Raw genomic sequence first — 57,325 nt, 5'->3', positions numbered from 1 at the left:
TTTGGGTATCTATTTGTGGAGGCAAAGGAAGCTGTACAATAAATCCGTCTATATCGTCATTCTGATTTAACTCTTCGATCTTATCTAAAAGTTCCAGCTCACTTACCGTATTTGGCAACCTATATAAAGAAGATTCAAATCCAACTCTTTTACAGGATTTTACTTTAGCATTAACATAGGTTAGGCTGGCCCCGTCGTTTCCTACAATAATCGCAGCCAAATGAGGTACCTTTTCCCCTCTTTTTTTAATTTTCTCAACCTCAGCAGCGATTTCATTTTTAATATCGTTACTGGTTTTTTTTCCGTCTAATATAGTCATGGTCAGTTTTCAGTTGGTAGTAGCAGTTGGCAGTTTTTAATCTTTACCCACTCCAAATCTCCCAGGATTATTAATCATAAAATTTAGAAGTTTTCCTACTTCGTGACTTTTCTTAATCAATTTATCTTTTGTATCTAAATCTAGGTATTTACAAGCATAAGCAAACTCTAACCAGCTTTGAGTTTCAGCGTTCTCAGCGTCACTATCAGTTAACTTGCTTACAAAGTGCTTCTCGTACCTTCTCTTTCTATAAGCCTCAGCAACATTTACACAAACCGACCTCGAACTCCTCCTTATTTGATCTGTTAAGGAATAAGTTTCTTCTTTAGGGAATCTTCTTGAATTCTCAAATATCTCCATAGCAAGTTCAAATCCAATCTCGTAAACACGTAGTGATTTAAAATCCATATTAAGTATTTAATTAATTGCCTACTGAGACTGGAACAACTGCCTACTGAGTTCTATTTCATTCCCTTCATCATTTGCATCATCTTCCGGCCTCCACCGCCTTGCATCATCTTCATCATTTTTCCCATCTGGTTAAATTGTTTTAACAGCTGGTTTACTTCCTGAACCGAGGTCCCCGAACCTTTACTAATTCGTTTCTTTCGGCTGGAATTTATAATTTTTGGATTACTTCTTTCTTCAGGGGTCATGGAGTGGATTATCGCTTCAATTCCTTTAAAGGCATCATCATCAATATCTACATCTTTAAGCATCTTTCCTGCTCCCGGAATCATTCCCATAAGGTCTTTCATAGACCCCATTTTCTTAATTTGCTGTAGTTGCTTTAGGAAATCATCAAAACCAAACTGGTTTTTGGCAATTTTCTTCTGAAGTTTTCTCGCTTCTTCTTCATCGTATTGCTCCTGGGCACGCTCCACAAGGGAAACCACATCTCCCATCCCCAAAATCCTGTCGGCCATACGGTCTGGATAGAACACATCTAAGGCATCCATCTTTTCTCCGGTACCAATAAATTTAATAGGCTTATTAACTACAGATTTAATGGATATGGCTGCACCACCACGAGTATCACCATCTAATTTTGTAAGGATAACCCCATCAAAATTAAGTCTCTCATTAAAAGTTTTTGCGGTATTAACCGCATCCTGCCCTGTCATGGAGTCTACCACGAATAAAGTTTCGTGTGGTTCTATGGCCTGGTGAATATTCGAGATTTCGGTCATCATCGCTTCATCTACAGCTAAACGACCGGCGGTATCTATAATTACCACATTATGGCCATTTTCTTTAGCGTGTGCAATAGCAGCTTTAGAAATAGCTACCGGATCCTGGTTTCCTTCGTCTGAAAAAACCTCAACACCAACCTGCTCTCCAACCACATGCAACTGATTAATGGCCGCGGGACGGTATACATCACAAGCCACCAACAAAGGCTTTTTAGTCTTTTTATTTTTAAGGAAGTTAGCGAGTTTACCAGAAAAAGTGGTTTTACCACTACCCTGTAAACCAGACATTAGAATCACAGAAGGATTTCCCGAAAGGTTAATGCCTTCGGCTTCCCCACCCATTAACTCGGTAAGCTCGTCTTTTACCAATTTTACCATCATCTGGCCGGGCTTGAGGGCAGTTAATACGTTTTGGCCCAGAGCCTTTTTCTTTACGGTATTGGTAAAGTCTTTGGCTATTTTATAATTCACATCGGCATCTACCAAAGCACGTCTTACTTCTTTTAAAGTTTCGGCAACGTTTACCTCGGTAATCTGGCCGTGGCCTTTTAAAACGTGTAAGGCATTATCTAACTTATCGCTTAAATTATCAAACATAATTTTTCCTGTGATTTAATCCCAAAAAGGGTATAATTCTACCGAGGCCTCCCTCGAAATTTAAAACTTTTTCAACTAACTTCTATTTTCCTACGAAGTTCTAATTCCTCCTTTTAGAAGGAATTGCAAATTTAATGATTTGAGCCTGAAGTGAAAACTTTTTATTTCATTCCAATTCAATATTCCTTAATTTAAACCTACATACGTTCTGGCACCTGTATTCCTAATAAACCAAACGAAGATTTTATAACACTGCCTACGCTATTGGCCAATTGTACCCTTAAAGTTTTCTCGGTGATATCTTCGGTTCCCAAAATGGTTATATTTTGATAAAATGAATTGAATTCTTTTACCAGCTCGTAGGTATAATTGGCAATTAAAGCCGGACTATGATTTTCTGCCGCCAGTTGAATAGTTTCAGGGTACAACTGAAGTTGTTTTATTAGCGAACGTTCTTTTTCGTGAAATTTATAAGCATCTTCCACCGGTTTTTTAAAATCGAAATCGGCTTTTCTAATTATAGATTGAATTCTGGCATAGGTATACTGAATAAATGGGCCGGTATTTCCCTGAAAATCTACCGATTCTTCAGGGTTAAAAAGAATTCTCTTTTTAGGATCTACCTTTAGAATATAATATTTTAATGCCCCCAGGCCTATAATTTTGTAGAGTTCCTCTTTTTCAACCTCGGTATAACCATCTAATTTCCCTAATTCTTCAGAAATATTTTTGGCAGTTTCGGCCATTTCGGCAATAAGGTCGTCGGCATCTACCACGGTTCCTTCCCTACTTTTCATTTTTCCGCTAGGTAAATCTACCATGCCATAACTTAAATGATAAAGGTAATCTGCCCAGTCAAATCCAAGTTTTTTCAGAATTAAAAACAAGACTTTAAAATGATAATCCTGTTCGTTACCCACGGTATAAACCATTCCGCTAATATCAAAATCTTTCACGCGTTGAATGGCGGTACCAATATCCTGCGTCATATAAACCGCGGTTCCGTCGCTACGCAATACAATTTTCTCATCAAGGCCTTCATCGGTAAGATCTATCCATACACTCCCATCTTCTTTTTTATAGAACACTCCTTTTTCAAGTCCCTGGTTTACCACATCTTTCCCTAAAAGATAGGTGTCGCTTTCGTAATAATTTTTATCGAAATCCACGCCCAGCGAATCATAGGTTTTTTCAAACCCCTGATACACCCATTGGTTCATTTTTTCCCAAAGGGCCACCACTTCCGGATCACCGGCTTCCCACTTCAACAACATTTGTTTAGCTTCAACCAAAATTGGCGCCTCTGCTTTCGCCGCTTCTTCAGAAATTCCTTTGGCCTCCATTAATTCGGCAACCTCTTTTTTATACTCCTGGTCAAATTTCACATAGTAATTCCCTACCAACTTATCCCCTTTTAAGCCTGTAGACTCCGGTGTTTCACCGTTTCCAAAGCGCTCCCATGCCAACATAGACTTACAGATATGAATCCCCCTATCGTTAATAATCTGGGTTTTGTAAGATTTATTTCCGGCAGCGCTTAAAATTTCAGCCACAGAAAATCCTAAAAGAATATTTCTAATATGACCTAAGTGTAGGGGTTTATTGGTATTTGGAGAAGAATATTCCACCATAATACCCTTAGCATCTTCGGCTGGGGGTAGTATTCCAAAATCTTCCCTGTCTTTCATTCCGTTGAAAAACTCCAGGAAATAGGCATCGCTCAAAACAATATTCAGAAAACCTTTTACCACATTAAAACCTGAAACTTCGTTAACATTTTCAGTTAGATAAGTTCCAATTTCTTCGCCAAGTTTAACGGGATTCGTCTTAAGCGTCTTTAACATTGGAAAAGTAACCAAAGTGATATCGCCTTCAAAATCCTTGCGCGTAGGTTGAAATTCAAAATTTTCGATTTCAACATCATAAGCCTTTTTAACGGCAGCTTTTACGTGGTTAGCGAGAGTACTTTGGATTGTCATCTTTTACTTTTATTTATTGTTTTAAGCGCTGCAAAGATAACAGAAAATAGGCTTTTGCCTATAATTTACTCGATAATCGAGATTAATCCCTATAGTTATCGGGACACCGGGACTTGTCTTAAAATTGTAAACTATTTTTTCTTAATGCTTCCTGATCATGTCCCGAAGTAATTTACTTATCTTTAAACAAAAAGCTATGTTATTAAATATCTCTTATAACCGAAGCAAAACCAAAGAAAAAATCGATAATGAAGTTGGCAGGCCGTTTACGCTGCTTGATCGTATGAAGTTAAACGGCACAGGCTCACCAAAACTGCATATTACCGATACCAGCATTGATATTCATAACCTATTGGTTTTAGATAATAATGCCAATACCTGTAATGTTGAAATGCGACCAAAAGGGATTATAGTAATGTTTAGATCTCTTTTAGAGACCTACGCCCTTGTAATTCCTTATTATAAGCTACATCTTTACAAAGGAAAAGCCGAAGAATACTCTATTTATAAAGATCATTCTAAGATTAAGGTAAAAGCAAACACACCCGCTATACACAAGTATTTTAAAAAGATTTTAGACTACAAATCAGATAACGCCCCTACGCAAATTGAGGATCTTTAACTATAAATTTACAAGCGGTTCTCGGCAACTCTCATTTTTATAATCTAAGCGTAAACTCTTCATAATTTTTAAAAGCTATTGCTATTGCAATTTTGCCAAAAAAATTAATGGAATTATTTATTTATGCTTTTGCCGCACTCTTCTCTGTGATGAACCCACTGGGAACCGTGCCAATTTTTGTAGGGCTCACCCGAGAATATTCTGCAAAAGAACAATCAAAAACTTCGCTACTTACTGCTATTAATGTTTTTGTGATTCTTTTGATTTCGTTTTTTATTGGCAGATATATCTTACATTTTTTTGGGATTAGTATTGAGTCTTTAAGAATTGCCGGGGGACTTATTATCGTAACCTCGGGATTCGCTTTGCTCACCGGCTCTTTTTCCAAACATAAAGGAATGGAAAAAGAAAGAGTAAAAAACGATGCTTTTCAAAGAAATAATGTTTCGCTTACCCCTCTGGCAATACCCATGTTGGCAGGACCAGGATCCATTTCTCTACTAATTGGCATGTATGAAGATTACACCGTAATTTCTCAAAAACTTATTGCTGTACTAGCCATTCTTGGCGTTTGCTTAGCAACCTTTCTTGTATTACGAAGTTCTCACTATATTGTAAAAATGCTAGGCGCTTCAGGCATTAATGCTATTTCCCGAATCATTGGCTTTATTGTGATTGCCATTGGGATTGAATACATAAGCTCCTCGGTAATATTGGTGTTGAGCGATGCTTTTAAATAGTATTATCGCTTCCCGAAAGCAAGTCCGCCAATGAGTGCTAAAATCCCGAAACCAATCATGGCATAAGACTGGGTATTGTCGCCGTGAGCTTCAACCTGCAATGGGCCAGCATCAATAGCAAATTCGGGTGTTATTAGTCTATATACTCCATACCCAATCATTCCAACCCCAATTATAAGGAGCACTATTTTAAGTACGTTATTCATTTTATAAAGTTTTACTAATCTCCCCGAAAAGTACTAATTTAATTGGTATTTTAAGCTTAAAATTTTTCTATGAGAATTCTTCTTACAGGTGCTAATGGTTATATTGGAATGCGCTTGCTCCCTGAACTTTTGGAACAGGGCCACGAAGTAGTTTGTGCTGTTCGTAACAAAAATCGCTTTACTTCCAACCAGGAGCTTCTGGAAAAAGTTGAAATTGTAGAACTCGATTTTTTAAAAGATAAAAAAGCTCCGGAAAAAATCAGGAATATTGATGTAGCTTACTACCTGATTCACTCTATGAGCGGATCTACCAAAGATTTTGATAGCCAGGAAGCAACAGCAGCCCAAAATTTCAATAAAATAATGGAAGGCACTTCAGTAAACCAGGTTATTTACTTAAGTGGTATTATCAACACCGAGAAACTTTCCAAACATTTAGAATCAAGAAAAAAAGTAGAAGAAATTTTATATAGCGGTAGTTTTAAACTCACTGTTTTAAGGGCTGCAATTATTGTAGGTTCAGGAAGTTCTTCTTTTGAAATTATAAGAGACCTCTGTGAGAAATTACCGGTAATGATCACCCCAAAATGGGTTGAGACCAAATGCCAGCCTATTTCTATTCGCGATATTATTAAATTTCTCACCGGAGTAATTGGCAAAGAAGAATGCTATAACCAATCTTTTGATGTTGGCGGCCCCGATGTACTCACCTACAAAGAAATGATGCTAAAATATGCCGAAGTTAGAAATTTAAAGCTTTGGATTATAGGCGTACCTGTTATGTCTCCAAAACTTTCTTCTTACTGGTTATATTTTGTAACTTCAACCTCGTATAAACTGGCTCAAAATCTTGTAGACAGTATGAGTGTAGAGGTAATTACCAACGACACTCGCTTACAGGATATTTTAAAGATTGAAACCATTTCCTATACAGAAGCCATAAAACTTGCTTTTTATAAAATTGAGCAAAATCAGGTTATTTCCAGTTGGAAGGATTCGTTAAGCAGCGGCCGCTTTAATAAAGAATTGAACAAATATATACAGGTTCCAAAATATGGTTGCCTCTTAGACAAACAATCGGTCAGGGTCGAAAATCCCGAAGAAGTGCTGGAACGCATTTGGGCTATTGGCGGACTAACAGGCTGGTATTATGGCAACTGGCTATGGAAATTTCGTGGTTATATAGATAAACTCTTTGGAGGAGTAGGCTTGCGCCGCGGAAGAACCCATCCAAATAAGATAGCCTCCGGAGATTCTTTAGATTTCTGGCGTGTACTTTTAGCCGATAAAGAAGAAAGAAGGCTTTTGCTTTTTGCTGAAATGAAAGTTCCCGGCGAAGCCTGGCTGGAGTTTTGCATAGACAAAGAAAATGTACTACACCAAACCGCTACATTTAGGCCAAAAGGTATTTGGGGTCGCTTGTATTGGTATGCCATGTATCCATTTCATTACTTTATTTTTGAAGGAATGCTAAACAAAATTGCCAAAGGTGAATCTAAAAAGCAAATAGCTTAATCTCTCTCAATGCTTTACATCTGAAAAAATCATTATAAACTGAACAGCAGCAAATTTTGAAGCAAATTTCCCGGTCATTTTTAAAAAACCCTTTGCTTTATATCGCAGCAGGAATCTTATTTTTTACAGCACTCTACATTTTCTCCTTTACCGAATTTTTCTACGAACTTATAGAAGCTGGTGCTATTTGGGTTCGTGAAATCTTTGGAGGTTTTTACCTTTGGCTTGGATTATTATGTGTTATGTTCCTAATTTATATTGCCTTTTCGAAATTTGGAAATATAAAACTGGGAAGTTCAAAACCGGAATTCAACAGGCTTTCCTGGATTGCCATGCTATACAGTGCCGGGATGGGTTCAGGGATTTTATTGCGAGCGGTACAGGAACCGGTTTTTATGTTTCTAAACAGCCCCATAAGCACAGATTCTAGTGCCGAAGTTATCGCTCTGGAATACACCTATTATCAATGGGGTTTTACTGCCTGGGCCTTCTATGGTATTTTCGCACTTCTAATTGCCTATTCCCTATTTGTTAAAAAATCGAATATATTATTAGGCAGTAGTTTACCGCAGTTCAAAAAGATAAAATACCTACCAGAAAGCATAAACCTACTCACTATTCTAACTACTGTTTTTGGACTGGTAGCTGCAATTGGCTTAGGCACTACCCAGATTGAAGGAGGTATTAGCCACCTAAGCTCCAGCCCTTCAGGTACGCTTTGGCTTATCATTTTATTAGTTTTTATAGTTTGTTTGGCAGCATTTATTTCGGCATTTGCCGGAATTAAAAAGGGTATAAAACGTATCTCCAACTGGAATATTTACATCACAACCATACTTATGCTTTTTGTCTTATTACAGGCAGATATCCTTACTGTTTTTAACCGCTTTTTTGAATCTCTATCCAAGTATATTATAGATTTTATACCGCTTAGTTTAGCCCTGGGCAACTATAATCCAGGGAAAGAATTTCTAACCGAATGGACGTATTACTACTGGGCTTTTTGGTTGGCCTGGGCTCCTTTTACCGGGATTTTTATCGCCAGAATTTCAAAAGGAAGAAGTATTCGTGAGATGATTTTGGGGGTTTTGCTTATCCCATCGCTGGGAAGTTTTTTTTGGTTTAGCGTTTTTGGTTCGACTTCATTCGATTTAATAGGAAGTATGGACACCTATAGAGGGGAGTTTGATAATGTTTTCACCTCCTTATTTCGCTTTTTTGAAGCCTTCCCACTTTCCAACTTCACAAATATGCTCAGTATACTATTACTAATTAGTTTCCTGGTTACTTCGGTAGATTCGGCTATTTATGTTTTAAGCATGTTTAGCGATAAAGGCAGGGAGCATCCCAGAAAAAAATTCAGGTTAATTTGGGCTATTTTAATCCTTATTTTTTCGCAAGCGATTATTATTCTTGGAAATATTAAACCCAATAGCAATGTACTAACCGCAATGCAAAAGTTTTTAATTATTAGCTCGCTTCCCTTTGCATTTTTTACGGCCGGGATTATGATTTTATTTTTAAGGGAGTTATTCAGGAAGCACTAATTTCCCCTATCGTCATCCTGAAATTATTTCAGAGCCTGCTCCGAAATTTATTCGGAGATATAAGATGTGAACATTTTGATTATGTTAGAAGCTGAAAATGAATTCAGCTTGACGAACCGTATCTTCAAAACCTCTTCGACACACGGCCATTTCTGAACTCCCCTCGCTCCTTTTGTCAATCATCAGATTCAAGAAAAAAAGGAAAGAAACTTCAGAATCATCAACCTGAACCTACCCGCCTGAACGAACAGGCAGGTTCAGCTTAACGAAATCTTTAATTATTTTATCTAAAAAATATGTGAGACTAAGATTTTGGTAAAAAAACCTCGGCCATCATACAGCGGGCACTGCCTCCACCGCAAGTTTCTATCACATGAAGATCACTGCTTAAAATCTTGCAATGCTTTTCTATTTTCTCTATTTGCTCCTGATTTAAGCTCTTGTGTGCCCTCGCACTCATTACCAGAAATTTATCATCTGTACCCTGTACCTGGAGCATATTGCCGGCAAACTCGTGCATTTGTGCTTCAGAAATTGCGATAACTTCTTTCCCATCCTCATTTAAATGCTTCAGTACATTTTTTCGCTCCTTCTTATCGTCTATGCTATCAAGGCAGATTACGGCAAAGTTTTCGGCCAGGCACATCATAACATTTGTGTGATAGATTGCTTTTCTTTTTCCATCTACACTTTGATTGGCATTAAAAATAACCGGTGTAAACTCAAAATCTTCACAAAATTCTATCAGTAAATCTTCGTCTGCACGCGCCGATAATGCACAGTAAGCTTTACGATTCTTCCTATCCAGCAATAAGCTTCCGGTTCCTTCCAAAAAGACATCGTGCTCTTCGGCTTCGGTATAATCTACTATATTTTTTATTTTAAAACCTTCCTCTTCAAGTTTGGCAAAATATTCCAATCGGCGTTCTTTTCTGCGGTTTTCTGCAAACATAGGATATAGCCCTATATCTCCATTTTCATGAAAAGAAACCCAGTTGTTTGGGAAAATAGAATCTGGCGTATCGTCTTCCACCTTATCGTTTACCACAATCACATTTACCCCTACATTTTTAAGTTTTATAACAAATTCATCAAACTCTTTTTGGGCGCGTTCGTTTACATTATCGGCTGTTAAGTCTTTTTGAAAATAATTATTTACCGCAGTTTGCTCGTTCATTCTAAACGCCACCGGGCGCACCATTAAAATTGTATCTGTAATCTGTCTCATTATGCTATTCTCTAATTAAAGGTAAAGTGGAACAACGCAAAAGTCCTTCCTGTTTAGAAATTTCAGCGTAAGGCACTTCTTCAACTGTAATACCCTGCTCTCTTAACCAAGTATTTAATCTTGTAAAGTTTTTTTCTGAAATCACAATATCTTCATCTATAGAAAAAATATTGGAATTCATATAATACATCTCCTCCCGGGTAATCTCAAAAACGTTTTCTTTCCCAAAGAGATTTACCAACCAGTTATATTCCTCTTCTTCCAAGAAACCATTTCTATGAATAATTGCTTTTCCCTTACCTACAGGTTGAAAGCAACAATCTAAATGCAAAGCATTATCCCTGGGCTCTGTATTTGATTTCCTCAAGTTAAAGGAAACCACTTTTTTATTAGGAAATAACTCCTGTAAAGCTTCTACCGCTTGCACATTGGTACGTGCAGTGATATAATCTTTATAATCTGTACCACGATAGGTACCTACAAGAATATAATCTCCCAAAGGCATCACATCACCACCTTCTATATGAGCTTCTTCGGGTAACTGCAGTACTTTAGAAGGATCTATTTGCTGAATAACGTGACTAATGGCTTCAATTTCCTGCTCCCTATCTGGTAGAATATTAGACTTTATAAACTTATCCTCGATCACAAAAGCAATATCCCGAGTAAAAATTTGATTATAATCTTTTATTACTTTGGGCCTAAATACCTGTACTTTATATTTCTCCAGAATTTTAGCGACGGCCTCCATTTCCTCTATCATATCCTCCTCCCTGGGATAGGATCCCATCCTGATGAATTCGGCTGATTTTGGATCGTAAGCTTCTTCTAAAGAAGGTTCGGGACCATTGCTTTCAGCTGTACCCAAAACCACAGCTCTAAGCCGTGAAGTCTCATTATTGATATTCAATTTCACAAGTAAATTTTTATCAAATATAGAAAAAGCTTCATACGATGATGAAGCTTTTTCAAGATTTATTAATAAAAAAAGATATTTTCTACCTTTCTTCTACTGCCTTAAATTCGCGTAAATTTGCTCCGGTATAAATTTGGCGCGGTCTACCAATCGGTTCTTTCATTAACCTCATTTCCCTCCATTGTGCGATCCATCCAGGAAGTCTACCAAGTGCAAACATTACAGTAAACATTTCTACCGGAATACCTAGTGCCCTATAAATAATTCCTGAATAGAAATCTACGTTTGGATAAAGTTTTCTATCCACAAAATATTGATCTTCCAATGCTTCTTTTTCAAGCCCTTTGGCAATATCCAAAACAGGATCATCTACACCAAGTTGCCCAAGTACTTCATCGGCCGATTTTTTAATAATCTTAGCTCTAGGATCGAAGTTTTTATAAACACGGTGACCAAAGCCCATTAGACGGAAAGGATCTTCTTTATCTTTAGCTTTTGCCATAAATTTCTTAGTATCGCCACCATCCTCTTTAATTCTTTCCAGCATTTCTATAACTGCCTGGTTAGCCCCACCGTGAAGTGGTCCCCAAAGTGCAGAAATTCCTGCTGAAATTGAAGCAAAAAGTCCGGCGTGCGAAGAACCCACCATTCTTACTGTAGAAGTAGAGCAATTTTGTTCATGGTCTGCATGTAGAATTAATAATTTATCTAATGCATCTATAACTGCTTTGTCTACGCTGTAACTTTTCCCCGGTTTTTCGAACATCATTTTATGTAGATTTTCTACATAACCTAAAGTATCGTCACCATAATTTAACGGAAGGCTATTTTTCTTTCTAAGTGTCCAGGCTGCAAGAACCGGAAATTTACCCAAAATTTTCACTATTGCCTTGTACATATCCTCTTCAGACTCTACATTCACAGAAGATGGGTTAAAGGCAATAAGTGCACTTGTTAAAGAAGAAAGTACGCCCATTGGGTGCGCCGATTTAGGAAAACCGTCAAGAATTTTCTTCATCTCCTCATCTACTGCAGACTCTTCCTTAATATCGGCATAAAATTTATCTAACTGCGTCTTAGTTGGCAACTCCCCGAAAATAAGTAAATAAGCTACTTCCAGGAAATCAGCTTTTTCTGCAAGAGCTTCAATAGGATACCCCCTGTAACGAAGCACACCTTCTTCTCCATTTAAAAATGTAATGGCACTTTCGCAGCTACCAGTGTTTTTATACCCACGATCCAGGGTAATAACACCTGCTTCTGCACGCAATTTTTTTATATCTATTCCCTGTTCATTTTCGGTTCCTTCTACAATTGGGAATTCATATTTTTTCCCATTTATTTCAATCGTCGCTTTTGACATATCTTAATTTTATATACTTTAATTCAACTAATTTTCGAGAGTTGCTAATTTAAGAAATATACTGTTAATTTAGCGTTAAGCGTACATAAGATTTTAATTGAAACACGTGAATAAACGGGATTTATTGCTGAATTAACTTCAAAAAAAATCCCTTTTGAATTTTCTTCAAAAGGGATCTTATATTTATCGCAAATTGATAATTAGATTTTAAAAGCTTTTCGCTTTGGGAAATAGGCAACTTCGCCCAATTCTTCCTCAATTCTAATTAACTGATTGTATTTTGCCATACGGTCACTTCTTGAAGCTGAACCGGTTTTAATTTGGCCTGTATTAAGTGCAACAGCAAGATCGGCAATGGTATTATCTTCGGTTTCACCAGAACGGTGCGACATTACAGAAGTAAAGCCAGCGTTATGCGCCATATTTACGGCTGCAATAGTTTCTGTAAGCGTACCAATTTGATTTACTTTAATAAGAATAGAGTTAGCGATACCTTCTTCAATTCCTCTAGAAAGTCTTTCAACATTAGTTACAAAAAGATCGTCACCAACCAATTGAACCTTATCACCAATTTTATCGGTTAGGGCTTTCCAACCATCCCAGTCGTTTTCATCCATTCCATCTTCAATAGAAATAATAGGATATTTAGCAGAAAGCTCGGCTAGATATTCTGCCTGCTCCTCGCTAGATCTTATTTTTCCACCTTCACCTTCAAACTTCTTATAATCGTATTTTCCATTTTCATAGAATTCAGCGGCAGCACAATCTAATGCAATCATAACTTCGTCTCCACCCTTGTAACCGGCATTTTCAATAGCCTTAAGAATAGTGTCTAAAGCATCTTCGGTACCATCTAAAGTTGGTGCAAAACCACCTTCATCTCCAACGGCAGTGCTTAAACCACGGTCATGCAATACTTTTTTAAGATGATGGAAAATTTCAGTTCCCATTTTTAATGCGTGCGAAAAGCTTTCAGCTTTCACCGGCATAATCATAAATTCCTGAAATGCAATTGGAGCATCACTATGAGACCCACCATTAATAATATTCATCATTGGAACAGGAAGTGTATTAGCACTTACGCCACCAATATAGCGGTACAATGGCAAGCCAAGTTCATTGGCAGCAGCTTTGGCCACAGCAAGAGAAACCCCCAAAATAGCGTTTGCTCCAAGTTTTGCTTTATTTGGAGTACCATCTATTTCTATCATTGCTTTATCTATAAGGTTTTGTTCAAATACAGAGTAACCCAATAATTCTTCAGCAATTACATCATTTACATTCTCAACTGCCTTAGTAACGCCTTTCCCCATATAATTATCGCCACCATCACGAAGTTCTACTGCTTCGTGTTCACCCGTAGAGGCCCCAGAAGGTACCGCTGCTCTTCCTAAAATTCCATTTTCAGTTAAAACATCTACTTCTACAGTTGGATTTCCTCTTGAATCGAAAATCTGACGGGCGTGAATATTTATTATTACACTCATAGTCTTCTTTAATTAGTTAATTGATTTGAATGCAAGATACAAATTGAAGGCTAAAATAGCGAGTGAAACAGGTAGTTTTAAAGCATTTATAACATTATGAAAACACGAAATGGTTTTCTAAAAGAAAGTATCTAAAAGAATCTCAGGAAATGCATTTATTTTTTACTTATTTATAAATTAGGACCTTCTTATATTCAAGCTTCTAAATGATACTACTAAAAATCTTGAAATTTAAAATCTACATGATTCTACGTTTCAAAATTTCAATAAAAAAATTCTTTTTAAGCCTGAATTTCAAAACACACGCTAATAAAATGCCGGCGGGAATTAATTTGAAAGAAGCCACCCAAGTCTAATTCCAATTAATAGCGAAAAATAGGATTCCCCAGATTCATTAAAGCTATAGCCTCCTCCTAAATTTAGATCTAATTTAAAACCACTATTATAATAACGCTGCAAACCCCAAACCGGACCTACGGTTCCAAAATAAGCTTCATTATATTCTAAGTTACCAATAATAGGTTTTCCAGATTGCACAGCCCCACTTAAAGCGATATAATTAGCACTATTATTCTTTAATTTTTTTCCTTTATCCAAACGTTTTTCTAGATTGTAATAATAGCGATATTGAATACCAAGTATTGGGTAAATACCAAAATTTTCACCAAAATAAGTATTCTTCCAATAAGCGAACGCAGAACCCAACCTTAGATCTAAGGTTGTAAAACTTGTAAGTCCGTATTCATATTCAACGCCCGGTGTTAAAATATTTACTGATAAAAGACCATCTTCAACCGAAGCTTGATCTTGTGCATTGATAGATAAAAGAGAGAATAAGCAAAAGCTAAGTAATAGTAATTTTTTCATTGATGATTTCTGATAAAAATGAGGTCGAATATAACATATATTTATTTTTACCAAAACAAAAGCCCGAAATGTTTAAATTTCGGGCTTTAAAATCAATTATCTTAAAAAAACCTAAGCTTTTGCTCCTTTTATTCTATCCATAAACTCATCAAACAAATAGCTAGCATCGTGCGGACCCGGACTTGCTTCTGGATGGTATTGAACCGAAAAACAATTTTTATTTTTCATTGCTATTCCACCAACTGTATCATCATTTAAGCAAATATGAGTAATTTCCACTTCACTGTTAGCCTCTGTATCGGCTCTATCTACAGAGAAACCGTGGTTTTGAGAGGTAATTTCACCTTTTCCGGTCTTAAGATTTTTAACAGGGTGATTTATACCCCGGTGACCGTGATGCATTTTATAAGTTTTTATTCCATTCGCTATGGCAATAATCTGGTGGCCCAAACAAATACCAAATAATGGATGATCTTTTTCTAAAATAGTTTTAGTAAGATTAATCGCGCTTTCCAGTGGTTGCGGATCTCCGGGACCATTAGACAGAAAATAACCATCGGGGTTCCAGGCACTCATTTCTTCATAAGTTGCGTTGTATGGAAAAACTTTTACATACACATCGCGTTTTTCAAAGTTGCGAAGAATGTTCTTTTTAATTCCAACATCAAGTGCTGCTATCTTATAGGTGGCATTTTCATTACCAAAATAATAAGGTTCTTTAGTAGAAACTTTAGAAGCCAATTCCAATCCATTCATATCCGGTACTTCAGCAAGTTCTTTCTTTAAACCTTCTATATTATCTACATCGGTAGAAATAATAGCGTTCATTGCACCATTCTCTCTAATATAAGTTACAAGCGCTCTTGTATCTACATCAGAAATGGCAAATAAATTACTATCGTCCAAAAAATCCTGAAGCGATTTATCGGCAGCAGGACGCGAATGTGTATAACTAAAATTTTTACAAATAAGGCCGGCTATTTTCGTTTTATCGGCTTCACTTTCTTCGGCCAGCGTACCGTAATTACCAATATGTGCATTTGTGGTAACCATAAGTTGACCGTAATAAGAAGGATCTGTAAAAATCTCCTGATACCCGGTCATACCGGTATTAAAACAAACTTCACCCACGGCCTTGCCGTCTTTGTTTCCTACAGCCTTGCCGTGAAAAATGGTACCGTCTTCAAGTAAGATAATGGCTTTTTTTCGAGTTTGATATTTCATAGTAATCCTAGATGTGTTTGCTGTGTGTAATTTTCCGCCCCGGCGGAAGTAATAATTTCGTTAGATTATATAAAAAAAGGATAAACCCCGAGAGTTTATCCTTTTTAAAAACTAGATTGTTAAAAGATTCATTTCTATTCCTCTTTTTTATCCTCTTTATTTTCTGAAGATTTCTCTTCTGTCTTTCCTTCTGCTTTTGGAGCAGTAGCTTCTGAAGATTTCTTTCTACCGGCTCTACGTGTAGATTTTTTCTTCTCTGGCTTGTCAAGGTTATAAGTTTCGTTGTAATCAACTAACTCGATAAGGGCCATATCGGCATTATCTCCAAGTCGGTTACCCAATTTAATTACCCTTGTGTATCCACCCGGGCGGTCACCAACTTTAGGAGCTACCTCACGAAACAATTCGGCTACAGCTTCCTTTTGACGAAGTTTACTAAATACCAACCTACGGTTGTGAGTAGTATCTTCTTTAGACTTAGTTACCAACGGCTCTACAAAAACTTTCAAAGCTTTTGCTTTTGCTACGGTAGTATTGATTCTCTTGTGCTCAATAAGTGAGCAGGCCATATTGGCTAGCATAGACTTTCTGTGAGCGGTCTTTCTACCTAAATGGTTAATTTTCTTTCCGTGTCTCATTGTTTTGTTCTTAATTCATTTTCCCAAAGCTCGATCTTTTGCCGGCTTTTATGGAAAACTACTTATATATTAGTCCTTATCTAATTTGTATTTTGAAAGGTCCATACCGAAGTTAAGTCCTTTATTACTTACCAACTCTTCAAGCTCTGTCAAAGATTTCTTTCCGAAGTTTCTAAACTTCATCAAGTCGTTTTTATTGTAAGAAACAAGGTCTCCCAGGGTATCAACTTCAGCCGCTTTTAAGCAATTTAAAGCTCTTACTGAAAGATCCATATCAACCAACTTGGTTTTTAGCAACTGTCTCATGTGAAGAGATTCTTCATCATAAGTTTCAGTTTGTGCTATCTCGTCTGCCTCTAGCGTAATACGCTCATCAGAGAATAACATAAAGTGGTGGATAAGTGTTTTTGCAGCTTCTGTAAGTGCATCTTTTGGATGAATAGAACCGTCGCTTACGATTTCAAAAACCAATTTTTCATAATCGGTTTTTTGCTCTACACGATAGTTTTCAATACTATATTTTACATTCTTTATTGGTGTATAAATAGAATCTGTAAATATAGTTCCAAGAGGTGCGTTGGCTTTTTTGTTTTCTTCGGCCGGAACATAACCTCTACCTTTTTCAATGGTCATTTCCATATTCAGGTTTACTTTCTTATCTGCAGTACAGATCACCTGATCTGGATTTAGGACTTGAAAGCCTGAAATGAATTTTTGAAAATGACCGGCAGTAATTTGTTCTTCTCCAGATACAGAAATGGTAACGGCTTCGTTATCTATTTCATCAATTTGCCTTTTGAACCTCACTTGTTTAAGGTTCAGGATAATTTCTGTTACGTCTTCCACAACTCCGGGAATAGCGGAGAATTCGTGATCTACGCCTTCTATACGAATGGAAGTAATTGCATAACCTTCTAAGGAAGATAAAAGCACTCTTCTTAAAGCGTTACCAACGGTTAATCCATAGCCGGGCTCTAAAGGGCGAAATTCAAATTTCCCTTCGAAATCGGTTGAATCAATCATTATAACTTTATCGGGCTTCTGAAAATTTAGTATTGCCATATTACGACTTCTGTGAATTATTATTTCGAATATAATTCGACGATGAATTGTTCATTTATGTTTTCCGGGATCTGAATACGTCCGGGTACCGAAACAAAAGTTCCTTCTTTAGTTTCATTATTCCAGGTAATCCATTCATAAACGGCACTAGAATTTGCCAATGAATCCTGGATGGCTTGCAATGATTTTGATTTTTCACGAACACCTACAACATCTCCTGGCTTCAATTGGTAAGATGGTATATTTACCAAACTTCCATTTACAGTTATGTGTCTATGAGATACAAATTGTCTTGCTGCGCTTCTAGTAGGGGCAATACCCATTCTATACACAACGTTATCAAGTCGTGATTCACAAAGTTGAAGTAAAACTTCACCTGTAATACCCTGAGCTCTTGTAGCTCTCTTAAACATATTCCTAAACTGACGCTCTAGAATACCATAGGTATACTTTGCTTTTTGCTTTTCCATTAACTGGATAGCATATTCAGATTTTTTTCCGCGACGACGGTTATTACCGTGTTGTCCCGGTGGGTAATTTCTTTTTTCAAAAGACTTATCGTCTCCAAAAATAGCTTCACCAAATTTACGGGCTATTTTAGTCTTTGGACCAGTATATCTTGCCATTAACTTAAATTTTAGAAGAAAGGGATTATGAATTAAGGTCTCTGTCCTTCGATAATCTTAACTCCTTTCCTATTGTTTATACTTATTATTAAACTCTACGTCTTTTAGGAGGACGACATCCGTTGTGTGGTAATGGAGTAACATCAACAATTTCTGTTACTTCAATTCCATTGTTATGAAGCGAACGGATAGCAGATTCTCTACCATTACCCGGTCCCTTTACGTAAACTTTAACTTTGCGCAAACCAGCTTCGTGAGCTACTTTAGACGCGTCTTCTGCAGCTAACTGGGCTGCATATGGAGTATTCTTTTTAGAACCTCTAAAGCCCATTTTTCCTGCTGATGACCAGGCAATAACATCTCCCTTTTTATTAGTAAGGGAAACAATAATGTTATTGAAAGAAGCCGTAACGTGAGCTTGCCCAACGGCCTCAACGATTACTTTACGCTTTTTTTGAACTGTCTTCTTTGCCATATTAATTACTATTTAGTTGCTTTCTTCTTGTTAGCAACTGTTTTTCTTCTACCTTTTCTGGTTCTTGAGTTGTTTTTGGTTCTTTGCCCTCTAAGCGGTAAACCACTTCTGTGACGAATACCTCTATAACATCCAATATCCATTAGACGTTTAATACTCAACTGTACTTCTGTACGTAATTCTCCTTCGATTGTAAATTCTCCAACAGCTTCACGAATACGACCAATTTCATCATCGTCCCAATCTGAAACTTTTTTGCTTTCATCTACTTTGGCCTGGCTAAGGATTTTTTGTGCCCTGCTTTTGCCAATTCCGAAGATATAGGTTAATGCTATAACTCCTCGCTTTTGTTTAGGTATATCTACCCCTGCAATTCTTGCCATAATTAGCCTTGTCTTTGTTTAAATCTAGGATTCTTTTTGTTAATTACGTAAAGGCGCCCTTTTCTGCGAACAATTTTGCAGTCGGCACTTCTTTTCTTTACTGATGCTCTAACTTTCATCTCTTTAGTTTTTTACAATTCGCTGGTCTTAAAAAATAATTTTAAGCCAGGATTTCAGCATTCATAAATTTTTCAGGTTGCAAAAGTACTGAAAATTTTACAAATAGCTCAAATTACTTTTAGTATCTGTATGTTATACGAGCCTTACTTAAATCGTAAGGGCTCATTTCCAGTTTCACCTTATCTCCAGGCAACAATTTAATGTAATGCATACGCATTTTTCCAGAGATATGAGCTGTCACAACGTGACCATTTTCCAATTCTACGCGAAACATTGCATTAGATAATGCTTCTATAATTGTTCCGTCTTGCTCTATTGCCGGTTGTTTTGCCATAATTAAGCTACTGCTTTTCTGTTTTTACCTGTTTTCATTAATCCGTCGTAATGTCTATTCAGCAAGTAAGAATTTACTTGTTGCATAGTATCTATTGCAACTCCAACCATAATTAAAAGCGAGGTTCCTCCAAAAAACAATGCCCATCCTTGTTGCACACCTAAGAGTTGCACCACGATTGCTGGGAACACAGCAATAAGCGCAAGAAAAATAGATCCTGGCAAGGTAATTTGAGACATAATTCTATCTAAAAACTCAGCAGTTTCTGTTCCTGGGCGAATTCCAGGAATAAAACCACCACTACGTTTTAGATCATCAGCCATTTTATTGGTAGGTACAGTAATAGCGGTATAAAAATAAGTAAACACAATGATTAACAATGCAAATACTACGTTATACCAAAAACCAAATATATCGCTAAAGGCGGCGGTAACACCTTGTGCAGCATCAGAATCTGATAATCCTGCTACGGCAGCCGGGATAAACATAATAGCCTGTGCAAATATAATTGGCATCACCCCAGAAGCGTTCAGCTTAAGTGGTATATACTGCCTAGATCCGAATACATTTTTTTCATAACCTCCAGAGGCGGTTCTTCTGGCATACTGCACTGGAATTTGGCGCACGGCCATTACCAACATTACCGAAGCTAAAATAATAGCAAACCAAATTACCAATTCAATAAGAATCATAATAAGACCACCATTAGATTCGAATACCCTTGAAGCGAATTCCTGGATAAACGCTTGCGGCAAGGTCGCAATAATACCAACCATAATCAATAGCGAAATACCATTACCAATACCTTTATCGGTTATCTTTTCACCCAACCACATTGCAAAAATAGTCCCTGTAGTAAGAATAACTACGGCAGAAGCTACAAAAGTAACAGTATCACCCAACAAGAAGGCTTGCTGTGGGAGAGTAGCAAAAAGGTTATAAATATAACCTGGCCCCTGCACTAAAGTAATTGCAATAGTTAACCAACGGGTGATTTGATTGATCTTACGTCTACCGCTTTCACCTTCCTTTTGCAATTTTTGCAAATATGGAATCGCAATACCCATAAGCTGCACTACAATAGAAGCCGAGATATAAGGCATAATTCCTAAGGCAAATACAGAAGCATTAGAAAATGCTCCCCCTGTAAATGCATTTAAGAGCCCTAAAAGACCACCATCTGTTTGTGTTGCGAGATTGGATAATTGCGAAGCATCGATTCCGGGAAGCACAACTTGTGCCCCAAAACGGTAAACCAACAATAGACCGAGGGTAACTAAAATTCGATTTTTTAGCTCCTCGATCTTCCAAATATTTTTAATAGTATTGATGAATTTCATTTGGCTATCTATTATAAAGTAACAACTTCACCTCCAGCAGCTTCAATAGCTTCCTTTGCTGAGGCCGTAAATTTATGAACAGATATTTTCAACTTTGCCTTTAATTCACCTCTACCTAATATCTTAACTGGTTCGTTTTTACCTACAAGACCGTTAGCGATCAAGATATCAACATCTACAGTATCTTTAATTTTACCTTCATCAACCAAACGTTGTAAAGTATCCAGGTTTACACCCTGATAAGCCACACGATTTCTGTTAGTGAAACCAAATTTTGGAACACGACGTTGAAGTGGCATTTGCCCTCCTTCAAAACCAATCTTTTTGGAGTAACCAGAACGAGATTTAGCCCCTTTGTGACCACGGGTGGCAGTACCACCTTTACCAGATCCTTCTCCACGGCCAACACGCTTGTTGTTACTCTTAACTGAACCTTTTGCAGGCTTTAAGTTATTTAATTCCATGTGAATTTATTATTTTGTTTCCTCTACAGAAACTAAATGTTTAACTTTATTTACCATACCAAGGATGTTTGGCGTATCGTTGTGCTCTACCGTTTGACCCATTTTCTTAAGACCAAGGGCTTCTAATACCAGTTTCTGGTTTTTAGTACGATTAATAGCACTTTTTACTTTCGTTACTTTTATCTTTCCCATCTTTCTCCTTGATTTATCCTTTAAAAACCTTTTCTAATGAAATACCACGTTGCTTAGCGATAGTCTCTGCACTACGCAATTGCAGTAAGGCATCAAAAGTTGCTTTTACCATGTTATGCGGGTTAGATGATCCCTGACTTTTAGAAAGTACATCCTGAACCCCTACAGATTCTAATACCGCACGAATAGGACCACCGGCTATAACTCCAGTACCTTCTGCAGCTGGCAAAAGAATAACACGCGCACCACTATACTTACCGTTTTGCTCGTGTGGTATAGTAGTCTTGTTTAAAGGAATACGCACTAAATTCTTCTTAGCATCCTCAACACCTTTGGCAATAGCATCAGCTACTTCCTTAGATCTTCCTAAACCATGACCAACTACGCCATTTTCATCTCCTACTACAACTATAGCAGAAAATCCAAAAGCTCTACCACCTTTGGTTACCTTAGTAACACGTTGTACTCCCACCAAACGGTCTTTTAATTCAAGGCCACCTGGTTTTACATGTTCTACGTTTTTATAATTTTGATACATAACTTTCTAGAATTTAAGTCCTCCTTCGCGAGCACCTTCTGCTAATGATTTAACTCTTCCGTGATACAGGTAACCACCTCTGTCAAAAGAAATTGTTTCCACACCGGCTTTCAAAGCTTTTTCAGCAAGGGCTTTACCTACAAGTTTAGCTTGCTCGGATTTATTACCTTCAACTGACACGCCTTTATCTCTTGAAGAAGCTGCTGCCAGGGTTTTTCCTTCTACATCATCTATAATTTGAGCATAAATTTCTTTATTACTTCTAAATACAGATAATCTTGGACGGCTAGCGGTACCCGTAATTGCCTTACGAACACGCTTTCTAATTTTATTTCGTCTATCTTGTTTTGAAACTGCCATATCTAAACTTTATTAAGCTGATTTACCTGCTTTTCTACGTAATTGTTCTCCAACATACTTAATACCTTTTCCTTTATAAGGCTCTGGAGCTCTGAAGGAACGTATTTTAGCAGCTACCTGACCTACCAGTTGTTTATCGTGAGAAGTTAACTTCACTATAGGGTTTTTACCCTTTTCTGAAATTGTTTCTACTTTTACCTCTGGTGCCAAATCTATCACAATATTATGGGAAAAACCAACTGCCAAATCTAATTTTTGTCCCTGGTTAGTTGCTCTATAACCTACTCCTACCAGCTCCAATGATTTAGTGTATCCGTTAGAAACCCCTTCTATCATATTGTTTATCAACGCACGATATAGACCGTGTTTTGCTTTCTGATCACTTTTCTCCGAAGAACGCTCAAAAGTAATTACGCCATCTTCAATTTTCACATCAATGTCGCTAACTTCCTGCTTAAGTTCTCCTAATTTTCCTTTTACCGTTACAACATCCCCATTTAGGTCTACATTCACACCTTCAGGAATTGTAATTGGACTTTTACCTATTCTTGACATTTCTTTAGTCTTTTAAGTATTAGTAAACGTAACACAATACTTCACCACCAACTTTCTCTGCTTTAGCCTGCTTCCCGGTCATTACACCATGAGAAGTAGATACTATAGCTATACCAAGACCATTAAGGATACGTGGCAATTCATTAGCGCCGGCATACTTACGCAAACCGGGTTTACTTATTCTCTGAATATCTTTAATTACAGGCTCTTTTGTGATTTTATCATACTTAAGGGCAATTTTTATTGTCCCTTGAGAAGTAGCATCATCAAACTTGTAACTTAGAATATATCCCTGATCGAATAATATTTTTGTTATTTCTTTTTTAAGATTAGAAGCTGGTATTTCTACCACTCTGTGGTTTGCAGCCACAGCGTTCCTAATTCTCGTCAAATAATCTGCAATAGGATCTGTATTCATTTATAATAGTTTGCGGATGCGGTTTTCTTACCGTATACCGGAAGAACCTGCACCCAATTTATAATTTACCAACTAGCTTTTCTAACTCCAGGAATTAAACCTTTATTAGCCATTTCTCTAAACATTACACGAGAAAGACCAAACTGTCTCATATATCCCTTTGGCCTACCAGTTAGTTTACAACGGTTATGCAAACGTACAGGAGAAGAGTTTTTTGGCAATTTCTGCAATGCTTCCCAGTCGCCAGCCTCTTTCAAAGCCTCACGCTTTTCAGCATACTTTTTTACCATTTTTTGCCTCTTCACCTCACGGGCTTTCATTGATTCTTTAGCCATAATTAATTCTTTTTAAAAGGTAATCCCAGTTCGGTTAACAATGATTTAGCTTCCTTATCAGTTTTAGCACTGGTCACAAAGGTAATATCCATACCGCTAATTCGGTTTACTTTATCAATATCAATCTCCGGAAAGATGATTTGTTCAGTAATACCAAGGTTGTAATTCCCTCTACCATCAAAACCATTAGCTTTAATCCCGTTAAAATCACGTACACGTGGAAGTGCAGATGTAATTAAACGATCTAGGAATTCGTACATTCTATATCCTCGTAAAGTTACTTTTGCCCCAATTGGCATTCCTTTACGAAGTTTAAATGAAGCAACATCCTTTTTAGAAATGGTTTGCACCGCTTTTTGACCTGTAATTGTAGTCAATTCGTCTACAGCATGATCAATAAGCTTTTTGTCTGCTACAGCTGCACCAACGCCTCGGCTCAAAACTATTTTTTTTAGTCCTGGAATCTCCATTACGTTAGCGTAGCTAAATTCTTCTTTTAATGCAGGCTTTACTCGCTCTGCATATTCTTTTTTAAGTCTTGGTACGTATGCCATAACTAAATTACTTCATTAGATTTTTTGGAAAATCTTACTTTCTTACCATCCTCTTCTCTATATCCAACGCGGGTAGTATTACCATCTTTGTCTAGCAAAGAAAGATTGGAAATATGAATAGGTGCCTCTTTCTTTACGATACCACCTTGTGGGTTAGCCGCACTTGGTTTCTCGTGTTTTGAAATAGTATTTACACCTTCAACGATGGCTTTATTCTTTTCTATGAGAACTTTTTGAACCTTACCTTCCTGACCTTTATGGTCTCCGGCAACAACTCTTACAGTATCTCCAGTTTTTATCTTAAGCTTTCTCATCTTATTAATGTATTAAAGCACTTCTGGTGCCAATGATACAATTTTCATGAATTGCTTATCACGAAGTTCTCTCGCTACCGGGCCAAAAACACGGGTTCCGCGCATTTCACCGGTAGGGTTTAACAGTACACAGGCATTATCATCAAAACGAATATATGATCCGTCCTGCCTACGTACTTCCTTCTTGGTACGAACAACTACTGCTGTTGAAACTGCACCTTTTTTGATATTCCCGTTAGGTGTAGCTTCTTTTACGCTGACAACGATTTTGTCCCCAACAGAAGCGTATCTTTTCTTTGTACCGCCCAATACACGAATGGTCAAAACTTCTTTTGCCCCGGTATTGTCTGCTACTCTTAGTCTAGACTCTTGTTGTACCATTACTTAGCTCTTTCAATTATTTCTACTAATCTCCAACATTTAGATTTACTTAAAGGCCTTGTCTCCATGATCCTTACTGTATCTCCTTCGTTGCAGTCGTTTGTTTCGTCGTGCGCTACATATTTTTTCGTTTTCAAAACGAACTTTCCATACATAGGGTGCTTTACTTTCTTAATTTCAGAAACCACGATTGATTTCTGCATTTTATTACTGGTAACAACACCTATACGCTCTTTTCTTAAATTTCTTTTTTCCATCTTTCAGCAGAATAACACTTATTGTTGTTCTCTTTTAGTTAACTCTGTAGCAAGTCTCGCTATAGTTCTTCTTACAGCTCTAAGCTGTATTGGGTTCTCTAATGGCGAAACTGCGTGAGCCATTTTCAAATCTGAATATGCTTTTCTAGATTTCCCAAGCTCTTCTTGTAATTCTGCCACAGACAGTTCTTTTACTTCTGATTGTTTCATAACTTTATAATATTAAGCTTGATAATCTCTAGCTACAATAAATTTGGTTCTTACCGGAAGTTTCTGTGCTGCCAGCCTTAAAGCTTCTTTTGCAACATCCATTGGCACTCCACCAATTTCAAACATAATTCTTCCTGGCTTTACAACAGCAGCCCAATATTCAACAGCACCTTTACCTTTACCCATACGAACCTCAAGAGGCTTTTTAGTAATAGGCTTATCCGGGAAAATTTTAATCCAGATAGACCCTTCCCTTTTCATGTAACGGGTAGCAGCAATACGTGCAGCTTCTATTTGACGGGCAGTAATGAAACTAGAATCCATAGATTTAATTCCAAAAGTTCCGTTAGAGAGTCTATGCCCTCTTCCGGCATTACCTTTCATACGGCCTTTCTGCTGTTTACGGTATTTTGTTCTTTTAGGTTGTAACATTTTTCTTTACTTTAAAAAATTACTTTCTACGACGTGATTTGTTACCACCTCGTCCGGCTCCAGCTTTTCCTCCTTGCTTCTTAGACATACCAACAAGCGGAGAAAGTTCTCTTTTACCGTACACTTCGCCTTTCATGATCCATACTTTAACACCCAATCTACCATAGGTAGTATGAGCTTCAACTAAAGCATAATCAATATCAGCCCTAAAAGTAGACAAAGGTATTCTACCATCTTTGTATGCCTCTGAACGTGCCATTTCAGCACCATTTAAACGTCCGGAAATTTGTATTTTAATTCCTTCAGCATTCATCCTCATAGCAGCCGCGATAGCCATTTTAATTGCGCGACGATAAGAGATACGATTCTCAATTTGTCTAGCAACACTTGCCGCAACTAAATGTGCATCAAGTTCTGGCCTCTTAATCTCAAAGATGTTAATTTGAACCTCCTTGTCGGTAATCTTCTTAAGCTCCTCTTTAAGCTTGTCTACCTCCTGACCGCCTTTCCCAATAATAATACCTGGTCTGGCAGTGGTGATAGTAACGGTTACAAGCTTAAGCGTACGCTCAATAATCACCCTAGATACACTCGCTTTTGAAAGACGAGCATGGATATACTTTCTAATCTTATCGTCTTCGGCTAATTTGTCGCCGTAGTCATTTCCTCCGTACCAGTTGGACTCCCATCCTCTTACGATACCAAGGCGATTTCCGATTGGATTTGTTTTTTGTCCCATACTCTACTTAGCTTTGTGTATTATTGTTTTCTCCAAGCACCAAAGTAACGTGATTGGATCTTTTTCTAATTCTATGTGCGCGACCCTGCGGTGCAGGACGCAGCCTTTTAAGCATTGCTCCTCCATCTACACGGATTTCTTTTACAAACAATTCAGCATCTTCAATGCTTGCATCTTCGTTTTTCGCTTGCCAATTAGCTATTGCCGATAGCAACAATTTCTCCAAACGACCAGAAGCCTCTTTTGAACTGAATTTCAATATTTGAAGCGCCTTTTCTACTTTCTCACCTCTTACCAAATCCGCCACAAGACGCATTTTTCTAGGTGAAGTAGGGCAGTTATTCAACTTTGCAAAAGCCACTTGTTTTTTGGCCTCTTTTATTTGCTCTGCTCTTTCTCTTTTACGAACTCCCATAGCTTCAATTATCTTTTACCTTTATTTTTTGCACCAGCGTGTCCTCTAAACGAACGAGTTGGTGAAAATTCTCCTAACTTATGCCCTACCATGTTCTCTGTTACATAGACCGGTACAAATTGTTTCCCGTTGTGAACAGCGATGGTTTGCCCAACAAAATCTGGTGTTATCATAGAAGCTCTAGACCAGGTTTTGATCACGGCTTTCTTACCAGACTCTATATTCTGAGCAACCTTCTTATCTAATTTATAGTGAACGTAAGGTCCTTTTTTTAATGAACGTGCCATATCTTAATTATTTCTTTCTACGTTCTACAATATATTTATTACTCGCTTTTGTTCTTGAACGGGTTTTAAATCCTTTAGCAGGTAAACCTTTTCTAGAACGTGGGTGACCACCAGAAGCTCTTCCTTCACCACCACCCATTGGGTGATCTACAGGGTTCATCACAACTGGTCTTGTTCTTGGCCTTATACCCAACCAACGTTTTCTACCAGCTTTTCCTGAAACAAGAAGCTGATGATCACTATTAGATACAGCTCCAATAGTTGCCATACATGTAGCCAAAATCCTTCTAATTTCCCCAGAAGGCAACTTTACAGTTGCATACTTACCTTCCCTTGCCAATAGTTGCGCAAAAGCACCAGCACTTCTAGCCATTACAGCACCCTGCCCAGCTCTTAACTCTATACAAGAAATTACAGTACCAAGCGGTATTTTAGACAATGGCATTGCATTTCCTATTTCAGGAGCAGCAGCATCTTCGCTTGACACAATATTTTGACCTACCTGCAGCCCATTTTGAGCAACAACATATCGCTTTTCACCATCCTGGTAATTTAACAATGCGATAAAAGCAGTTCTGTTAGGATCATATTCTATACTCGCAACAGTAGCAGGAATCCCATGCTTGTCACGCTTAAAGTCTATAATTCTGTAACGTCTTTTATGACCACCACCTTTATAGCGCATGGTCATTTTTCCCTGACTGTTTCTCCCTCCAGACTTTTTTATCGGAGCCAAAAGGCTTTTTTCCGGCTTATCAGTAGTTATGGCGTCATAACCATTCACTACTCTAAAACGCTGCCCGGGGGTAATTGGTTTTAATTTTCTAACTGACATTTTTTAATCTTAAAGATTACTATACAAATCAATAGTTTCACCTTCCGTCACCTGTACCAATGCTTTCTTATAAGCTTTGGTTTTACCAGTAATCATACCAGATTTTGTATATCTGGTTTTACGATCTGGACGGACATTTATAGTACGAACTTTTTCAACTGAAACTCCATAAGCAGCCTCAACTGCATTTTTAATTTCAATTTTATTCGCCTTATTATCTACCACAAAAGAAAAGCAGTTATTCAACTCGCTATCACCAGTGGCTTTTTCTGTAATAATTGGTTTTATCAAGATACTCATAAGGCTTATTTACTTAAATTCGACTCAATTCCTTCTAAAGAACCTTCAAGTAATACGATACTCTTTGCATTTAGAATTCCGTAGGTACTTAATTCTGAGGATCTTACAACCTCAAGTCCTTTTAAATTACGTGACGACAAATATACATTTTTATTTGAGTCACCCAACACTATAAGTGATTTTTTGTCCTGAATACCAAGGGATTCCAAAACATTAATCATACTTTTTGTCTTTGGCGCATCAAAAGAAAAATCTTCAACTACATAGATTGAGTTTCCTTTTGCCTTAATTGATAAGGCCGATTTTCTAGCAAGACGCTTTAAATTTTTATTTAATTTAAAACCGTAATTTCTTGGTCTAGGTCCAAAAACTCGTCCACCACCTTTAAAGATTGGAGACTTAATGCTACCTGCACGAGCCGTACCCGTACCTTTTTGCTTTTTAATCTTACGAGTACTACCCGCGATTTCAGCGCGCTCTTTAGCTTTATGAGTCCCCTGGCGTTGGTTAGCTAAATATTGCTTAACATCAAGATACACAGCGTGATCATTCGGCTCTATAGCGAAAACAGCATCAGAAAGCGTTGCTTTTCTACCTGTTTCTTTTCCTTTTATATCTAAAACTGCTACTTCCATTACTTACTAATGATTACGTATGAGTTTTTATGTCCTGGCACACATCCTTTTACAACTAAAAGGTTTTTATCTGCCACTACTTTTAAAACTCTCAGGTTTTCTACTTTTACTCTTTCTCCACCCATTCTACCGGCCATTTTCATTCCTTTGAAAACCCGTGCAGGGTAAGATGCTGCACCAATAGAACCAGGAGCTCTTAATCGGTTATGCTGCCCGTGCGTTTGCTGACCAACACCACCAAAGTTGTGCCTCTTTACAACACCCTGAAAGCCTTTACCCTTAGAAGTACCTGCAATATCTACAAACTCTCCCTCACTAAAGTGCTCTACAGTGATAGCGTCACCTAATTTATAATCTGCTTCAAATCCTTTGAATTCAACGACTTTACGCTTTGCAACGCTTCCTGCTTTTTTAGCATGCCCTTCAGCTGCTTTATTTACAGTCTTTTTGTCATCGAAACCAATTTGAAGTGCCTCATACCCGTCAACCTCTTTGGTTCTGACTTGGGTAACTACGCATGGACCTGCTTCGATAACGGTACAAGGGATATTCTTCCCATTCTCGTCAAAAATACTGGTCATGCCTATTTTTTTTCCTATTAACCCAGACATAATTAATTATTGATTATTACTTATTTATTTAAAAAAATTCAGGGCAGAAAAATACTTTCGCCCTGAATGTATCTTTCTTCCGTTTTTCCCTCGCCAACTGCTTAGGACATGTAATTCCCGATATACACCAGGAGATCCCGAAACAAGTTCGGGATGGATACTTCTAAACTTTTGATTTACTTAAATTCACAAAAGTCAAGAATTATCACACTTTAATTTCTACTTCAACCCCACTTGGTAATTCAAGCTTCATCAACGCATCAATGGTTTTTGAAGAAGAACTGTAGATATCAAGAAGCCTTTTATAAGAACTCAATTGAAATTGCTCTCTGGCTTTTTTGTTTACGTGAGGAGAACGTAAAACAGTAAAAAGTTTTTTGTGGGTTGGCAAAGGAATTGGTCCTGTTACAACGGCACCTGTAGTTTTTACAGTTTTTACGATTTTCTCTGCAGATTTATCTACCAGATTGTGATCGTAGGATTTTAGTTTTATTCTGATTTTCTGACTCATTTTCCTAATATTATTCGTTTGTACCCTTTGCTGCCTTAATCACTTCTTCAGAAATATTAGAAGGAGTTTCAGCATAGTGAGAAAATTCCATCGTAGAAGTTGCTCTACCAGAAGACAATGTTCTTAATGTAGTAACATAACCAAACATTTCAGCTAAAGGCACTTCCGCTTTAATGATTTTAGCACCAGATCTATCTGACATACTGTTTACCTGACCTCTTCTTCTATTAAGGTCACCAACAATATCCCCCATATTTTCTTCTGGAGTAACCACTTCGTTTTTCATAATTGGCTCAAGAATTACAGCACCGGCTTTTTTAGCCGCGGCTTTGTAACCCATTTTAGCAGCCAATTCAAAAGAAAGTTGATCAGAATCCACAGGGTGGAATGATCCATCTTTCAAAACAACTTTAAGGGTATCCATTTGGAATCCAGCCAAAGGTCCATTCTTCATAGCTTCAGTAAATCCTTTTTCTACAGAAGGAATAAATTCCTTAGGAATACGTCCACCTTTAATTTCGTCAACAAACTGAAGCCCTTTTCCTTCAAAATCCTCATCAACAGGCCCCATTTCAAATACGATATCAGCAAATTTACCACGACCACCAGATTGCTTTTTATAAACTTCTCTATGATCTGCGTGCTTAGTTACTGTTTCTTTGTACTCTACCTGAGGTTGACCTTCGTTAACCTCTACTTTAAATTCTCTCTTTAAACGATCTACAAGAATTTCAATATGTAATTCACCCATACCTGAGATGATGGTTTGACCTGAAATCTCATCAGTCTTAACCTGGAAAGTAGGATCTTCTTCAGCCAGTTTAGCTAAAGCCATACCCATCTTATCAACATCAGCTTTCGTCTTAGGCTCTACCGCGATACCAATTACAGGCTCAGGAAAAGTCATAGACTCCAAAATAATTGGATGCTTCTCATCGGTAAGTGTATCTCCGGTTTTAATATCCTTAAAACCTACTGCAGCACCAATGTCACCAGCTTCAATCCTATTAATAGGCTCTTGCTTGTTAGAGTGCATTTGGTAAATACGAGAAATACGCTCTTTTTTTCCAGAACGGTTATTCAACACGTAAGAACCTGCATCCAACCCACCTGAATAAGCACGGAAAAATGCCAAACGACCAACAAAAGGATCGGTAGCAATTTTAAATGCCAATGCAGAGAAAGGAGAATCTACATGAGGCTTACGCGACTCTTCTTCTCCTGTTTCTGGATTAGTCCCAACGATAGCTTCTACATCTACCGGAGAAGGCATATACCTCATCACGGCATCAAGCATCGCCTGAACTCCTTTATTTTTAAAAGCAGAGCCACACATCATAGGTATGATAGACATATCTATAGTTGCAGCCCTTAAAGCAGCTATAATCTCATCTTCAGTGATAGAATCTTCATCCTCAAAGAACTTCTCCATTAAGCTCTCATCATACTCTGCAACAGCTTCCACAAGCTCTGCACGGTATTTATTCACATCTTCCTGAAGTTCAGCAGGAATATCCACCTCGGTATAAGTCATCCCGAAGTTATCATCATCCCAAACTATTGCTTTCTTAGATATAAGATCTACAACCCCTTTAAAGTCAATTTCATCACCAATAGGCACTTGCAATGGCACAGGATTTCCACCCAACATTTCTCTAACCTGCTTACACACATTAAAGAAGTCAGCCCCCTGACGGTCCATTTTATTCACAAACCCTAAACGCGGTACTTTATATTTATCTGCCTGTCTCCAAACAGTTTCAGATTGAGGCTCCACACCATCAACAGCGCTAAACAAAGCCACAACACCGTCTAAAACACGTAAAGAACGCTCTACCTCAACAGTAAAGTCAACGTGACCGGGAGTATCAATAATGTTCACCACATACTCCTGATCTCTATAATTCCACGTACAATGTGTAGCAGCAGATGTAATAGTAATACCTCTCTCCTGCTCTTGCTCCATCCAGTCCATAGTTGCTGCACCTTCGTGAGTCTCACCAATTTTGTGATTCACTCCAGTGTAGAACAATATACGCTCTGTTGTTGTAGTTTTACCTGCATCAATATGAGCTGCAATTCCTATATTTCTGGTAAATTTTAAATCTCTTTGTGCCATTATTTTAGAATCTAAAGTGAGAGAATGCTTTATTAGCCTCAGCCATTTTATGAGTATCTACTCTTTTCTTAACCGCAGCACCTTCTTCTTTAGCAGCAGCAAGAATCTCAGCAGCTAATTTTTGCGCCATAGACTTCTCATTTCTCTTACGCGCAAAAGAAATCAACCACTTCATAGCAGTAGACACTTTTCTATCCGGTCTTATTTGCATTGGTATCTGAAAAGTAGCACCTCCAACTCGCCTACTCCTAACTTCTACGTGAGGCATAACATTAGATAATGCATCTTTCCAAATCTCCAAACCGGTTTTTTCTTCGTCTTGTTTCTTCTCTTCTATAATAGCCACTGCATCATAGAAAATTTTAAAGGCAACCGATTTTTTACCATCCCACATCATCATGTTCACAAAACGTGTTACAAGCTGATCATTAAATTTTGGATCTGGTAAAAGCGGTCTTTTTTTCGCCTGTCTTTTTCTCATTTCTTTACATTAAAAGTTTTTAATTACTTTTTAGGGCGTTTGGCTCCATATTTAGACCTACGCTGAGTTCTACCTTCAACACCCGCAGTATCTAATGCACCGCGAACAATGTGGTATCTTACACCCGGTAAATCTTTTACCCTTCCACCTCTAACCAATACTATCGAGTGCTCTTGTAGATTATGACCCTCACCCGGAATGTAAGCATTCACTTCCTTTCCGTTAGTCAACCTAACCCTTGCTACTTTACGCATAGCCGAGTTTGGTTTTTTAGGTGTAGTAGTGTATACACGCGTACACACTCCTCTTCTTTGAGGGCACGAATCTAAAGCAGCCGATTTACTCTTCTTGGTCATCTGGGCTCTTCCTTTTCGTACTAATTGTGAAATTGTTGGCATAATTTCTTTTACCTAATTATTATTTAAAATTAATCCCCTATTTTTTCGGGTTTGCAAATGTAGAAATAAAAATATACTTATCAAACAATCAGCAATTTATTTCAAAAAAAATCCAAGAAAATAAAAGAACCCTTCACCAAACACAAAGCAAAACAAACCAAACAAAAAATAAACCTAAATACATACATTATTAATTATTTTTTATGATATTAGCTCAAGATAATTCAAACAAATGTTATAATGAAAGTAAAATTACTAAAACCACGTAGTATTTTGACATTACTTCTGGCGTTGATTGTGCAAATGAGTTATGCACAACAGAAGACTATCACCGGGACAGTAACAGATGAAGACAATCTTCCTCTACCCGGGGTAAATGTATTAAAGAAAGGGACATCAACCGGCACGCAAACCGACTTTGACGGAAAGTACTCCATTCAAGCAGAACAAGGAGATGTGCTAGTTTTTTCTTTTCTAGGATTGGAGTCTAAAGAAATCACCGTTGGCTCCCCAAATATCATTGACGTAACACTGGGAAGCGATTCAGCCTCCTTAGATGAAGTGGTAGTTGTCGCGTACGGTACTTCAAGTGAAGCCGCTTTTACCGGCTCAGCAAATGTAATTGGATCAGCCGAATTGGAGCAACGAAACGTAACCTCTCCTATTGCGGCAATAGAAGGTAAAGCTACCGGAGTACAATTTACATCTCCATCTGGCCCTGGAGAATCTCCCGGAATAGTGATTAGAGGGGTTGGAACTTTAAACGGAGATACAGACCCACTGTACATTGTAGACGGGGTTCAATTTGAAGGTAATCTTAATGCGATTAACCAGGAAGACATACAATCGTTCACAGTTCTTAAAGATGCAGCTTCCACATCCCTGTATGGCTCAAGAGCTGCTAATGGTGTTGTAATAATCACCACCAAAAAAGGAACAGCCGGAGCAACCAAAATAAATGTTTCCGCTCAAACCGGTATGGTCACCAACGGTATTGAATTATACGACCAAATATCGCCGGGTGAATATTATGAAGTTATGTGGGAAGCACTTAAAAACTCAAGTGCTGGAGATGGAGATCCTGCATTTGCGAGTGCTAACATTTATAATCAATTAGGCTACAACCCGTTTAATGTTCCAAACGATGAAATAGTAGGAACAAATGGACAATTAAATCCCAATGCAGAGGTTATTTACAAAAGCCTGGATTGGTTTGAGGAATTACAACAAACCGGAATAAGAACAAATTACAACCTAAATGTATCGGCAGGTGGCGACGACCACACTGTATATTTTTCTGCTTCTTACTTAGATGAAGAAAGCTACGTTATCACTTCTGGATTTGACAGGCTAACAGCGCGACTTAACGCAGAGTTTGATATTAACGATAAACTTAAAGTTGGAGGTAATGCCAATATAGCCATTTCAGAAGCAAGGGGACCTAGTTCTGCCGGAACAGGAAGTATTGTTAATCCATTTGGTTTCGCTCTTGGCGTTGGATCTATATATCCAGTTTATGTTAACGATTTAGAAGGAAACATTGTTACCAATGATTTTGGACAGCCTGTTTTCGATAATGGAGAAGGGTATCCTGAGTTTAATATCGGTTCTAGACCTATCAATCAGGGAAGACATGCTATCCAGGAATTGGTTTTAAACAACGAAAGAGATAAAGACAACACCTACGGAATTAGGTTATTTGGAGAATACGAAATTCTGGACGGCCTTAATATCAGATTAAACTACGGCCGTGACATTAATGAATTATGGGAACGAGAATATGAAAATGCGATTATTGGTGATGCTCAACCCGATGGAAGATTAAGCGAAGAAAGGGTAAGGCGCGATGTTGAAAACTTCAACCAAATCCTAACTTATAACAATAGTTTTGGCAATCATAACCTGGACATCACTGCAGGTCATGAAAGCTTTGAAAGAAGTGAGTCAAATATTGATGGACTTAAAACCATACAGGCTGCCAATGGCATTTATGAATTTGCCAATTTTTCTAATATTGTAGATCTTGATGGAGCCACTTTCGATAAAGCCATTGAAGGTTACTTCTTAAGAACTAATTACAATTTTAATGACAAGTACTATTTGAGCGGCTCTATAAGACGTGATGGATCGTCGGTATATCAATCCGACAACCGCTGGGGAACATTCTACTCAGTTGGTGCTTCATGGCGTATTGACCAGGAAAATTTTATGAGCAATGTACCTTTTATAGATAAATTAAAAATTCGCGGCTCTTATGGAGAGGTAGGAAATGATGATTTATTGGACGAATACTTATCCCAAGCAAGGTTTACAATTACCTCAAATGCGGCAGATCCCGCAATTCTTTTCACAGACATAGGAAACACCAGGTTACTATGGGAAACCATTGAAACCTATGATGTGGCATTAGAATTTGCTTTATTCAATAACTTCCTGGAAGGATCTGTAGAATACTACAAAAAAAATTCAACCGACCTACTTTACAATTTACCAATTGCCCTTAGTAATGGTCTCAACGAATTCCCTGTAAATCTTGGCGACATGTATAATTCAGGCTGGGAACTAGCTTTAACAGGAAATTTATTAAACAGAAATGGTTTTGACTGGGATCTTACTTTACAAGCATCAACCTTTAAAAACGAAATTACGTCTCTACCAGACCCCTTTATAAACGATAGCAAAAGATGGGCTGAAGGACGCTCAAGGTTTGACTTTTTCCTATTAAGAACAGCCGGGGTGGATCCTGAAACAGGAGATCAATTATTCTATTTATACGAAGATAATGCAGACGGCGAAAGCGTTCCTGTACTGGACGCACAAGGAAACATTGAAACTACAAGCAACTGGCAGGATACCCAGCAAGCCTACACCGGAGATTCATCTATTCCAGACCTACTTGGCTCTATAGCTAATAGCTTTAGCTACAAAGGTTTCAACCTTGACTTTCTAATTACCTACGGCATTGGCGGAAGCGTACTAGATAACGCATATTCAAGTTTAATGCATAGCGGCAGTTATGGGAGATCCCTGCATCCGGATATTTTAAATGCCTGGAAACAACCGGGAGACATCACAGATGTCCCCAGATTAGAAAACGGGAATCCTGATTTAGTGAGAACGCAATCAGATAGGTTCTTAACCGACGCTTCGTTTTGGGCTCTAAAGAACGTTAATCTTGGATACAGTTTTAATGCAAACGCTACCGATGCCTTAGGACTGGATAATTTAAGGGTATCCATTACTGGTGAGAACCTATTTTTAAGTAGCGAAAGAGCAGGCTTAGACCCTCAATACAATTTAGCCGGTACTCCTCCGGGAGATGACTTTTCCCCACCAAGAATTGTATCCCTAGGTTTAAATCTATCCTTTTAATAATTAAAAAATACGAGTATGTGTAATAAAATAAAATACATCCTATTGATGTTCCTTGCAATATCAATAACATCTTGCGAAGAGGAATTCCTCGACAGAACACCAACTGACGCTATTTCGGCATCAGATGCCCTAGCGAGCCAGGAGAACATGCAATTAGTCTTAAATGGAGTACACCGCGGCCTATACTCTCAATCACAGACCGTTTTCCCCGGAGGTAATAGCGCCAGAGCCAACAATCATTATTGGGTTCCGTTAGGGGATAATATAACCGGTGGTTTAATCCATTCGGCAAATGCCAACAACCTGTCATGGCGATCCGCTATGCAATGGAACGAACACACACAACCCACCTCACTCACGGTGGAATTACTGTGGTACCACCGTTACAACATAATTTTACATGCAAATTTATTGATCAATGGAATTACCAGTGGCGAATTAACAGAAACTCCTGAATTAAATTCCATTCTTGGGCAAGCTTATACCTATAGAGCCTACGCTTATTTATCATTGGTGCAGCATTTTGGAAGAGGATACTTAATTGGTGACCCGGCCACAGACCCAGGTGTACCATTATTGTTTTCTTCAGAATCACCTTTTACAAGCCAACCAAGATCCACTGTGGAGGAAATTTACACTCAAATTGGTTTAGATCTTAATGACGCAATTACCGCTTTTGAAAATGGTGCACCGAGACCTTCGGGGGGTGCTGAGGCCAAATCTCAATTAAACATCAATGTGGCCTACGGCCTTAAAGCACGGTGGGCATTATCTAAAGGAGATTGGCAAACTGCCGCCGATGCCGCTGTAAAAGCCAGAGAAGGCTACCCATTATTAAACGAAAGCGATTGGAAAGCTGGTTTTTACACCAACGATCTTTCTGAAGTTATTTGGGGAAGTCATGTTATTCAGGCCGAAACCACTTTCTTTAGATCTTATTTCTATTTAGCGAGCAACACCTTTAACGGTAGCCAAATTAGAAACAATCCTAAAATTGCAGATCGAAGATTGGTTGATGCTATTCCAGACACAGACTACAGAGGCGATGTGTTTTTACCAGATGCCCCTAACTCAAATACTTCTGCAGCCAACGGTAATGGCGGTTGGGCAAATAACACCAATCCGCTTTACACGACCGAAGATGAGTTTGATGCTGCCATAGCTGAAATTAAAAGTGAGTACGGACTGGTTTCAGGACATAATACCCACCCATACATGCACTTTAAACTAAAACAAGCTAATCCCGGCACCATAGATCCAGATGATATTATTTACATGCGTTCTTCAGAAATGTACCTAATTGAAGCAGAAGCTAAGTTAATGATGGATGACCTGGATGGAGCCAAGGAAGCATTACGACCATTGGCCGAGGCAAGGGACAGTGCCTGGAATGCCGATGACTTCACTACTGAAGATGATTTCTTTGAACATCTAAAATTTCAGTGGCGCCTGGAAATGTGGGGTGAAGGTTTTGGATATACTAATCATATTAGATGGGATGAAGGTATTGACCACGCCGCAGACGGAGGTTCCGGAGCTTCTGAAGTTCTTTACCAGAATGCTTACCAGGTAGAGAAACCTTCTTTAAACGACGACTGGATCTTTAAAATTCCACTGGCAGAAATTAATGCTAATCCAAATCTATCTACATCTGATCAAAATTAATTTTTAATCATTTTTATTTCTCAAAAGTCCCCGGCTTCAAAACCTGGGGACTTTTTTATTTCTAATGATTTTCTATTTTTTTCAAGAAGACTAATTTTTTAACTAAAATTTTGTTATTTCCTCTTCAACATATTCAAAAATAAATATTTCAACTAAACACCCTTTTAACATTTTAACCCGCAAAGCTGAACCCCTGAAACCAAACTTTCTATGCATAAATATTAACATTTCCTTAAAATTACTGCGGATATTTAAAAGTAAAAGTTTGTTTTATTAACCATTTATTAGCACATTTGGCATTGGCTAATTCAAACAAATTTTACAATGAAAACAAAGTTTAGTAGTATTCTAACACTATTATTAGTGTTAGTTGTGCAAATTACTTTTGCACAAGAACGAACGATTACCGGTACGGTAGTCGATGAAGATGGGTTACCCCTTCCGGGCGTAACCGTTTTGATTAAGGGCACCAACACAGGTACCCAAACAGATTTTGACGGAAATTATTCCATAACCGCTTCACAAGGTGATGTTTTAGTTTACTCCTTCATTGGAATGCAAACATCAGAATACACTGTAGGAAATAATGACACAATAGACGTGACATTAACTACAGATTCTTCACAATTAGATGAGGTTGTAGTAACTGCACTTGGTATTGAAAGAGAGAAAAAATCTCTTGGTTATGCTACTCAGGAAGTAGATGGCAGCGAAGTTTCTGATGTACCAACCCAGAACTTCGTAAACTCTCTTTCTGGTAAAGTTGCAGGTCTTAAAGTATCATCTACTGGTACTTTAGGAGGATCTTCCAATGTAGTAATTCGTGGTAACTCCTCTTTAACAGGAAACAACCAGGCTTTATTCGTAATTGATGGTACTCCAGTAAGTAACGCCAACAATAACCGCTCTGGACAGGATTCTGGTAGAGGTGGTTATGATTACGGTAACGCTGCTTCAGACATCAACCCAAATGATATTGCTTCTATAAACATTTTAAAAGGTGCGGCTGCAACTGCATTATATGGTGCCAGAGCGGCAAATGGAGCGGTAATCATTGAAACCAAAAAAGGTAGAAAAGGGAAGGGCATTGGAGTTTCTGTGAGCTCAACACTTATGACTACTCACGTAAATGATAACACGCTTCCGGAATATCAGGATCAATATGGTGCTGGATACGGGGCATACTATCAATCTGAGGACGGATATTTTAACCTTTCTGATATTGATGGTGATGGGAACCCAGACCTAACAACTCCATTTACAGAGGATGCCTCTTTTGGAGGAAGGTTTGATGGACGACCAGTATACCAGTGGAATTCGATATATCCACAATTGGAAGGAACCGACTATGATTTCTACCAGCAAGCTACCCCTTGGGAGGCTGGAGAACATACTCCAAATGACATATGGGAAACCGGTTATACCGCAATTAACTCTATAGCTCTAGACGGAGGAACAGATAAAAGTTCATTCCGATTAAGTGCCACAAACTTTAATCAACAGGGTAACTTACCTAATAGCCGTATTAAAAGAAATACTTTAAAGTTTAGCGGCCAGCATGAATTTACAGATAAATTTTCTGCACAAGCTAATATTTCCTATACTAAAACAGACGGTAAAGGCCGATATGGCACCGGGTATAGCTCGGGTAACCTAATGCAACAATTTAGACAATGGTGGCAAACTAATGTAGATCTTTACGACCAAAGAGATGCATATTTTGCAACAAGGGAAAACATTACGTGGAATCCGAACGGGCCAGATAATCTTTCTCCTATCTACTCTGACAACCCATACTGGACACTTTACGAAAACTATCAAACAGATACTCGTAACAGATATTTTGGTAACATCAACCTTAACTACGAGATAAGCGATGTTTTTAGCGTATTAGGAAGATTCTCTTTTGATACTTTTGATGAATTACAGGAAGAAAGAATAAATGTTGGAAGTGCAGATATCGCATCTTATTCGCGATTTAACAATAGAGCGGCCGAATACAACTACGATCTTATTCTTAATTTTAACAAAGATGTTACCGAAGATCTTAACCTGGATGGTAACATAGGTTTTAACTTACGTAGAAACGAAAGCAACTACATACTTGCTGAAACCAATGGTGGCTTAAATGCACCTGGATTTTATGCTTTGAGCAATTCAGCTTCTCCTATGAATCCGCCGGAAGAATATGAAAGCGACAGAATGTTAGACGGTATATACGCAAGAGCCGGACTGGGATATTTAGACACCTATTTTTTAGAAGGTACTATTAGAAGAGACCGTTCTTCTACGCTTCCAAAAGAAAACAACACTTTCTATTATCCTTCTATTTCCACCAGTGTTATCCTTTCCAATGTTATAGATGCCAACTGGTTAAGTTTCGCTAAACTTAGAGCCAACTATGCAGAAGTAGGTAATGACACTGACCCTTATAGAGTTTTTAACACTTACGAAATCTCTGCCCCATTTGGATCTGCAGGATGGGCTAGCAACAATTCACAATTAGCTAACCTGGCTCTAGATCCAGAACGTATGAAGTCTTATGAAATAGGTCTGGAGGCAAACTTCTTTGATAGAAGAGTAGGTTTTGATGTGTCTTACTATAATTCTCAAACCGAGAATCAAATTACCCCAGTACCAGTTTCAACAGCAACAGGATTTCAAACAAAATTACTGAATGCCGGAACTATTGAAAATAAAGGTATTGAAGCTTCTGTAACCCTTAACCCAATTAGAACAGAAGATTTCAACTGGACTATGAATATTAATTGGGCTAAAAATAGAAGTGAAGTTCTTGAATTAACCGATGGAATTGACAACCTTCAATTAAACCCTGTAAGCCTTCAAGGTGGGGTTTCAATAAACGCAGCCCCAGGGCAGCCTTACGGTGCGATTAGAGGTACTGCTTATGTGTACGATGATAACGGAAACCGTGTAATTACAGATGCTGGTTATTACGAAAGAACACCAAACGCGAATTATATTATTGGTAATATTCAGCCAGATTGGACAGGTGGTGTATCTAACTCTATTTCGTACAAAAATCTTACCTTAAGCTTTCTAGTAGATGTACAAAAAGGCGGAGATGTTTTCTCCCTAGATACCTGGTATGGACGCGCGACTGGAATTTACGCAAGTAGTGTTGGGACTAACGACCTTGGAAACCCAATGAGAAATACCATTGCAAATGGTGGTGGTGTAATTCTTGACGGAGTTCAGGGTGATGTATCTTACAACGATGATGGCACTTATGAAGTAACCAACACTTCTCCAAATACCACTAGAGCAAGAACAGATTACTTTGGTAATCCTTATGGATATGGTAGGGATGCCAATGAAGGTCACGTATATGATGCTTCGTTTGTAAAACTTAGAGAAGCTAGCTTAACCTATAATTTTGGTTCCAACATTATAGATGCAACTCCATTTACCAATGCATCTCTTTCTATAATTGGTCGAAATCTTTGGATAATTCACAAGAACATGCCTTATTCTGATCCAGAAGCAGGGCTTAGTTCAGGAAACGTTCAGGGATACCAGTCTGGTGCCTATCCCGCAGTAAGAGAAATTGGTGCTAGTCTTAAATTTAACTTTTAATTAAAAAATTATGAAGAAATATATTGTAGCTCTAACGGCACTCGTTACACTATGGTCTTGCCAAAGTGACGAGCAATATGAGGATCTTAATAGAGATCCCAAAAATCCTACGGAGGTTGCTTCTGACTTTTTATTTACCGCAGCCACGGTAAGTCTATCAGATAATATGGCATCTCCTAACGTAAATGACGGACTGTACAGATTTTTAGCGCAGTATTTTACGACTACTACTTATTTAGATGAACCAAACTATAATTTTACTTCAAGACAAAATCCAGATAATGTTTGGTCTGAAATCTATAGGGATGTAATTCTTGATCTTCAAGATGCTAAAAGTATTGTAGCAGAAAACACTGAACTTGAACAAGCTGAAAAAGATGCGCGTATGGGACAGTTAGAAGTAATTGAAGTTTACGCCTGGCATGTACTTGTAGATAGTTTTGGAGACATTCCTTACTCTCAAGCAGGAAAAGCTGATGAATTTCCACTTCCTGCCTACGATGATGATATGATGATTTATGAAGATTTAATCACTAGATTAAACAACGTTGGCTCTATGCTATCTGCAGGACAGGGATACACTTCTGCCGATGTGATTTATGGTGGAGATATGAACAAATGGTCTATGTTTGCCAATTCATTGAAATTGAGATTAGGAATGAGAATTTCTGATGCCAATCCTACTCTTTCTCAATCTACAGTAGAATCTGCTGTTGCCGATGGAGTATTTACCTCTAATGAAGATAACGCCACCGTACAATACCAGGGTAACGACCCTTACGGCAACCCACTATGGGAAGACCTTGTACTTAGTGGAAGATCTGACTTTCTTGCTTCTAACACCATCATAGATTATATGAACGACCTTAATGACCCAAGAAGAATGGTTTATTTCGACGAAAATAAAGAAGGTTATATTGGGGGTATCTACGGAGCTAGTAACAACTATGGTGATTATACTCACATTGGTGATCCTTTCTTACAGCCAACTCGCGAAGGTATCTTATTAGACTATGCTGAAGTTCGTTTTAACCAGTCTAAAGCTGCCGAACTTAGCTATAACATACCTGGTGATACTGAAACTCACTATAACGCTGCAATTACGGCCTCTATGAATTACTGGGGATTAACCGATGAAGCTGCAATCGCATCGTATCTTGCTCAGCCTGCCGTAGCCTATGACGGCTCTGTAGCTCAGTTCGCCACACAATACTGGATTGCTATGTTCGATAATCCTTTCCAAGGATGGTCTTTATGGAGAAAATATGATGCTCCACAACTAAACATTCCTGTTGAATTTGAAACACCGGTACCTTTAAGATACACTTATCCTGTAGATGAGACCAACTTAAATGAAAACAATTATGAGGCTGCTGCCGAAGCAATTGGAGGTGACACTGCTCAAACTCCTATTTTCTGGGATGTAGATTAGTTGTAAAAGATTATAAATAAAATTATAAAATATTGATAATGAAAAAATATTTAAAACCTATAAGTCTTAGCTTAATTATTGCTTTTGGCTTTGCTTCTTGCGATACAGATGACGAAGCTTTTGACAATGAACTGGTAGATTTAGGAGGATATGCCACTTTAAGTGATAACTCCATTTCTCGTTTAGATAGAAATGCAGATCTTAACATAAAGCTATTCACCGCCGAAGGCGTAAGTGTAGAAAGCGTAGAGATTCTTCAGGATGGTTCTGTTATTGGGTCAGCGACAGTTTCAGGCGAAACGGCAACCTTCAACTCATCTATTTTGGGAGATTTCACTTTCACCGATGAAGATGGGACTATTCAGGAAACTGGCGAATATCCCATTACAATACAAAGTATGTATTCCAACGGCAATATGACAAACGATCCTTTTACTATAGAGGTAAACAAAGCTATATCTCTAGGAGAAGACAATCCTTCAGTAACTACTATGGACTCACTTTCATCAGTAGAGTTAACATATGAAGTTTCTACATTTTCAGCAGGAATTGATGAGGTAACATTAGAATTTAAAAAAAATAATGATGGCACCTATGCAGATAGCGACATGGACCTTTCGACAGATGAAGGGACTGTAGAATTAAGCGAAACTAATTACGAAGATCTAGGTCTTGGTGTTAATGATACGCTTTACTACAGATTTACAGCTACGAGTGGCGACCTCACAGATGTAGTTTCTTCTCACGTTGCTATTACTACAAAAGATTTCCAGAATTCAAATTCTGTAACGCTCTCTAAAGATCTTAATATGAATCAGCTAAACCTTCAAACGGGTGTTATCTCTGCCGATGGTACTGAAAATGCTGATATTAAATTTATGGAGCCAACCGGTTTTGAAGTAATTAGTGACTCTGAAGTTAGCTTTGTGAAAGCTGATAACGATTTCGACCTGGAAGATGCTGATGTGCTTTCGGCTAGAGCCGCTTTTGAAAATGGCAATGAGATCACCTCTGCAACAAGTCTGGTAGACGGAGATCTATTTATATACAAGGATACCAGAGAGATTGAAGACGAAGATGGCAACATAGAAACCCAGGACTTCTATGGCGTGATGGAAATAGGAAATGTTAATTCGGTTAACGGCAACGTTGTAAGCTTTGACATTGAATATTCTGACGGATTCTAAACAGGAATTCTTATCATACTTAAAAAGCCACCCCTAAGCGGGTGGTTTTTTTATTTCCAGTAGTTCCATAATTCTAAAAACAAAACCTACCTTTGCTTTATGGAAGAAACTACACGTATTTTTGGAATTAGAGCCGTTATAGAAGCAATTCAGGGAGGAAAGAGTATTGATAAGATCTATATTCAAAAAGGCCTTTCCGGACCTTTATTTCAAGAACTCAACCGTCTAATTCAAAAAAACAACTATAATACCTCTTACGTTCCGGAAGAAAAACTATACAAACTTTCTAAAGGAAATCACCAGGGTGTGGTAGCAACTATCTCTCCAATAAAGTTTGGAAATCTTGAAGAAACCATCGAAAAAATTCTTGAAGAAAAAACCATTCCCCTTTTTCTATTGCTAGATCAAATTACCGATGTACGCAATTTTGGAGCCATTATTAGAACGGCAGAATGCACAGGAGTTGATGCCATTATTATTCCTGAGAAGGGAGGTGCACCTTTAAATGCCGATACCGTTAAAACTTCGGCCGGTGGAGTATTTAATCTTCCTATTGTAAAAGTAAGTCATATAAAAGATGCTGTTTTTTACCTTCAATCTTCAGGTGTGCAACTTGTAGCCGCTACCGAAAAGACAGAAGACAATATCTACGATGTAGATTTCAAACAGGCATCAGCTATTATAATGGGCAACGAAGCCAAAGGTGTTTCTAATTCCATTTTAAAAGCCGTAGACAAAAAAGCAAAACTTCCTATGTTCGGTAAAATTGAATCCTTAAATGTTTCTGTGGCCTGTGGTGTATTTTTATATGAAGCGATTCGACAAAGACAACTTTCTTAGATTTAAAAAGATTTTCATCCTTATTCTTTCTTAGATTCTGATTTCTTATAAAAATAGCGATAAGTTATTCCTGAGTCATCTTCAGGGTCTTCCTCTTCGTTCGTTTCAAAGCGTCTTTCAATAAAATTTCCATTTTCGTCAAAATGCTGCATAAATAAATCTTCTTTCTCGCTGTATTCTGGTTTTTCCCATTCATATTTAGGCTTCTTAATAGTATTTTTCCTATAAAAAACAGCCAATGCAAAACCTGAAATCAAACCAGAAAGATGCCCTTCCCATGAGATTTCCGGATCTATCGGAGTAACATACCAAAGCATACCACCATACAGAAAAACTACGATTAGAGAAAGTGCCACTAAGCGATAATATTTTGAAAAAATACCTTTAAAAAATAAAAAAGCAGCAAGCATATATATTATTCCACTAGCCCCAATATGATTCGCAGGCCGCCCAATGCTCCAGGTTAAAATACCGGTAAGTAACAGCCCCATAATTAGAACAGGCCAACTAATTTTTCTATAAAAATAGAAAAGGGACATAGAGAGCACAAAAAGGGGGATACTGTTATTAAATAAATGTTTTATATCGCTATGAATAAAAGGCGAAAATAAAATTCCGCGCAAACCTTTAAGTTCCCCGGGGCGCACCCCAAAACTATTAAAACTAACCCCAAAGCGAATCTCAAACCAGAAAACCAGCCAAATAAGCAGCACAAACAAGATGGGATAGCCCAGCACGCCAGTAGTAAAAACAAAAGGATTAGATTCTTTCACAAAAAATAGTTTCTATTTAATATTACAAAAAAGAATCCATTTGTTAATAGATGACAATGTGTTATTCAAATTACTAATTTTGTCAGATGAGTAAACCATTAGCAGAAAGATTACGTCCACAAACATTAGAAGATTATCTAAGTCAGCAGCACCTTATTGGCCCCAAAGGAGCCTTACGACAACAACTTACGCAGGGCATTATCCCTTCTATCATCTTCTGGGGACCACCCGGAGTGGGAAAAACAACCCTGGCAAACATTATTGCCAAAACTTCAGACAGACCTTTCTTTACACTTAGCGCAATTAATAGTGGAGTTAAAGATGTTCGGGAAGTTATAGAAAAAGCTAAAAAAGGCGATGGCTTATTCACTACCAAAAACCCCATACTATTTATAGATGAAATTCACCGTTTTAGCAAATCCCAACAGGATTCGCTTTTGGGAGCCGTAGAAAAAGGTTGGGTAACTTTAATTGGTGCTACCACCGAAAATCCAAGCTTTGAAGTGATTTCAGCTTTACTATCCAGATGCCAGGTTTATATATTAAAACCATTCAGTAAAGAAGACCTAATAGCACTTTTAGAAAGGGCGATGCGGGAAGATAAAATTATAGCTGAAAAAAAAATAAATTTAAAGGAAACCGAAGCTTTGCTTAGGCTAAGTGGCGGGGATGCCAGAAAATTGCTAAACATTTTTGAACTCCTGGTCACCTCTTCTGAAAAAAATCTTGAAATAACCAACGAACTGGTTTTAAACAGGGTTCAGCAAAATACGGTACTGTACGACAAAACCGGCGAGCAGCATTACGACATTATATCGGCATTTATTAAATCTATTCGTGGAAGTGATCCAAACGCGGCAGTTTACTGGTTGGCAAGAATGATTGAAGGTGGAGAGGATGTAAAATTTATTGCCCGAAGGTTGCTTATTTTGGCCAGTGAGGATATAGGGAATGCGAACCCTACAGCACTGGTTATTGCAAATAATACCTTTCAGGCGGTAACTACCATTGGGTTTCCCGAAGCCCGGATAGTACTTAGCCAATGTGTTACTTACCTGGCAACCTCGCCAAAAAGCAATGCTGCCTACATGGCGATTAACCACGCACAAAGTGCAGTTAAAAAAACGGGAAATTTATCGGTTCCGTTATCTATTAGAAATGCCCCAACCAAACTTATGAAAGATATTGGCTACGGAAAAAATTACAAATACGCACACAACCACGAAAACAATTTTGTGGAAGCTGAGTTTTTACCCGATGAATTAAAAAACACCAAATTTTATGAACCCGGAAATAATCCCCGGGAAAATGCACAAAGGGAATTCCTTAAAAAACGTTGGAAGAAAAAGTATAATTACTAGTTAGCTTTATATACAAGTTTAACCGATTTGTTTTCCTGGTCGAGGTATTCTACTACCAAATTGCCCTCCGCATCAAAATAGGCTACACCCTGCCGGGTAAGGGATTTGTATATAAAACTATCTTCCCCTCCAGATTTAGCCAAAACAGCAAATGGTTCTTCTGAGTTTTCCTGGTAGAAAGCGTATCCGGAATCTGACTTTTTCAGGAAGTAAGCCGCACCTCCCTTTAAGAAATTCAATTTTCCAGCTGAAGAATTGTTTAACATAGGGGTTTCAACCACCACCTCGGGAGGGGCTGTTGTTGTTTCTTTAACTTCTTCAGCGGTTTGAGTAGGCGCTACTTTTGGTTTGGCTTGTACCACTTCTGATTTTTCCACAACCTGTGATTGATTGTCATTTTCAGAAAGCCCGGCTTCTGAAATTACTGCATCATTATATTGATAGTTCATTTCTTCAATATCGCTAAAAGCGTCGCGCAAGGCTTCGTGATGTGCTTCTTTAAAATCTTTTATCCTACTAGTCCCCTCTTTGGTTTTATACACAATATCTCCTCTACAATCTTCCAACTGAACAACCAACTTGGTTACAAACAAGCCTGAATTCTCTTTTAAATTGGCACTAAGCCCCAGGCAGTAATTTTCCTGAAGATCTTTTGGTTTTTCTTCACTTTTCATCAAAGTTTTAAAACCATATTTTTCAAATAAAAATTTGGTAAGCGCATTTAATTGATATTGATTTTCTTCCTTAGAAAACTCAAACTTTTCAGGGATAATAATATATTTATATTGATCGAGACTTTGTCCAATACCGGAGATAGTCCCTACAAAAAAAGCGAGTATAAAAATTATATGTTTCATTTTCTAGTGTTATTTGTTGAATATTAGCTGCATTCCCAATTGAATGGAAGCACTATGAGCTTTCGCCAAATTAGGAAAGGCCAGTAAATTATTGGCAGCCAGATAAACATTAAATTTATTAAAAGTTCTGGTATACATCAAGCCAATATTAGTTAAAGAATAATCGTCTAAAGAATAGGCAATTTTAAAACGCTGATTTTCATTGATTTTTCTATCCCAATAAGCGGTAAATGTATAAACAAAACCCTTTGGCCGCTTTACTCCACCAAGTTGCATACCCAGTAAATTCATATACCTTACTTTTTTAGCACTTAAATAATGACAGGGCAAAAATGCCGGTCCGAAACCATATTCCATAGCAAAATTAGCTTTTACCGGGCGCCAGGTAGTATACGACTCGTTGGTAGTTTGGTCTCTCAAATTTCTATCTACCTCATCTTCAAAAATATCCCAATAAGGAATGGCTTCATCATTTTCATTTAAATCGGGAAAAAGTGGTTCCAGTCCACTGGTTTCATAAGCTCCAAAATATCGGTAATTCTCCACATCCTGGCGTTGAAAAACAACTCCCAAATCTTGCACAGAACCCGACAGTATGAATTGCTCATCTAAAATATAAGAGAGCCCCAGGTCTAACCCAAAACCAACATTACCCCCAAAAAAAGATCTACTTAACAACTCGGCAGTGGCTTGTTCTACCGTCATTTCTTCCTCTTCCTTTAGTGGAGCAAAACCCGAGGTATTGATAAGTACATCCAAATCTACCACCTCGTGCCGGTAAACATTTCTTCCATTAGGCGTGGTATAAGTAGTAAATCTTCCTGTGTTTCCGGTACTTTCTGCATTAAATATCCCTGAATATAATTTTGCCCTGGCCCCCACTGTAAGCCGTTTATCAAATTTATGATTTATGCCCAGGTGATAAACCGTTAAGATCTCGCCTGCAAAAGAAACATCATCAAAATAAAAAGGCTCGTCGAGATAGTTATTATTTCCTTCATTGGCCAATATGGCAGGATCTTTTGGAAAGTATGCAAAGACATCAAGCTCCTGATATATCCCGGTAGAAAGGTAATTTCTACTATCCAGCTTCCACCCTAAAGAAAGAACTTCCCATTGCTGATTTACATTAAAATAATCCCGGGAATCCATATTTCGCATAGCCTCCCGAATTCGGGTATTAATATTAGTGCCGTCGTCGGCAAAAACATCATAAAGATCGGCTCCGGTAGAACCGGCTGAAACATGTATTTGAGAAAAAAATGGGATTCCTATATGGCCCGTAAAGTTTATTTGAGCCCCGGGATTGCTCATTAAAGTTTGCGGAAGATCGTCTACATTAAACAATAAGGGTTTGTTCTGGGCCAAGACCGCATTAGAAAAAATAAATAAAAAGGCAATAAGTCTCCACATCACTAAAATTCAAAAGAAAAGAAGCCTTTCGAAGCGAAGTTCAAGTCCCCCTCAAATGCCGCCGTACCCGGCTGCACTTCTAATTCTACCACCATTTTTATACTTCTGCGTACTAAATTTATTCGCGTCTCATCGATTAACTCACTTCTTTCTGTAGTTATCGGATTTCCGGAAGCCCCGGGCTTTATAACATAATTCACTGTAAACTGTTCGGTGTTAGCCTCCGATAAAAACCTAATTCTACTATCTATAGCACGTGGAAAGGTATTAATATGTCTAAAATAGAAATCTACCGAAGAAAGGTCTTTCTGAATATAATCATCATCTAAAAACTCCAGGCGCACCGTATCGCTTATACGTGTTTTTAAATTCCCGGTGGCGACATCTTCAAATTGAGATTGGTCAATATCATAGATCAGTAAATCTATCTGCAGGTCTGGACTAAGGGAAATATCTTCACGTTGGTCTAAATCTACATCCTTAACACAACCCAGCATAAGGTAACTTATAACTATAAGTACCGTAAATTTGATATGATAAAATGAAACAAATTTCATTAAGCAATACATTAGGCTGCATAACGAAATTAACAAAACTTTATTACTACAAATAAGCCTTTAGTTCATTTAACGTTTTTATATGTATTATATCGATGTTTTCTTTATTTCCATAGTAATCAAAGAAGATAGGTTTTATCCCACAGTTTTTAGCACCGGTACAGTCGGCTTCAAAATTATCGCCCACCATAATACTATTTTGGGGAGTTGCTGAAGACTTTTTAAGGGCAAATTCAAATATTTGCTTATTGGGTTTTTTAACCCCGGCTTCTTCAGAAGTAGTAACCGTAGTAAAGTATTCGTGAATTCCGGAATTGATAAGTTTTTTATGCTGCACTTCTTCAAAACCATTAGTGATAATATGCAATTCGTAACTAGCTTGAAGGTAATCCAGCACTTCTTTTCCACCCTCCAAAAGATAATTGTTATCAGGTAGATATTCAATATAATCTATTGCAATACGATCTATCAACTCATTATCGGCCTCAAATTTTAAGCGGTCAAAGCTATCTTTCAACCTTCCGTACCGCAAAGCTTCTTTAGAAACATGATCGTTTCTATAAAGCTCCCAATACTTAAAATTTATAGGCATGTAGACTTCAAGAAAATTATTAATTTCTAAAGGAATATTCCTGTATTTGAAAACCCGCTCAAAGGCCAGAGCCGAATTTTTATCGAAATCCCATAGCGTATGATCAAGGTCAAAAAAAACGTGCTTAATATTATCTAACTTCATAAATTTGTTTTAATAAGGTGTAATAATCCTTATGATTGGAATATTCTGAAAAGTCCTGATTTTTAAAAATCGCTTTAAAGCTTCCGTCTACCTTCTTAACCGCTAACAGGATTTTTCCAATTTCAGTAGTAAATTTTTCAAAATTGGCATGCTCTACAATATTCGAATTAAAGATATAAGGATGCACTTTAAGCGGAAGCGTAGTTTCGGTATTAATATCATAAAATAAAAAAGGGTTACAGGTCCCGGCCCTAAACCCTAAAGCCTCAGGATAACCCATAGAGTAATCTGCTGGGATTTCCAACTCGGTTAGAAAAGTATAAAATTCAGGAATATTCAAATTATATTTTACATTAATAACCCGCTCCAAAGGAGTATGTAAAGTATTTTCCAAACGAAGCTTTTCTTTCCGAAGAATTTTGAAATTCTCGTAGGCAAAATATCCGGGAATTAAACCAACCTTTGCATAATCTCCTACATATTTTATGATAGAACGATACGGATTTCTATTATAATTAATATTGCGATCGTAAATTGAAAAGTCGCTTAGCTGAAACATAAAGTGTATAGGTACTTTATGCTCTTTTATAAAAGCAATAAGGTCTCCAAAGATATTTAATGGGTCTTTTTTTAGCCTTAATAACACCTGAATCCTATCTATAACTTTTTGAAACTGGAATTTTATAATATCCAGGTGCATTCCTGCCAAACTTCTTAAAAACCCTTTATTCTGAAAGCTAAAAACGTGTTCTACCGCAATAATGGCCCTGGTGTGGAATTTTCTTTTTTCAAAGCTAATTTCAGGAAACCTTTCCTGAAGCACTTCTTTAAATTTATACGCCCATATATCTACCACGGGCGATTGTAAGAATCCTTCCTGGTAGGCTACACTCTCTGACGCAGGAAACCTACCCATATCGTCTTTAACATGTGGCAGGTATTCTTCATATCTACTGAGCAAAAAAAACGAAGCAGCAAAAATATCAAATGGTAAAGCACTATTTTCTGAAACGGGAAAAAAGCAAAAGTCTTCTCCCCAGGGCTGTATTTTAATTTCAACCTCACTCAGGCCCTGCTCCATTAAAAGTGCAACTTTTTGCACAAAAAGTTCGTTTCCAAGGGCTTGTTTACCGTAAGAGAGTTTCATCCCCTCATGAGCAATAAACTCTTCTATTTTTACGGTGAATTTTATAGGAATGCCAAGAATATTTGTACAAATATGCTTAAACGTATAAACTATCCTGGGAGTAATTTTCTGGGTATAAATTAATAGCATCTAAACAATTTAAAGTACGCCTTCGTCTGCAAAGCTAAAGTATGATTTTTCGGTTACAATAAGATGATCCAACACTTTAATATCTAAACTTTGCGCAGCAGTTTTAAGCTTTTGGGTAAGTTGTTTATCGGCTTCACTGGGTTTTAAAGTCCCTGAAGGGTGGTTATGCGCCAAAATTATTGAGGTAGCCCCCACCTCAAGTGCCTTTTTTAAAGTAAGGCGCACATCTACCAGTGTACCTGTAATTCCGCCTTTACTAAGTTGTAACTGCTCTATAACTTTATTTGAATTATTAAGATAAATAATCCAAAATTCCTCATGATACAACTCTCCAATAACAGGCTGCATCAATTCAAAAACCGAGGCACTGGAAGTAATTTTTTTCTTTTCAAGGGCTTCTTCTGTTCTTCGGCGTCTACCAAGCTCCATGGCTGCCACAATGCTTACTGCTTTTGCGGGACCAATTCCTTTAAATGCGCAAAGCTTTTTTACCGAAAGTTTACCCAAATCACCCAGTTGATTTCCAGTGGAAGCTAAAATGCGTTTACTTAATTGTACCGCAGATTCGTTTTTACTTCCCGAACCGATTAATATAGCGATAAGTTCGGCATCACTGAGGCTCACCTTCCCTTTTTGCAAGAGCTTTTCTCGCGGCCTATCGTCTTCTGCCCAATATTTAATTCCAAAGCCGGTTCTATTTTCCTCATCCATAGTTAGATAAAGATAAAAAATGATTCTTTATCTTCATCAAAACCATTAAAAATGAAGCTCGTATCTTAAAATAGCTGCTTTACTTCCTCAAGATCTAAACCTCCAAAAGTACCGCTACTCATAAAAAGCAATACCGTATTTTTAAAGTCTTTTGCTCCCAAAACTTCCTGTAAAACCGATGTTGAAGCGATTACTTCCAAGCCAGGCTCATTAAAAGCATTTTTAATTTCTTTTACAGAAATAGATGACATCTGTTTTTGTGCCATTGCCTCGGGAGAATAAAATACAATCGTTTCATCGGCCTCTTTAAGTGTATTTTTATACTGCTCAATAAATTCAGCATTGAGACTACTAAACGTATGCAATTCTAAACAAGCAATTATTTTCTTATCAGGGTATTGTTCTTTTACTGCTTTGGTACTCGCTTTCACTTTGGATGGGCTATGTGCAAAATCTTTAAATATAACTGCGCTGTCACTTTCAAAAATCTTTTCTAATCTTCGGCTGGCACCTTCAAATTCCATTATAGCTTCATAGAAATCGTCTTCATCAATCCCCATATGCTGGCAAATCCATTTTGCTCCAGCCAAATTATTCATATTGTGTTTGCCGAAAATTTCAAGCGGCATATCCCCTTCTGTGGTCTCCAGAATGGTGCTCCCATCTTCTACGTGATATTCGGGGGTATGATAGGGGTGTTTCCGTATTTGATTTTCGGTATTTTCTACCAGGCTTTTTAAGGTTTCATCTTCTTCATTATACACCAGGATTCCACCCTTTACTATTTCACTTATAAATATTTGAAATTGCTCTACATAGTGTTCAAAAGTAGGAAAAACGTTAATATGATCCCATGCAATTCCACTAAGCAAAGCAATGTTTGGTTGATACAAATGAAATTTAGGTCGAAGATCTATGGGGGAAGAAGGATATTCATCACCTTCAATAAGTATAAAATCGGCCTCATTACTTAGGCGAAGCGTTTTATCAATTCCTTTAACCGGTGCGCCAAGCATATAATCAATTTCTCTACCGTGGTAATGCATTACATGAAGAATCATGGCGGTAATAGTAGTCTTACCATGAGAACCACCAATTACTACCCGTGTTTTCTCTTTAGAAAGCTCAAAAAGGAATTCGGGGTATGAATAAATTTTAAGATTTAACTCCCTGGCCTTTTCCAATTCAGGATTGTCTTTTTTGGCATGCATTCCCAAAATAACTGCATCTAATTCTTCGGTTATTTTCTCTGGAAACCAACCATTACGATCGGGCAATAGGCCTTCATTTTCCAAAGCCGATTTGTAAGGCTCGTAAATAGCATCATCGCTTCCGGTAATACTGTGTTGCTTTTCATGAAGTGCCAGAGCCAGGCTATGCATAGCGCTACCTCCAATTGCTATAAAGTGAAGTTTCATTAAGATTTAATTTCGAGTGCCAGTAATTAGCAGTTACCAATTTTTAATTGCCTGCAAATATAGGCAAGAGATAGGAAAAGGCCTTGTGCTTACATCTCTAATATTTCCTGTTTCAGCTTTTCTGCCTCAGGAAAATTGAATTTTTCAGCCAGGGCCTTATTTACATGAATTAATGCTTTATCCCGGTTCTTTTGTAACGCTTGTAATTTGGCGATATGATAATGCGCCCAGGCAGGAGATTTTAAATCTTTATAATTATAATTTTCAGCATAATCTTTTAGAAAACCTATAGCAGCTTCCGGCATTATTTTTAAAGTAGCAGCTCGCTCCCCTAACTCGTAATTTAAATAATTTCGCTCTATTAATTTTGGGTTATTTTGAGCATATTGCAAGGCCTTTTTTACTGCTTCCGTCATTTTTTCCCGATCATTTTCAATTTTATAGATATAGGCTTCACCCAAATAAGCATCTATTTTATTGATCGCTTTCAACTCTCGTACATATTGTTCCGCTACTTGCTTATCGCCTCCTACAATAGCCGGCAACTGCATATATAATTCTACCAGCGCCCGCCTAACTTCGCTATGATTTTTATCAAGTTCGGCAGCTTTATTCAAATAGGTTTTTATATCATTAATCATAAGGGCGGCCTTAAACTTAGAGGCTTCCAGGGCTTGCATACCCAGAGCTCCCCCAAGTTTAAAATTATATACGGCAGAATTAGGGTCTTTTTCAACTAAGTCTTTATAATACTTAATGGCCTCATCCCATTTTTTCTCAAAGCTGGCAATATCCCCAAGATATTCCGTAGCTTTTTCATTACCCGGATACTCCTTAAAAACATTTTTCGCCTTTCTAACTTGATGCTGATTGAGGAAATTTTCCCCAACTTTAAATTTGGTCTGTGCATCGGCCGGAGGTAAAAAACAAAGGACAAAAAGCAGAAAAGTAACGATATATCGGGTCATACTATTAATTTTTTCATAAATTTAAAGTGTTTTAGCGAGTAAAAACAAGCCGAAATTTTATCAATCAAACAAAAAGTTGGCCATGAATGGTTAAAATTGTTAAACTCCCTATTAAAATAACTGACAATGTTAAAAATTATTTTAATATTTGTGCTGCTAAATTTTTAAACCTAATACTAATAATTGAATTTTAACACCTAGCCTATGCAAAATTTTACTTTTGGGAGGAAGGGGACAAATTGGTTCCTTTTCGCCTTTGTATTGTTAATTGGAACCTTGCCTTCATTTGGGCAAGATTGTCCTACACTGGATAACCCAAATCCTGGGGTCTTTTGTTATCTACAGGATATTAACGACCTTACAGCAGTAACCAATCCAGACGACACTGTAGAATGGTACCGGGATGCTGCACTTACCCAACCGATTCCGGTAAGCGAATTTTTAGAGAATAAAACTTACTATGCTGGTAACCCAGAGGGTGACTGTAACAATCCAATAGCAGTTACAGTAACAGTTGAAATTATTCCAGCTCCTGTATCATCTTATGGAAATGTATATTCTCCATACATTGGGTCGGAAGGAGAGGTTCGTCAAATTAACGACCTTACTACTCCGATTTCTACAACGGCCGGAGCTGATGAAATTGTGGTTTATACAACAGAGTTTGGAACAACAACCTACTCACCTGGAGATGTCTTAGTGGCTGGTCAATCTTATTTTATTGGTCAAACCGATAGTAATTCTCCTTGCTATTCTGAAAGAATTGCTATTCGCTACAGCCCAGATGTGGCGCCTGCCCCAATTGCAGAAAGCACTCAAACTTTCTGTGAAGGAGCAACCGTAGCTGATTTAGAAGCTACAGCAACTAGCGCAGACACTCAAGCATTCAGATGGTATAGTACTGCTACTAGCAACCCGGCTCTATTAGAAACAGATGAATTACAGCCAGGAACTTACTATGTAAGTCAAATTGTTAATGACGAAGGGGATCCATTTCCTCCTGCAGAGAGTGAAGATAGAACTGAAGTTACTGTAGAGATTATAGAATTCGATGCTGGAGCAGACGTTTCAGAGATATTTTGTTTATCTGAGGTAGAACAAAGGTTAGCCGATGGTGAATCTCCAACCAATCTTTTTCTTAGTTTAGTTGAAGATCGCAACCTTCCTACTCAAGTTTCATTTAGCCCTTCAATTGGAAGTATTGCAAGTGATTTCAATAATAATCCTATTCAAACTTTTACCGCTGACGCTACATTTACTACAGAAGAAGGATGTGAAGACACTGTAGAACTTAAAATCACGGTAGAAGAAAGTTTTGAAGCCGGTGATGATAATATTGACAACACCGTATGTAGAGCAGATATTGGAAGTACTGCAACTGCAGCTCTAGTTGAAGACTATTTAAAAAGTCTTCTTAGTAGTGATGCCGACCAAAATGGGCAATTCTACCCTACTCCTTCAGATATTGCCAACGATTTAAATAACACCACTGATGAAATAAATTTTGGGATTTTCTATGTAGTGGGAGAAGAAACTTTCTGTGAAGATTCTGCCTTATTAGAAGTAACTGTTTTAGAAGGAGCAGACTTCCAATTAGTTCCAACCCCAGCATTATGTAATGATGATATCCCTGCATTAGTAAACCAAATTCCAGAAGATGTTGAAGCTTTATTCCTTGAGAACTTCGGCAGCAATATTCCTAACGGTGCATTTCAAAGTGGAGATATTCAAGCAGTAATCAACCAATATAATCAAAACAATATTGGAACTTTTACAGCCACTTATATTGCAGAAAACGGCAATGGCTGCTCTCAACCAATAGAGCTTGAGAGAACAGTTATTGATGGGCAAGTTGCCAACGCAGGAGGATTTGACAATATTCCAGCAGTTTGCTCTAACGCTGAATTGATTGATCTTACTTCACTAACTAATAACGACCCACAAGCTACATTAGGAGGAACCTTTTCAGGAGAAGGGGTAACCAACAATACCTTTGATCCTTCTGCCGTAACACCAGGTATTATCGACATAACATAT

The 57,325-nt window shown here is 37.8% G+C and carries 64 protein-coding genes (2 of these 64 cut by a window edge); 12 read left to right on the top strand and 52 right to left on the bottom strand.

Translation table 11 applies throughout. From position 1 onward, the window contains the following. From I6U49_RS02645 to argS, 4 genes are all read right to left on the bottom strand, one after another. On the bottom strand, positions 1-319 hold the start of the coding sequence (locus tag I6U49_RS02645; RefSeq protein WP_193710347.1) for a bifunctional 5,10-methylenetetrahydrofolate dehydrogenase/5,10-methenyltetrahydrofolate cyclohydrolase. It extends 590 nt beyond the left edge of the window; 319 of the gene's 909 nt are visible here — the first part of the coding sequence; it begins with the start codon at positions 317-319; the stop codon falls past the left edge of the window. A gap of 36 nt (positions 320-355) precedes the next feature. After that, positions 356-727, bottom strand: a complete 372-nt coding sequence (locus I6U49_RS02640; RefSeq protein ID WP_198627462.1) for a four helix bundle protein — start codon at positions 725-727, stop codon at positions 356-358. 53 nt (positions 728-780) lie between these two features. After that, a complete protein-coding gene (gene ffh, locus I6U49_RS02635) occupies positions 781-2,109 on the bottom strand; it encodes a signal recognition particle protein (RefSeq protein ID WP_193710345.1) in 1,329 nt (442 codons plus the stop codon). Positions 2,110-2,306: 197 nt separating this feature from the next. Then, entirely contained in the window at positions 2,307-4,088 is a 1,782-nt protein-coding gene (argS, locus tag I6U49_RS02630) for an arginine--tRNA ligase (RefSeq protein WP_198627461.1), read from the bottom strand. Between the two features lie 196 nt (positions 4,089-4,284). Here argS and I6U49_RS02625 point away from each other — a divergent pair, with 196 nt between their 5' ends. Continuing rightward, on the top strand, positions 4,285-4,710 hold the full coding sequence (locus I6U49_RS02625) for a hypothetical protein (protein ID WP_193710343.1): 426 nt from the start codon (positions 4,285-4,287) through the stop codon (positions 4,708-4,710). A gap of 107 nt (positions 4,711-4,817) precedes the next feature. Then, a complete protein-coding gene (locus I6U49_RS02620; protein ID WP_193710342.1) occupies positions 4,818-5,450 on the top strand; it encodes a MarC family NAAT transporter in 633 nt (210 codons plus the stop codon). Between the two features lie 2 nt (positions 5,451-5,452). On the opposite strand, the gene I6U49_RS02615 is transcribed toward I6U49_RS02620, so the two are convergent. Then, the gene (locus I6U49_RS02615; RefSeq protein ID WP_193710341.1) at positions 5,453-5,656 is read right to left on the bottom strand and encodes a hypothetical protein; all 204 of its coding nucleotides are present in this window, start codon (positions 5,654-5,656) and stop codon (positions 5,453-5,455) included. A 69-nt stretch (positions 5,657-5,725) separates the two neighbouring features. Between I6U49_RS02615 and I6U49_RS02610 the strand changes: the two genes are divergently transcribed. Further along, a complete protein-coding gene (locus tag I6U49_RS02610; RefSeq protein WP_198627460.1) occupies positions 5,726-7,171 on the top strand; it encodes an SDR family oxidoreductase in 1,446 nt (481 codons plus the stop codon). Between the two features lie 56 nt (positions 7,172-7,227). Next, positions 7,228-8,718, top strand: a complete 1,491-nt coding sequence (locus I6U49_RS02605; protein ID WP_232804613.1) for a BCCT family transporter — start codon at positions 7,228-7,230, stop codon at positions 8,716-8,718. Positions 8,719-9,022: 304 nt separating this feature from the next. Here I6U49_RS02605 and ctlX read toward each other — a convergent pair whose 3' ends face one another. From ctlX to rpsL, 38 genes are all read right to left on the bottom strand, one after another. Further along, entirely contained in the window at positions 9,023-9,946 is a 924-nt protein-coding gene (ctlX, locus tag I6U49_RS02600) for a citrulline utilization hydrolase CtlX (RefSeq protein WP_198627459.1), read from the bottom strand. 4 nt (positions 9,947-9,950) lie between these two features. Beyond that, the gene (locus I6U49_RS02595; protein WP_198627458.1) at positions 9,951-10,862 is read right to left on the bottom strand and encodes a dimethylarginine dimethylaminohydrolase family protein; all 912 of its coding nucleotides are present in this window, start codon (positions 10,860-10,862) and stop codon (positions 9,951-9,953) included. A gap of 82 nt (positions 10,863-10,944) precedes the next feature. After that, positions 10,945-12,225 (bottom strand): citrate synthase, encoded by a 1,281-nt coding sequence (locus I6U49_RS02590; RefSeq protein ID WP_193710337.1) that lies wholly within the window; start codon positions 12,223-12,225, stop codon positions 10,945-10,947. A 200-nt stretch (positions 12,226-12,425) separates the two neighbouring features. Then, a complete protein-coding gene (eno, locus tag I6U49_RS02585) occupies positions 12,426-13,712 on the bottom strand; it encodes a phosphopyruvate hydratase (RefSeq protein ID WP_193710336.1) in 1,287 nt (428 codons plus the stop codon). A gap of 327 nt (positions 13,713-14,039) precedes the next feature. After that, on the bottom strand, positions 14,040-14,579 hold the full coding sequence (locus tag I6U49_RS02580) for a hypothetical protein (RefSeq protein ID WP_198627457.1): 540 nt from the start codon (positions 14,577-14,579) through the stop codon (positions 14,040-14,042). A gap of 111 nt (positions 14,580-14,690) precedes the next feature. After that, positions 14,691-15,803 carry a glutamine-hydrolyzing carbamoyl-phosphate synthase small subunit gene (gene carA, locus I6U49_RS02575; RefSeq protein ID WP_198627456.1) on the bottom strand — a complete coding sequence of 371 codons (1,113 nt, stop codon included), beginning with the start codon at positions 15,801-15,803 and terminating at the stop codon, positions 14,691-14,693. A 134-nt stretch (positions 15,804-15,937) separates the two neighbouring features. Beyond that, the gene (gene rplQ / locus I6U49_RS02570; protein ID WP_193710332.1) at positions 15,938-16,441 is read right to left on the bottom strand and encodes a 50S ribosomal protein L17; all 504 of its coding nucleotides are present in this window, start codon (positions 16,439-16,441) and stop codon (positions 15,938-15,940) included. 69 nt (positions 16,442-16,510) lie between these two features. Continuing rightward, a complete protein-coding gene (locus I6U49_RS02565) occupies positions 16,511-17,503 on the bottom strand; it encodes a DNA-directed RNA polymerase subunit alpha (protein WP_075324936.1) in 993 nt (330 codons plus the stop codon). A gap of 20 nt (positions 17,504-17,523) precedes the next feature. Continuing rightward, the gene (rpsD, locus tag I6U49_RS02560) at positions 17,524-18,129 is read right to left on the bottom strand and encodes a 30S ribosomal protein S4 (RefSeq protein WP_193710331.1); all 606 of its coding nucleotides are present in this window, start codon (positions 18,127-18,129) and stop codon (positions 17,524-17,526) included. Between the two features lie 88 nt (positions 18,130-18,217). Then, positions 18,218-18,604: a 30S ribosomal protein S11 gene (gene rpsK / locus I6U49_RS02555; protein ID WP_193710330.1), complete on the bottom strand. Its 387-nt coding sequence runs from the start codon at positions 18,602-18,604 to the stop codon at positions 18,218-18,220. Between the two features lie 8 nt (positions 18,605-18,612). Further along, positions 18,613-18,987 carry a 30S ribosomal protein S13 gene (gene rpsM / locus I6U49_RS02550; RefSeq protein ID WP_193710329.1) on the bottom strand — a complete coding sequence of 125 codons (375 nt, stop codon included), beginning with the start codon at positions 18,985-18,987 and terminating at the stop codon, positions 18,613-18,615. A gap of 2 nt (positions 18,988-18,989) precedes the next feature. Beyond that, a complete protein-coding gene (ykgO, locus tag I6U49_RS02545; protein ID WP_013305171.1) occupies positions 18,990-19,106 on the bottom strand; it encodes a type B 50S ribosomal protein L36 in 117 nt (38 codons plus the stop codon). Between the two features lie 119 nt (positions 19,107-19,225). Next, positions 19,226-19,441 carry a translation initiation factor IF-1 gene (gene infA / locus I6U49_RS02540; RefSeq protein ID WP_013073244.1) on the bottom strand — a complete coding sequence of 72 codons (216 nt, stop codon included), beginning with the start codon at positions 19,439-19,441 and terminating at the stop codon, positions 19,226-19,228. A gap of 2 nt (positions 19,442-19,443) precedes the next feature. Next, positions 19,444-20,781 (bottom strand): preprotein translocase subunit SecY, encoded by a 1,338-nt coding sequence (secY, locus tag I6U49_RS02535; protein WP_193710328.1) that lies wholly within the window; start codon positions 20,779-20,781, stop codon positions 19,444-19,446. Positions 20,782-20,792: 11 nt separating this feature from the next. Continuing rightward, positions 20,793-21,245, bottom strand: coding sequence for a 50S ribosomal protein L15 (gene rplO, locus I6U49_RS02530; RefSeq protein WP_193710327.1), 453 nt, complete (start codon positions 21,243-21,245; stop codon positions 20,793-20,795). Positions 21,246-21,254: 9 nt separating this feature from the next. Further along, positions 21,255-21,437, bottom strand: a complete 183-nt coding sequence (gene rpmD / locus I6U49_RS02525; protein WP_193710326.1) for a 50S ribosomal protein L30 — start codon at positions 21,435-21,437, stop codon at positions 21,255-21,257. Positions 21,438-21,450: 13 nt separating this feature from the next. After that, positions 21,451-21,975, bottom strand: a complete 525-nt coding sequence (gene rpsE / locus I6U49_RS02520) for a 30S ribosomal protein S5 (RefSeq protein ID WP_193710325.1) — start codon at positions 21,973-21,975, stop codon at positions 21,451-21,453. Between the two features lie 6 nt (positions 21,976-21,981). Beyond that, positions 21,982-22,335, bottom strand: a complete 354-nt coding sequence (rplR, locus tag I6U49_RS02515; protein ID WP_193710324.1) for a 50S ribosomal protein L18 — start codon at positions 22,333-22,335, stop codon at positions 21,982-21,984. A 12-nt stretch (positions 22,336-22,347) separates the two neighbouring features. After that, positions 22,348-22,890 carry a 50S ribosomal protein L6 gene (rplF, locus tag I6U49_RS02510; RefSeq protein WP_198627455.1) on the bottom strand — a complete coding sequence of 181 codons (543 nt, stop codon included), beginning with the start codon at positions 22,888-22,890 and terminating at the stop codon, positions 22,348-22,350. 19 nt (positions 22,891-22,909) lie between these two features. Further along, positions 22,910-23,308, bottom strand: coding sequence for a 30S ribosomal protein S8 (gene rpsH / locus I6U49_RS02505; RefSeq protein ID WP_193710322.1), 399 nt, complete (start codon positions 23,306-23,308; stop codon positions 22,910-22,912). 65 nt (positions 23,309-23,373) lie between these two features. After that, positions 23,374-23,643: a 30S ribosomal protein S14 gene (gene rpsN, locus I6U49_RS02500; RefSeq protein ID WP_057482226.1), complete on the bottom strand. Its 270-nt coding sequence runs from the start codon at positions 23,641-23,643 to the stop codon at positions 23,374-23,376. A 2-nt stretch (positions 23,644-23,645) separates the two neighbouring features. Beyond that, the gene (gene rplE, locus I6U49_RS02495) at positions 23,646-24,197 is read right to left on the bottom strand and encodes a 50S ribosomal protein L5 (protein ID WP_193710321.1); all 552 of its coding nucleotides are present in this window, start codon (positions 24,195-24,197) and stop codon (positions 23,646-23,648) included. 2 nt (positions 24,198-24,199) lie between these two features. Next, positions 24,200-24,511 carry a 50S ribosomal protein L24 gene (gene rplX, locus I6U49_RS02490; protein ID WP_193710320.1) on the bottom strand — a complete coding sequence of 104 codons (312 nt, stop codon included), beginning with the start codon at positions 24,509-24,511 and terminating at the stop codon, positions 24,200-24,202. 12 nt (positions 24,512-24,523) lie between these two features. Then, on the bottom strand, positions 24,524-24,892 hold the full coding sequence (gene rplN / locus I6U49_RS02485; protein WP_037319239.1) for a 50S ribosomal protein L14: 369 nt from the start codon (positions 24,890-24,892) through the stop codon (positions 24,524-24,526). Continuing rightward, complete coding sequence (gene rpsQ, locus I6U49_RS02480) at positions 24,892-25,149, bottom strand: 30S ribosomal protein S17 (RefSeq protein WP_198627454.1); 258 nt, start codon at positions 25,147-25,149, stop codon at positions 24,892-24,894. Before rpsQ ends, rplN begins: the two co-directional genes overlap by 1 nt. Positions 25,150-25,167: 18 nt before the next feature. Then, positions 25,168-25,359 (bottom strand): 50S ribosomal protein L29, encoded by a 192-nt coding sequence (gene rpmC, locus I6U49_RS02475; protein WP_037319233.1) that lies wholly within the window; start codon positions 25,357-25,359, stop codon positions 25,168-25,170. 12 nt (positions 25,360-25,371) lie between these two features. Next, the gene (gene rplP, locus I6U49_RS02470; protein WP_057482229.1) at positions 25,372-25,791 is read right to left on the bottom strand and encodes a 50S ribosomal protein L16; all 420 of its coding nucleotides are present in this window, start codon (positions 25,789-25,791) and stop codon (positions 25,372-25,374) included. A gap of 19 nt (positions 25,792-25,810) precedes the next feature. Beyond that, positions 25,811-26,530 (bottom strand): 30S ribosomal protein S3, encoded by a 720-nt coding sequence (gene rpsC, locus I6U49_RS02465; protein ID WP_193710318.1) that lies wholly within the window; start codon positions 26,528-26,530, stop codon positions 25,811-25,813. Positions 26,531-26,537: 7 nt separating this feature from the next. After that, on the bottom strand, positions 26,538-26,945 hold the full coding sequence (gene rplV, locus I6U49_RS02460) for a 50S ribosomal protein L22 (protein WP_193710317.1): 408 nt from the start codon (positions 26,943-26,945) through the stop codon (positions 26,538-26,540). An 8-nt stretch (positions 26,946-26,953) separates the two neighbouring features. Next, complete coding sequence (gene rpsS / locus I6U49_RS02455) at positions 26,954-27,232, bottom strand: 30S ribosomal protein S19 (protein ID WP_037319223.1); 279 nt, start codon at positions 27,230-27,232, stop codon at positions 26,954-26,956. 7 nt (positions 27,233-27,239) lie between these two features. After that, entirely contained in the window at positions 27,240-28,067 is an 828-nt protein-coding gene (rplB, locus tag I6U49_RS02450; protein ID WP_198627453.1) for a 50S ribosomal protein L2, read from the bottom strand. 9 nt (positions 28,068-28,076) lie between these two features. Further along, positions 28,077-28,367, bottom strand: a complete 291-nt coding sequence (gene rplW / locus I6U49_RS02445) for a 50S ribosomal protein L23 (protein WP_193710315.1) — start codon at positions 28,365-28,367, stop codon at positions 28,077-28,079. A 5-nt stretch (positions 28,368-28,372) separates the two neighbouring features. Beyond that, positions 28,373-29,002 (bottom strand): 50S ribosomal protein L4, encoded by a 630-nt coding sequence (gene rplD / locus I6U49_RS02440; RefSeq protein WP_198627452.1) that lies wholly within the window; start codon positions 29,000-29,002, stop codon positions 28,373-28,375. After that, positions 29,002-29,613 (bottom strand): 50S ribosomal protein L3, encoded by a 612-nt coding sequence (gene rplC / locus I6U49_RS02435; protein WP_193710313.1) that lies wholly within the window; start codon positions 29,611-29,613, stop codon positions 29,002-29,004. Before rplC ends, rplD begins: the two co-directional genes overlap by 1 nt. Positions 29,614-29,818: 205 nt before the next feature. Beyond that, positions 29,819-30,124, bottom strand: a complete 306-nt coding sequence (gene rpsJ, locus I6U49_RS02430) for a 30S ribosomal protein S10 (protein WP_037319211.1) — start codon at positions 30,122-30,124, stop codon at positions 29,819-29,821. A 10-nt stretch (positions 30,125-30,134) separates the two neighbouring features. After that, entirely contained in the window at positions 30,135-32,243 is a 2,109-nt protein-coding gene (fusA, locus tag I6U49_RS02425; protein WP_193710312.1) for an elongation factor G, read from the bottom strand. 4 nt (positions 32,244-32,247) lie between these two features. Continuing rightward, positions 32,248-32,724, bottom strand: a complete 477-nt coding sequence (gene rpsG, locus I6U49_RS02420) for a 30S ribosomal protein S7 (protein ID WP_193710311.1) — start codon at positions 32,722-32,724, stop codon at positions 32,248-32,250. 23 nt (positions 32,725-32,747) lie between these two features. Further along, complete coding sequence (gene rpsL, locus I6U49_RS02415) at positions 32,748-33,122, bottom strand: 30S ribosomal protein S12 (RefSeq protein WP_193710310.1); 375 nt, start codon at positions 33,120-33,122, stop codon at positions 32,748-32,750. A gap of 240 nt (positions 33,123-33,362) precedes the next feature. Between rpsL and I6U49_RS02410 the strand changes: the two genes are divergently transcribed. From I6U49_RS02410 to rlmB, 6 genes are all read left to right on the top strand, one after another. Continuing rightward, positions 33,363-36,494: a SusC/RagA family TonB-linked outer membrane protein gene (locus I6U49_RS02410; RefSeq protein WP_198627451.1), complete on the top strand. Its 3,132-nt coding sequence runs from the start codon at positions 33,363-33,365 to the stop codon at positions 36,492-36,494. An 18-nt stretch (positions 36,495-36,512) separates the two neighbouring features. Next, the gene (locus I6U49_RS02405; RefSeq protein WP_198627450.1) at positions 36,513-38,162 is read left to right on the top strand and encodes a RagB/SusD family nutrient uptake outer membrane protein; all 1,650 of its coding nucleotides are present in this window, start codon (positions 36,513-36,515) and stop codon (positions 38,160-38,162) included. A 324-nt stretch (positions 38,163-38,486) separates the two neighbouring features. Next, positions 38,487-41,759 carry a SusC/RagA family TonB-linked outer membrane protein gene (locus I6U49_RS02400; protein WP_193710307.1) on the top strand — a complete coding sequence of 1,091 codons (3,273 nt, stop codon included), beginning with the start codon at positions 38,487-38,489 and terminating at the stop codon, positions 41,757-41,759. A 10-nt stretch (positions 41,760-41,769) separates the two neighbouring features. Next, positions 41,770-43,191, top strand: coding sequence for a SusD/RagB family nutrient-binding outer membrane lipoprotein (locus tag I6U49_RS02395; RefSeq protein WP_198627449.1), 1,422 nt, complete (start codon positions 41,770-41,772; stop codon positions 43,189-43,191). A 38-nt stretch (positions 43,192-43,229) separates the two neighbouring features. Next, on the top strand, positions 43,230-44,378 hold the full coding sequence (locus I6U49_RS02390; protein WP_198627448.1) for a hypothetical protein: 1,149 nt from the start codon (positions 43,230-43,232) through the stop codon (positions 44,376-44,378). A 99-nt stretch (positions 44,379-44,477) separates the two neighbouring features. After that, a complete protein-coding gene (gene rlmB, locus I6U49_RS02385) occupies positions 44,478-45,218 on the top strand; it encodes a 23S rRNA (guanosine(2251)-2'-O)-methyltransferase RlmB (protein WP_198627447.1) in 741 nt (246 codons plus the stop codon). Positions 45,219-45,238: 20 nt separating this feature from the next. Here rlmB and I6U49_RS02380 read toward each other — a convergent pair whose 3' ends face one another. After that, positions 45,239-45,991 (bottom strand): rhomboid family intramembrane serine protease, encoded by a 753-nt coding sequence (locus I6U49_RS02380; protein ID WP_198627446.1) that lies wholly within the window; start codon positions 45,989-45,991, stop codon positions 45,239-45,241. An 86-nt stretch (positions 45,992-46,077) separates the two neighbouring features. Between I6U49_RS02380 and I6U49_RS02375 the strand changes: the two genes are divergently transcribed. Continuing rightward, on the top strand, positions 46,078-47,352 hold the full coding sequence (locus tag I6U49_RS02375) for a replication-associated recombination protein A (protein ID WP_198627445.1): 1,275 nt from the start codon (positions 46,078-46,080) through the stop codon (positions 47,350-47,352). Here the strand turns inward: I6U49_RS02375 and I6U49_RS02370 are convergent. The 8 genes from I6U49_RS02370 to I6U49_RS02335 all read right to left on the bottom strand — a co-directional run bounded on the left by I6U49_RS02370 (position 47,349) and on the right by I6U49_RS02335 (position 55,288). Then, positions 47,349-48,209, bottom strand: coding sequence for a hypothetical protein (locus I6U49_RS02370; RefSeq protein ID WP_198627444.1), 861 nt, complete (start codon positions 48,207-48,209; stop codon positions 47,349-47,351). The genes I6U49_RS02375 and I6U49_RS02370 overlap by 4 nt on opposite strands. A gap of 9 nt (positions 48,210-48,218) precedes the next feature. After that, positions 48,219-49,577 carry a DUF5723 family protein gene (locus I6U49_RS02365; protein ID WP_232804612.1) on the bottom strand — a complete coding sequence of 453 codons (1,359 nt, stop codon included), beginning with the start codon at positions 49,575-49,577 and terminating at the stop codon, positions 48,219-48,221. 47 nt (positions 49,578-49,624) lie between these two features. Continuing rightward, positions 49,625-50,179 carry a hypothetical protein gene (locus I6U49_RS02360; RefSeq protein WP_198627442.1) on the bottom strand — a complete coding sequence of 185 codons (555 nt, stop codon included), beginning with the start codon at positions 50,177-50,179 and terminating at the stop codon, positions 49,625-49,627. A gap of 46 nt (positions 50,180-50,225) precedes the next feature. Beyond that, positions 50,226-50,915 carry a YjjG family noncanonical pyrimidine nucleotidase gene (locus tag I6U49_RS02355; RefSeq protein WP_193710298.1) on the bottom strand — a complete coding sequence of 230 codons (690 nt, stop codon included), beginning with the start codon at positions 50,913-50,915 and terminating at the stop codon, positions 50,226-50,228. Continuing rightward, positions 50,902-52,191 carry a polysaccharide deacetylase family protein gene (locus tag I6U49_RS02350; protein ID WP_198627441.1) on the bottom strand — a complete coding sequence of 430 codons (1,290 nt, stop codon included), beginning with the start codon at positions 52,189-52,191 and terminating at the stop codon, positions 50,902-50,904. Before I6U49_RS02350 ends, I6U49_RS02355 begins: the two co-directional genes overlap by 14 nt. Before the next feature lie 9 nt (positions 52,192-52,200). Next, the gene (radC, locus tag I6U49_RS02345; protein WP_198627440.1) at positions 52,201-52,902 is read right to left on the bottom strand and encodes a RadC family protein; all 702 of its coding nucleotides are present in this window, start codon (positions 52,900-52,902) and stop codon (positions 52,201-52,203) included. Positions 52,903-52,967: 65 nt separating this feature from the next. Beyond that, entirely contained in the window at positions 52,968-54,320 is a 1,353-nt protein-coding gene (locus I6U49_RS02340) for a UDP-N-acetylmuramate--L-alanine ligase (RefSeq protein ID WP_198627439.1), read from the bottom strand. A gap of 89 nt (positions 54,321-54,409) precedes the next feature. Next, a complete protein-coding gene (locus I6U49_RS02335; protein WP_198627438.1) occupies positions 54,410-55,288 on the bottom strand; it encodes a tetratricopeptide repeat protein in 879 nt (292 codons plus the stop codon). Between the two features lie 204 nt (positions 55,289-55,492). Here I6U49_RS02335 and I6U49_RS02330 point away from each other — a divergent pair, with 204 nt between their 5' ends. After that, positions 55,493-57,325, top strand: the 5' end (the start) of a protein-coding gene (locus I6U49_RS02330; protein ID WP_198627437.1) for a T9SS type B sorting domain-containing protein. It continues 2,691 nt past the right edge of the window; only the first 1,833 of its 4,524 coding nucleotides appear in the window; its start codon is at positions 55,493-55,495; its stop codon lies off the right edge, out of view.

It is taken from the genome of Salegentibacter maritimus, from assembly GCF_016236915.1.
GTDB classification, from domain to species: Bacteria; Bacteroidota; Bacteroidia; order Flavobacteriales; family Flavobacteriaceae; genus Salegentibacter; species Salegentibacter maritimus.
The sequence above is the reverse complement of the archived record's forward strand: the minus strand, read 5'-3'. Positions and strand labels throughout refer to the sequence as shown.

What these genes read in the sequence shown, in the direction of transcription:
- rplE (WP_193710321.1), bottom strand. Translation starts at nt 24,197, where the DNA reads ATGGCATACGTACCAAGACTTAAAAAAGAATATGCAGAGCGAGTAAAG.
- rplQ (WP_193710332.1), bottom strand. Translation starts at nt 16,441, where the DNA reads ATGAGACACGGAAAGAAAATTAACCATTTAGGTAGAAAGACCGCTCAC.
- ffh (WP_193710345.1), bottom strand. Translation starts at nt 2,109, where the DNA reads ATGTTTGATAATTTAAGCGATAAGTTAGATAATGCCTTACACGTTTTA.
- I6U49_RS02400 (WP_193710307.1), top strand. Translation starts at nt 38,487, where the DNA reads ATGAAAACAAAGTTTAGTAGTATTCTAACACTATTATTAGTGTTAGTT.
- rpsQ (WP_198627454.1), bottom strand. Translation starts at nt 25,149, where the DNA reads ATGGAAAAAAGAAATTTAAGAAAAGAGCGTATAGGTGTTGTTACCAGT.
- rplC (WP_193710313.1), bottom strand. Translation starts at nt 29,613, where the DNA reads ATGTCTGGGTTAATAGGAAAAAAAATAGGCATGACCAGTATTTTTGAC.
- I6U49_RS02340 (WP_198627439.1), bottom strand. Translation starts at nt 54,320, where the DNA reads ATGAAACTTCACTTTATAGCAATTGGAGGTAGCGCTATGCATAGCCTG.
- I6U49_RS02355 (WP_193710298.1), bottom strand. Translation starts at nt 50,915, where the DNA reads ATGAAGTTAGATAATATTAAGCACGTTTTTTTTGACCTTGATCATACG.
- rplD (WP_198627452.1), bottom strand. Translation starts at nt 29,002, where the DNA reads ATGGAAGTAGCAGTTTTAGATATAAAAGGAAAAGAAACAGGTAGAAAA.
- argS (WP_198627461.1), bottom strand. Translation starts at nt 4,088, where the DNA reads ATGACAATCCAAAGTACTCTCGCTAACCACGTAAAAGCTGCCGTTAAA.
- rpsM (WP_193710329.1), bottom strand. Translation starts at nt 18,987, where the DNA reads ATGGCAAGAATTGCAGGGGTAGATATACCTAAACAAAAGCGAGGAGTT.
- rplF (WP_198627455.1), bottom strand. Translation starts at nt 22,890, where the DNA reads ATGTCAAGAATAGGTAAAAGTCCAATTACAATTCCTGAAGGTGTGAAT.
- ykgO (WP_013305171.1), bottom strand. Translation starts at nt 19,106, where the DNA reads ATGAAAGTTAGAGCATCAGTAAAGAAAAGAAGTGCCGACTGCAAAATT.
- rpsK (WP_193710330.1), bottom strand. Translation starts at nt 18,604, where the DNA reads ATGGCAAAGAAGACAGTTCAAAAAAAGCGTAAAGTAATCGTTGAGGCC.
- rplP (WP_057482229.1), bottom strand. Translation starts at nt 25,791, where the DNA reads ATGTTACAACCTAAAAGAACAAAATACCGTAAACAGCAGAAAGGCCGT.
- I6U49_RS02350 (WP_198627441.1), bottom strand. Translation starts at nt 52,191, where the DNA reads ATGCTATTAATTTATACCCAGAAAATTACTCCCAGGATAGTTTATACG.
- rplW (WP_193710315.1), bottom strand. Translation starts at nt 28,367, where the DNA reads ATGAGTATCTTGATAAAACCAATTATTACAGAAAAAGCCACTGGTGAT.
- secY (WP_193710328.1), bottom strand. Translation starts at nt 20,781, where the DNA reads ATGAAATTCATCAATACTATTAAAAATATTTGGAAGATCGAGGAGCTA.
- I6U49_RS02395 (WP_198627449.1), top strand. Translation starts at nt 41,770, where the DNA reads ATGAAGAAATATATTGTAGCTCTAACGGCACTCGTTACACTATGGTCT.
- rplX (WP_193710320.1), bottom strand. Translation starts at nt 24,511, where the DNA reads ATGAGAAAGCTTAAGATAAAAACTGGAGATACTGTAAGAGTTGTTGCC.
- I6U49_RS02370 (WP_198627444.1), bottom strand. Translation starts at nt 48,209, where the DNA reads ATGAAACATATAATTTTTATACTCGCTTTTTTTGTAGGGACTATCTCC.
- I6U49_RS02405 (WP_198627450.1), top strand. Translation starts at nt 36,513, where the DNA reads ATGTGTAATAAAATAAAATACATCCTATTGATGTTCCTTGCAATATCA.
- I6U49_RS02620 (WP_193710342.1), top strand. Translation starts at nt 4,818, where the DNA reads ATGGAATTATTTATTTATGCTTTTGCCGCACTCTTCTCTGTGATGAAC.
- rpsG (WP_193710311.1), bottom strand. Translation starts at nt 32,724, where the DNA reads ATGAGAAAAAGACAGGCGAAAAAAAGACCGCTTTTACCAGATCCAAAA.
- I6U49_RS02615 (WP_193710341.1), bottom strand. Translation starts at nt 5,656, where the DNA reads ATGAATAACGTACTTAAAATAGTGCTCCTTATAATTGGGGTTGGAATG.
- radC (WP_198627440.1), bottom strand. Translation starts at nt 52,902, where the DNA reads ATGGATGAGGAAAATAGAACCGGCTTTGGAATTAAATATTGGGCAGAA.
- rpsS (WP_037319223.1), bottom strand. Translation starts at nt 27,232, where the DNA reads ATGGCACGTTCATTAAAAAAAGGACCTTACGTTCACTATAAATTAGAT.
- I6U49_RS02390 (WP_198627448.1), top strand. Translation starts at nt 43,230, where the DNA reads ATGAAAAAATATTTAAAACCTATAAGTCTTAGCTTAATTATTGCTTTT.
- rpmD (WP_193710326.1), bottom strand. Translation starts at nt 21,437, where the DNA reads ATGGGAAAGATAAAAGTAACGAAAGTAAAAAGTGCTATTAATCGTACT.
- I6U49_RS02640 (WP_198627462.1), bottom strand. Translation starts at nt 727, where the DNA reads ATGGATTTTAAATCACTACGTGTTTACGAGATTGGATTTGAACTTGCT.
- rplB (WP_198627453.1), bottom strand. Translation starts at nt 28,067, where the DNA reads ATGTCAGTTAGAAAATTAAAACCAATTACCCCCGGGCAGCGTTTTAGA.
- eno (WP_193710336.1), bottom strand. Translation starts at nt 13,712, where the DNA reads ATGAGTGTAATAATAAATATTCACGCCCGTCAGATTTTCGATTCAAGA.
- rpsC (WP_193710318.1), bottom strand. Translation starts at nt 26,530, where the DNA reads ATGGGACAAAAAACAAATCCAATCGGAAATCGCCTTGGTATCGTAAGA.
- carA (WP_198627456.1), bottom strand. Translation starts at nt 15,803, where the DNA reads ATGAAATATCAAACTCGAAAAAAAGCCATTATCTTACTTGAAGACGGT.
- I6U49_RS02360 (WP_198627442.1), bottom strand. Translation starts at nt 50,179, where the DNA reads ATGAAATTTGTTTCATTTTATCATATCAAATTTACGGTACTTATAGTT.
- rplO (WP_193710327.1), bottom strand. Translation starts at nt 21,245, where the DNA reads ATGGAATTAAATAACTTAAAGCCTGCAAAAGGTTCAGTTAAGAGTAAC.
- rplN (WP_037319239.1), bottom strand. Translation starts at nt 24,892, where the DNA reads ATGGTACAACAAGAGTCTAGACTAAGAGTAGCAGACAATACCGGGGCA.
- rplV (WP_193710317.1), bottom strand. Translation starts at nt 26,945, where the DNA reads ATGGGAGTTCGTAAAAGAGAAAGAGCAGAGCAAATAAAAGAGGCCAAA.
- I6U49_RS02410 (WP_198627451.1), top strand. Translation starts at nt 33,363, where the DNA reads ATGAAAGTAAAATTACTAAAACCACGTAGTATTTTGACATTACTTCTG.
- I6U49_RS02375 (WP_198627445.1), top strand. Translation starts at nt 46,078, where the DNA reads ATGAGTAAACCATTAGCAGAAAGATTACGTCCACAAACATTAGAAGAT.
- rpsL (WP_193710310.1), bottom strand. Translation starts at nt 33,122, where the DNA reads ATGCCAACAATTTCACAATTAGTACGAAAAGGAAGAGCCCAGATGACC.
- rplR (WP_193710324.1), bottom strand. Translation starts at nt 22,335, where the DNA reads ATGGCAGTTTCAAAACAAGATAGACGAAATAAAATTAGAAAGCGTGTT.
- I6U49_RS02565 (WP_075324936.1), bottom strand. Translation starts at nt 17,503, where the DNA reads ATGGCAATACTAAATTTTCAGAAGCCCGATAAAGTTATAATGATTGAT.
- rpsD (WP_193710331.1), bottom strand. Translation starts at nt 18,129, where the DNA reads ATGGCAAGATATACTGGTCCAAAGACTAAAATAGCCCGTAAATTTGGT.
- rpsN (WP_057482226.1), bottom strand. Translation starts at nt 23,643, where the DNA reads ATGGCTAAAGAATCAATGAAAGCCCGTGAGGTGAAGAGGCAAAAAATG.
- I6U49_RS02590 (WP_193710337.1), bottom strand. Translation starts at nt 12,225, where the DNA reads ATGTCAAAAGCGACGATTGAAATAAATGGGAAAAAATATGAATTCCCA.
- I6U49_RS02580 (WP_198627457.1), bottom strand. Translation starts at nt 14,579, where the DNA reads ATGAAAAAATTACTATTACTTAGCTTTTGCTTATTCTCTCTTTTATCT.
- I6U49_RS02610 (WP_198627460.1), top strand. Translation starts at nt 5,726, where the DNA reads ATGAGAATTCTTCTTACAGGTGCTAATGGTTATATTGGAATGCGCTTG.
- rpsE (WP_193710325.1), bottom strand. Translation starts at nt 21,975, where the DNA reads ATGTATCAAAATTATAAAAACGTAGAACATGTAAAACCAGGTGGCCTT.
- fusA (WP_193710312.1), bottom strand. Translation starts at nt 32,243, where the DNA reads ATGGCACAAAGAGATTTAAAATTTACCAGAAATATAGGAATTGCAGCT.
- ctlX (WP_198627459.1), bottom strand. Translation starts at nt 9,946, where the DNA reads ATGAGACAGATTACAGATACAATTTTAATGGTGCGCCCGGTGGCGTTT.
- infA (WP_013073244.1), bottom strand. Translation starts at nt 19,441, where the DNA reads ATGGCAAAACAACCGGCAATAGAGCAAGACGGAACAATTATAGAAGCA.
- I6U49_RS02335 (WP_198627438.1), bottom strand. Translation starts at nt 55,288, where the DNA reads ATGACCCGATATATCGTTACTTTTCTGCTTTTTGTCCTTTGTTTTTTA.
- rlmB (WP_198627447.1), top strand. Translation starts at nt 44,478, where the DNA reads ATGGAAGAAACTACACGTATTTTTGGAATTAGAGCCGTTATAGAAGCA.
- rpsJ (WP_037319211.1), bottom strand. Translation starts at nt 30,124, where the DNA reads ATGAGTCAGAAAATCAGAATAAAACTAAAATCCTACGATCACAATCTG.
- I6U49_RS02625 (WP_193710343.1), top strand. Translation starts at nt 4,285, where the DNA reads ATGTTATTAAATATCTCTTATAACCGAAGCAAAACCAAAGAAAAAATC.
- rpmC (WP_037319233.1), bottom strand. Translation starts at nt 25,359, where the DNA reads ATGAAACAATCAGAAGTAAAAGAACTGTCTGTGGCAGAATTACAAGAA.
- rpsH (WP_193710322.1), bottom strand. Translation starts at nt 23,308, where the DNA reads ATGAATACAGATCCTATTGCAGATTATTTGACGAGAATTAGGAACGCT.